The following is a 57,671-nucleotide window of genomic DNA, read 5'->3' on the forward strand; positions in this document are numbered from 1 at the left end:
CCAATTCCTGTGCTTCGGCTAATGTTGCGGTAAATGCTTTTTCGACAATGGCGTGTTTTCCGGCGAGTAATACTTTTTTGGTGTATTCAAAATGAGTGTCGATAGGAGTGTTCACCACAACCAAATCAATCGATTTGTCTTCCAAAATAGATTCTAAACTAGGATAACTTTTAACTTCGGGATAATCTTCTTGAATTAGTTTTTTACTTCTTTCCCAAGAACCAAGAAGTTCAAATCCGGGATGAAGTTCTAAAAAAGGAGCGTGAAAAACTTTTCCCGACATTCCGTAAGACAGTAGCGCTGTTTTTATTTTTTGCATTTTGTTTATTTTAAAATCTAACTATTTTAGCATTGAACTTATATGCCTTATAGGTTTCAAAGTCTTACCATATAAGACATATAAGGTAATTTAAGAATTATTCGTGTTTATTTTTTTGCTCTTTCATATTGTTTTGGCCAGGATACTTCAACACCGAGTTCTTTGGCAAAATCCAAAGCCAAATTAGGGTTTCTCAAAGATTCTCTAGCAAACATAACCAAATCGGCTTTTCCATCAGAAACAATTGCTTCTGCTTGAGAAGAGGTAGTGATTAAACCTACTGCACTTGTCAAAATTTCTGTTTCTTTCTTGATTTTTTCTGCAAATGAAACTTGATAACCGGGTCCAATTGCAATTTGTTGATGAGATACCAATCCGCCCGAAGAAACGTCTATTAAATCTACGCCTTTCTCTTTTAATATTTTCGAAAGTTGTACGGATTCCTCAATATCCCAACCTCCTTCAGCCCAATCTGTAGCTGATATTCTAACAAACAAAGGCAAATTTTCTGGCCATTCTGATTGTACCGCTTCGAGAATTTCAAGTGTAAATCGAATCCTGTTTTCGAAACTTCCGCCGTATTCGTCCGTTCTATTATTCGTTAAAGGCGACAAAAATTGATGTAGTAAGTAACCGTGTGCTCCATGAATTTCAAGAACTTGAAAACCCGCTTCAACGGCTCTTTTGGTTGCCGATTTGAAATCGGAAATCACTTTTTGAATTCCAATTTTGTCTAAAGCAACTGGCAGAAAGGGTTCGTTTTCGTGATAGGGTAGGGCGCTTGAGCTAACGGTTTGCCATCCGCCTTGAGCGAAATCTAATTTTTTGTTTCCATTCCAAGGTTCTGAAACGCTTGCTTTTCTTCCAGCGTGTGCCAATTGTATTCCTGGAATTGAATTTTGTGAAATGATGAACTGGTTGATGGTTTTCATTTTTTCGATTTGTTCGTCTTTCCAGATTCCCAAATCAGCAGGAGAAATTCGTCCTTCGGGACAAACTGCGGTCGCTTCCTGAATGATTAAGGCGGCACCACCACTGGCTCGACTTCCTAAATGAACAAGATGCCAATTGGTTGCAAAACCATCTGTGGATGAATATTGACACATTGGTGAAATCGTGATTCTATTTTTGAAAGTGAGGCTTTTTATTTGAACGGGAGAAAATAATTTGGATGTCATAAAACGAGTTTTAATTAGAACAAGCGAAACATCAACTCAATAATCGAGTTTCAAAAAGTAAAGTTAAGGGAGAAGCAGCGAAGATTAAAAGGGAATAGCGCATTTATTAACAAATAATTATCGTCTTGCCTAAAAGGAAATCTTTGGAACTATAATAGAAAACCTTACTTTTGTGCGCAATACAGAATTTAAAAACAAGAAATGGAAATAGTTATCAAGCTTTCTCAATTTTTATTGAGCTTATCATTACTGATTATACTTCACGAGTTAGGACATTTTATTCCTTCTAAACTATTTAAAACCCGAGTAGAAAAATTCTATTTATTTTTTGACGTAAAATATTCTTTGTTTAAAAAGAAAATTGGCGAAACCGAATACGGAATCGGTTGGTTGCCTCTTGGTGGTTATGTGAAAATTTCGGGAATGATTGACGAAAGTATGGACAAGGAACAAATGTCTTTGCCGCCTCAACCTTGGGAATTTCGTTCAAAACCTGCTTGGCAACGATTGATTATTATGTTGGGCGGAGTAACTGTTAATTTCATTTTGGCTTTTATTATTTATATCGGAATGGCTTATGCTTATGGCGATAGTTACATCAATAATGAATCTATTAAAGATGGGATTTGGGTAACTAATCCTGTGGTAGAAAATGCTGGAATCAAAACGGGAGACAAAATTGTATCGATTGATGGTAAGAAAGTAGAACGATTTGTTCCTTCGGTTTCTATGGATATTTTGATGTCTAAAAAAGTTGTTATTAATAGAAACGGAGAAGAAAAAGAAATTGACCTTCCCGTCAATTTTATTGGTAAAATTTTAGATTCCAACAAAAAAGGTGTGATTACTATAAGAATGCCATTTGTTGTTGGGACGTTTACGGACACTTCTAAAAACACATTAGCAGTAAAACCTAAGGATATTATTGTTTCTCTAAACGGAGTTGCTATAAAATATTTTGACCAAGCAGCTGTGATTTTAAAAGCTAATAAAGGAAAAAAAATAGCAGCAGTAGTTTTAAGAAACCTAAAAGAAACTCCTGTTACTGTTGAAGTGGACAAAGAAGGCAAATTAGGAATTTTTCCAGGATCTTTGAAAGAAGACAACCTTGAAAAACTAGGTTATTATAAATTTACTCAAGAAAATTATAGTTTTTTGGAATCGATTCCAGTAGGAATTGAAAAAGGAAAAAACCAATTAATTGATTACGGAGGTCAATTAAAAAAGATTTTCAATCCAAGCACTGGTGCTTATAAAGGGGTTGGTGGATTTGCTGCTATTTATAATATTTTTCCAGATTCTTGGAGTTGGGAAGTGTTTTGGTCAATTACGGCTTTACTATCAATTATGCTTGGAGTAATGAATTTATTGCCTATTCCTGCTCTTGATGGTGGTCATGTCATCTTTTTATTATACGAAATGGTTAGTGGTAAAAAACCAAGCGACAAGTTTCTAGAAAATGCACAAATGGTTGGTTTCTTTCTACTTATAACTTTGTTGTTGTTTGCCAACGGAAACGACATTTATAAAGCCATTGTAGGGAAGTAAAATTTTTTAAAATTTTTTAAAATTTTGCTTGCAGAAATCAATTTTAGCACTATCTTTGCCACCGCTTAAACGATGAGACACAAACATCAGCAAGCATTAGAAAACGTTCCTTATAGATTTAAAAATATACAGTTTCCTCCTTAGCTCAGTTGGTTAGAGCATCTGACTGTTAATCAGAGGGTCCTTGGTTCGAGCCCAAGAGGGGGAGCTTCATAAAGCCATTCAAGTAATTGAGTGGCTTTTTTGTTTTATTAAACACCTCATCTTTCTTCCACTTCTCATTTAAAAAAAATTTCTTAATTTTAACTTACCAATCAAGCAAAGTAGTTTAAAATTGAAAAGGACTTATTGCAACTCCGTTTAAAACCTAATCATTTCACCATGAAAAAAATTCATATTTTTTTGTTGCTAATTCTATTTACTTTTTCTTTGGTTTGTTGTCGAACCTCTAAATTTTCAAAAGCCAATAAAAGCCAAATCAATGGCCATCCAGACTGGATAATGCAAGGCAACATTTATGAAGTGAATGTTCGTCAATATACGCCCGAAGGAACTTTTAACGCCTTTACCAAACATCTCGACCGTCTAAAGGAAATGGGAGTAGAAACCATTTGGTTTATGCCCATCAATCCCATTAGCAAATTGGACAGAAAAGGAACCTTGGGAAGTTATTATGCCGTTTCCGATTATACCTCCATTAATCCAGAATTTGGAACAATGGACGACTTCAAGAATATTGTCAAGGCGATTCACGACAGGGGAATGAAAGTTTTAATAGATTGGGTTCCCAATCACGCTGGTGCCGACCATCGCTGGATTACGGAACATCCCGATTTTTTTGTAAAAGACAATTCCGGCAAAGCGGCAGTTGCCTTTGATTGGGCTGACACTAGACAATTGGATTACAAAAATCCAGTTTTGCAAGACAGTATGATTGCCGCAATGAAATTCTGGATTAAAGATACCAATATTGACGGTTTTAGATGTGATGTTGCTTGGAATGTTCCCGCAGCTTTTTGGAGTAAGTCTATTCCCCAATTCAAAAAAATGAAGAATGTTTTTATGCTTGCCGAAGGAGACAGCACTTATCTTGCCAAAAGTGGTTTCGATGCGGTTTACCCTTGGCATATGTTTAAAATGATGGAAAAAGTGGCCAAAGGCGAAAAGACGGCGCTTGCATTGGACAGCATCAACAAGGAAAATGAAACTCGATATCCTGAGCATACAATTCAAATGTATTTCACCAGCAATCACGATGAAAACAGCTGGAATCACGCCGATTTTGGAACTTTTCCAGGAGTTGTCCACGCACCTTTTGCGGTATTTACTCAAACCATGAAGAATAGCGTTCCTCTCATTTACAGCGGACAAGAAGAACCCGTATTGAGAGCTTTAGAGTTTTTTGAAAAAGATCCAATTGTTTTTAAAAACTTTCAAAGAGAAAAATTCTATAAGACGTTACTGGATCTCAGAAAAAGAAACGCTGCGCTTTCGGCTAATACTTCCTTCAAAAAAGTATTTATTGGAAACGAGAAAGCTATTTATGCCTATATCAGAGAAAATGGAAGTCAAAAGGTACTTGTGATTCTGAATTTTTCAGCAAGTGAGCAATCAATATCTATAAAAGACACATCATTAACAGGAAAAGCGTTTAATGTTTTCGAAGAAAAAGAGGTGATTTTGAACGCAATTGAAAGAAAAATTAAACCTTGGAGTTATGAAGTTTATGAATATTGATAATTGAATTGCGATTGAATCTAATTCAGTATTCACGACCTTTCAGAAACAATACTCTTTTATAGTTTCAGCCCCGTAGTTCAACGGATAGAATGGGAGTTTCCTAAACTTTTGATCCGAGTTCGATTCTCGGCGGGGCTACGATTTGAATTAAAAAAAGCCATCATTTCTGACAGTCTGTTTTGCTTCTAATTTTTGAACTCTGCCTAATTAATCAACTTGCTTGGCGGAAAACCAAATTGTTTTTTGAAACACCTACTGAAGTACAATGGGTCATTAAAACCGACCAGATTAGTCACTTCGGTAACGTTGTATTTTTTTGTTTTTAGAAGTTCTGCCGATTTTTTTAGACGAATGGTCCTAATGAATTCATTAGGGGCCAAATTGGTCAATTCCTTGATTTTTTTGTACAACTTTGGATAGCTTATTCTCAATTTATCACATAAAAATTCGGTTGTCAAATCGATGTCACCGATATTGTCATTTATTAGTGTAGTAACTTTGGTAATAAATTCATCATCGACTGGAGAATGCGTAAGCAAACTGACTTTGCTGTCCACTTCACCAGAGAATTTCAGTTTTAATTCAGCCCTTGATTTAATAATGTTTTCGATGACGGTTTTCAACAACGAAGGCTCAAAAGGTTTTACCAAATAGCCGTCGGCTCCAGTTTCATAGCCTTTTACCTTATCTTCATTTTCAGAAAGTGCCGTTAGCAAAACAACGGGAATGTGGCTAATAAATTCGTCTTTTTTTAATTCATTGCAAAATGTAAGTCCGTCCATTACGGGCATCATCACGTCGGCAACACATAAGATGGGTTTAATTTTTCGGCAAATTTTCAATCCTTCCAATCCATTTTCGGCATCATACACTTTATAAAATTCCGACAGATAATCAATCAAATATTTTCTTAATTCTAAATTGTCCTCGATTACAACTATTTTTTCTTTCAAGTCCGTGTTTTGAATGATTTTTTTTGCTGATTTTTCAGGCACGAGCATACTGGAATTGTCATTTTTCAACACAAATTCAAACACTTCTTTATCATCATAAAAACTGCGATCTATCGGGATTTGAACCATAAAAACACTCCCTTTGTTGGGAACACTTTCTACTTTTATGACTCCTTTGTGAAGTTCTACCAACGATTTTACCAACGACAAACCAATACCAGATCCCGTGTTATTGAGTTTACTATTGGTGGCTTGATAAAATCGTTTGAATATTTTTTCTTGACTTTTGAGTGGAATTCCGATTCCGTCATCGCTCACTTTTATGCTTAACAACTCTTCATCTCCTTCAATCAACTGGATAGACAAAGTTACATTTCCATTTTTATTGGTAAATTTCAAGGCATTGGACAACAGATTGTAAAGAATTTTGTCATACTTATCATTGTCAACCCAACCTATGATGGTTTCATTTTCGGAAATAAAGTTCAGTTTAATTCCTTTGTTGAAAGCCATTTCCTTGAATGAATCGAAAATATTTTTGGAATACGCCAAAATATCCGTTTCTGAAACTTTAAGTTTTAATTCTCCCGACTGTGCTTTTCTAAAATCGAGTACTTGGTTGACCAAGTTCAGCAACCTACTCGCATTTTGGTAAATAAGATTGTACCTGCTTTTTTCATAATCAGTTGTACTGGGTTTGTTTTCGTCCAATAATTGCTTGGCGGGCCCTAAAATAAGCGTCAATGGCGTTCTTAATTCGTGTGAGATGTTGGTGAAAAATCGAAGTTTTTCGTTGTTCAATTTTACGTCTTGTTCTCTATTTATTTTTTCGGTGAGCAATTCTTGTTTCAATTGTATGCGGTTTTTAACCTCTTTTCTAATAAAATAAAAAAGAGCGGACAGAAACAAAAACAGCAATAAAAAAGCAGTTGGCGTTAACCAAAAAGGCGGCAAAATTTTTATTTGATAAGCCGATTCTTTTCCCCAATTTCCATCGCTATTGCTGGCTTTTACTTTAAACACGTAATTGCCCGGATATAGATTTGTATATTGAACAATCCTTAAATTACTGTTTATATTCATCCAATGTTTATCAAAACCCTCTAACATATACTGAAACTTGTTGAGTTTTTCATTAGTGAAAGAGGGAGTGGAAAACTGTAAAGAAAAATTACGGTTTTTATAACTCAGCTCTGCCTTTTTTCCGTAATTCAAATCAGTCAAAAACGGAACTTGTCCATTGATTTCCATACCCGGGAATACCTCATCGTTCTGGATTTTGAAATCGGTAACAATGGGCGATGGCGCCCAGGTATTTCTTTTCATTTTATGGGGTGAAAAATAAATAACGCCATTTTTCCCTCCCAAATAAATGGTTGAATTATTGAAACTGAAAAAACCACTGGAACTAAAAACATCCAATCTATTTCCGCTATTGACGTGATAAACTTTGATGTCTTTTAGATTGGGTTTGAGTCTTCCAATACTATTGTTGTTGATGTTTAACCATAAATCGCCGTTGGAGTCGGACAACATTTCCGTAACCCATTTTCCGGAGATTTCCTTGGGATAGGTGATGGTTTCGAAATTGTTTTTTGAAGGATTATAAAGGTACAATCCAAAACGGGAAGAGGCCCAAATCTTACCATATTTATCCACTATAATATCACTAATATCTTCAACTTCGTCGTCTTGCCGAGTTCCATTTTCTTTGTTAAGCGATTTAAATCGTTTGATGTTGCCCGATTTGATATTGTATTTTACCACTCCTGTTTCTGTGGCAAACCAAAAGTTGTCAAAACCATCTTTTTCAACAGCATTTATTCGCAATTCTGGCAATAGTTTGCTTAACGTATTTTGCGTTTCTAAAGTTTTGGTGTTTAAAATAACAGCACTTTCTCCAAAAGAACCAATCAGTATCGAGTTTTCAGAAGCTTTTGTAAATGCAAAAATGGGTGAACCCTTGAACCCTACATTAATTTCTTTGGAACTGTTGTTTAGATAATTATAAACCAAGACATTGCCATTCCAAAGACCGCAATAAAAAGTCTTTCCATCTTCAGAATAAATGCTGGCCATATCTTTCTTGTTGTCATACAAGGGAGCAAAACCTGCTGCATTGGAAATAAAAAGTCCATTGCGTTTTGTTTCGACAATCACTTTTCCGTCATAAGTTTTGGCAAAACCCCGAATGCGAGGAGCTTGGCTACCAATATAACGTGAAATGTCTTTGTTGAGAATAAACTGATTTTCGTAAGGATCATATTTATCCAACCCGTCTTCGGTTCCTACCCAAAGTACTCCCGAAGCATCAAAATATAAAGCCGAAACGAGATTGTCAACAATGGATTTATCGTCGGATAATATGGAGTAATACCATTTATAATTGCCAGTGACAATGTCCTCCAATTGATTGCAAACCAATAAACCACCCAAGGTTCCTACCCAATATTTGCCATCGGGCGCTCGGGCAACCGACAAAAAATAAGGGCCTAAACTGCTTCTAATTTCGTCATTTGCTATATACAGGTTTACGAATGTATTTCTCGTTTTGTCTAGTTTATAAAGCCCTTGGCGGGTGCCAACAAAAATGTCCGATTTGGCGTCTTCATAAATAAAATTGAGGTACGGATTTTTCTCGTCAGAATTTGGGATGGAGAGCGTATAAGTATTCATTTTTGCAATTGCTCCATTGGTATTCAAGCTAATTTTTGCAACAGATCCCGTTTCGTAACTGCCCACCCAAATATTTCCCGTTTTATCTTCGAAAATTTCTTTTATGTAATCGAAACCCTTGATTGGAATCTTTTGGAATCGGTTTTCTTTTAAAAAAAACAAATAAACTCCCTTGGTTTTGGTACCTACCCAAACTCTTTTGAATTTATCCACATAAACCGACCGAATCTCTTCGTCCGGCAAACTATTTGGATTGTTTTTTTGGGGTAAAAAAGTGGTAAAAGTTTGGGTATCGGTTTTAAAAAGAGTCAATCCTTTTCGGGTTCCTATCCACAAATTATTGGATGCATCGTCAAGTTCCAATGCCGTAATATCGTCGTTATTCAATTTATTTTTACCTGGCGAACTGCTTAAATAAGTTTTAAACTGATAGCCGTCAAAACGGTTCAAACCCGAATAAGTTCCAAACCACAAAAACCCTTTCTTGTCTTGAACAATATGACGAACCGAGTTGTAAGACAACCCATTATTGTCGTTATAATGTTCGAATTTTATATTCTGTGCATTAGAATACAAAGACGCAAACAAGCAAAATAATACTATGTGAAAATGGTTTTTCATAATTTACATATTCCAACTAAAGGAAACATTTTCCTTTTGGATGCTCCATTCGTTCATTCAAATATAATTCAATTTTTGTCTGGTTACTGATTTTTGGATTTAAAACGTTTTCGCTAGTTCCGCAAAGCCTCCGACTTTGTTTTCGACATTTCTAAAATTAATTCTCCGCCATTGGTAATTTCATCGTGAGAAAGACTGAACTTTTCTACTGGTTTTTTATTGAAGTTGACTTTATGAATGTAAATGTTTTCGTCACTATTGTTTTGGGCTTTAATCACAAAATTTTTGCCTTTATAATACTTTGGATTCAACTGAATGGTCACTTTATTGAATATCGGACTTCCTATTTGGTATGTTGGATTTTCTTCTGTTCCACCATTCATTTGAAACAGGCCGATTTTCAGCAAAACGTTCAAACTACCCATTAATCCTTGGTCTTCATCGCCGTTGTAACCTGTGTCGGGAGCCAATCCGCTGAAGGTTTCTTTTACCACATTTCTGGTCCAATATTGCGTCAAATCCGGTCTTCCCAATAAATTGAAAATATAGCTCGTTTGTATGGAAGGTTGATTCCCAAAATTGATTGGAATACGGCTATACTCGGGATGCAATTCGGCTTCGTGTGAAGTGCCGGAAGTGAATTTTAATTTCTTGGCGACTTCAAATTGGGTGTTCAATTTTGTTGCTGCTTTTTCTTTTCCACCCATTAATTCAGCCAAACCCTCAATATCGTGTGGCACAAACCAGGTCGATTGCGCACTATTCGATTCGATAAATCCGTGTTCGTATTGGTAGGGATCAAAGTTTTCGAACCATTTTCCTTCCACATTTTTGGGACGCATCCAACCTGTTGTTGGGTCAAAACCATTTTGATAGTTTTTGGATCTGGCCATAAAATAATTGTAATCTTCTTGGTGATTCAATTTCTTGGCTAATTGTGCTAAAGTCCAATCTTGGTATGCATATTCCATCGTTTGGCTAACACCATCCTGATGCAATCCAAAATTCCCGTCAGGAAGTGGATAGGGTACAAAGCCGTTTTCCATATAATATTTCAATCCTCCGCCAAGATTTGTAGTGTGTTCGTAACCTGCTTTTCCCATAATACCATTGAGCATATGATTTTTTTTGAGTGCTACATAAATGGCTTCCAAGTCTTCTTTGACCAATCCTTTTTGAATGGCGCTCACCATAAAAGGGGTAGTGGAAGCTCCCGTCATTACATAAGTGTAATTTCCGCCTGCAGGTCCACGAGGAATCAGGCCGCCGTCTTTATAATACTGCATCAAGGAATGCGTAAATTCTTCCATCATTTCTGGATAAACCAAGCCCCAAAGTGTGTTTATCGTCCATTGGGCACCCCAAAACGAGTCGGAATTGTAATGATTGAATTTGGATTTTCCGTTTGCATCAAGTGGTATTTGCCCAATCCTGAATTTTTCTCCCGTGTTGTCTGGATAAGCGCCGTTGACATCGCTAATGATTTTTCGTCCTTGCAAAGCGTGCCAAAGGTCTGTATAAAATCTTCTTTGATCAGTTGCTGTTCCGCCTTCTACTTTAATTCTACCCAACAAATTATTCCATTCGGATTTTGATTCTGTGACTACTTTATCAAAATCCCAATGGGGCAATTCTTCTTGAATATTAGTAACAGCATTTTCGATTGAAGTGTAAGAAATACCGACTTTCATCAACACTTTTACTTCTGATTTGTTTAAATTGACCAAATAATTTCCAGTGCTTTTGTCTTGCTCAACGGATGCTATTGGCGCATTGAATTTAATTTTAAAAAATACTTTTAATGGTTTTGGACGTCTTGGAGTAATACCCATAACAAAAGTTCCAGAAAGTTCGTTACTGTTGTCTTTATCTAAAGTCCCATCGGTGTTTTCGCAAGGCCCCAAAATGGTGTTTAGATTGAAAAGGATTGCTTTTTGGACATTTTCTGGAAAAGTATATCTGTGAAAACCTATTCTTTTTGTACTGGTCAATTCTGTGGTGATTTGATACCTGTCTAGTTTTAGAAAATGGTAACCAGGAGTTATTTTTTCTCTTTCATGACTGAATTTAGAATAGAAATCTTTGAAAATAGTTGCCTTGGACGCTTCAGTAAAGGTTACTGGCATCACAGAAAGCCCCGACATTTGCCATTCGTGAATGTGGCTAAAGCCTTTAATGGTGTCGATATTGTATTTGTATCCACCGCCCCAATCGCCATTGATTCCGGAGTCTGGACTTAAATTCATCATTCCAAATGGACGGCTTGCTGATGAAAAGAAAAACCAGCGCGAGTTTTCGGTATCCAGCAAAGGATAGACTTTGTCCACTAATTGTTCTTTTTCAAGAGCAGCCGTGTTTCCGGTTTTGCATGATACTAGAAAGACCAGAAAAAAACTAATCCCTATACTTCCGATTTTAAAAATTCTATTTAGTTTCATTTGTTTTACTTTTTATACCGTTATTAGCAAGTCTCTTTTCTAATTTGGCATTAATGATTCTATAACTTTACAGCATCATTAGGAGTTGATAAAAATATAGGCAGACAATTTCTCGCCTGCCTACATCAAACTAACCAACTAATTTTAACTATTTTTTATTCTACTAATATTCTGGATTTTGAGTAATACTTCCATAGGTATTGTCAATTTCATACTGAGGTATAGGTCTTAAAAGATGCTTAGGTTTAAGCGCATTATTCATTTTAGCATGAGGATTGTATAACAAAACACGCTCAATTAATTTTCCAGTTCTTTTTAAATCCATCCATCTGTTTACTTCACCTATCAGCTCTCTCGCTCTTTCGTCAAGGATAAAATCGATAGTTACTTGTCCGGCAGTGACTGGTGTGGTCAATCCTGCCCTTGCTCTTAAAGTAGTTAGTCGAGCTGCTGCAGTTGTTGGATTGGATGATTTTAAATAGGCTTCGGCAGCTATCAAGTAAGCTTCTCCAGAGCGCATCATCACCATATCTCTTGTTCCGTCTGAAAGTTCATTAGGTTGTTTGAAGGCAACTCCTGGTTCATCAAACTTTTTGAACATAGGGGCATGGGCATTGGTAATACCATCTACAACAAAGTACTTGTCTGGATTGATTACTTTGTAAGGTACTGCAGCGATTTCTGCAGGAGTCCAAGCTACTTTTGGGAAATATATTGCTCTACCTCCTGCATTTACAGTCACAGGAGCACCATTAACAGTAGCTGTATAAGTTTTGTCAGCCAAAATTTCTCTACGGAATGTAGCATCGGCTCTTTGATCGTTATCATCGAAAAGGCTATAGAAAAAAGGAGTTGGCAAAGGCTCTAGCCCTTTTTGGTATAAATTACCTCTAATCATTCCTGGATAGTCATAGTAAGGAAATTTATACAACTGGTGTCTTGAATTACCCCAACCTCTACTTACTGCGCTGCTTCCAAATAAATAAGAGAAGAAAACTTCCGAATTGCGTTGGTTGCTGATGCTGGTTAAAGAGGCAAATGTTGATACTAAAGCGTGATGACTAATTACGGTTTCTGCTAAAGAGGCAGCCGTAGTGAAATCGGCGGGAACACCAAAAGATTTATAGCCTTTAGTTAGTAAAACTTTAGACATAAAATGTCTAACAGCATCTTTAGTCACTCTTCCATAAGCCGAAGGCGTTTCATTTGCTCCTGCCAAAGCATCATCAAGGTCTTTTAGAATTTGAGTATAAACGGCCTCCTCGGTTGCGCGAGTATAATCGGTTGTAGAAGTTTTGACTTGGCTTAATACTAATGGAACTCCTCCATAGTTTTCCACCAAATTAAAATAAGACATTGCTCTAAAAAATTTAACTTCGCCTATACCTGCAGTTTTAACAGCAGGAGCAACGCCTGTAATTAAATCGGCATTGTCTATGGCTATATTTGCCGCAGATATAATCAGATATTGATTTTTCCAATATTGATATGCAACTCCATTTAATGGATTTAAATCTACATAGTCATTAATATCACTTACACCCGAAATAGTTGTTCCTCTTGTAACAATATCGGTTCCTAGATCCTCAAAAGAGTAATACATATCTGGAGCGTAATGTGTAGTAGTTTCTCTGGCTCTTTCATAGACTGAAGCTACTAACTGATCAAAGGTTTTAGGGTCTGAAAGGGCAATATCAATCGTTTTTGCTGATTTATTTTCTTCTTCCAGATAACTATCGCAAGCTGTACTCAAAACTCCCGCTGTAAGCAATAGTGCTATTAATTTATGATTAATATATTTCATTTTTTCTCGATTTTTAATTAAAAATGGTTAAAAGCTTAAATTAAGACCTGTCATGAATGTACGTGACATAAATGCTGCCCCAAACTGATCTCTTCCTGCATTTTCAGGATCCCAACCGTCGTATTTAGAGAACACAAAAGGATTTTGAACTGTTCCATAAACTCTTAAACTAGCTATTTTAAGTTTTTCAAGTACTGGTGCTGGAATTTTGTACCCCAAAGTGATGTATCCTACTTTTACAAAAGACACGTCTTTATAATACAATGCACTTGCATAAGTACCACCATTACCCGGTTGGTGCCAATCATTTGATTGGTTTTCTGGTGTCCAATAATCTACATTGTATCCATTAAAAGTTCTGGTTGGGGTATCTTGCCAAGCCCAAGTAAAGTTGGAGTGGAAATTACTCTTATACATATTTCCTTGACTGATGTTCACAAAGAAAGAGAAATCGAAGTTTTTGTAATTCATAGTACTTGTAATACCACCAGTCCATTTAGGAGTAACTTGACCAATTATCTTTCTATCAAGAGGAGTGATTTTTCCGTCTCCATTAACATCGGTTACTCTAACCTGACCTGGACGTTGACCGAAAGATGCTGCTTCGGCTACTTGATCTAATTGCCAAATACCAGCAGCCTCATAATCATATACAGAACCAATAGACTCACCAACTTTATGGATAAGATTTGTTCCTTGAACATTGAAAATAATTTCGCTTTGACCACCATACAGTTTGTCAAGGTTGTTTTTGTTGGAAGAAAAATTGAAATTGGTTGTCCATTTGAAATCGCCTTTATCAATATTTACTGTATTTAAACCTAACTCGATTCCTTTGTTAGTAGATTCTCCCACATTGTTGAATGTTCCTGAGAAACCTGTAACCAATGGAATTGGTGTAAAAAAGATGATGTTAGTATTTTTTCTATTATAAACATCAATAGAACCAGTAATTTTGTTGTTTAAAAATCCAAAATCAAAACCAAAGTTTAACTCTGTTGTTTTTTCCCAAGTAAGGTTCTCATTGGCTAATCCTGTCAAGTAAGCCGTAGATATTGCAGAGTCACCTATATTAGTTGCGCTAGCACCTAATAGAGATTCTGATGCAAGTGGAGCTAGTCCTCCACCTTGACCATTGTTACCAGTTTGACCATAACTCAATCTAAGTTTAGCATTAGAGAGTACATTTTGTTTTTGCATAAAATTCTCGTCCATCATTTTCCAAGCAAAAGCTGCCGAAGGGAAAAAGGCCCATTTGTTTTTTGCTGACAACATAGAGGAACCATCATATCGTCCTGTTACAGTCAACAAATATTTATCCATAAAACCATAATTTATTCTTCCTGTATAGGACTCTAAAGTTTGTTTAGAAAAATCACTTGCCACGTTGGTAATGTTAAGTCCTGCATCTAAATTATAGAACTCAAAAGCATCTGTAGTGAAGTTTTTTACCGTATTATTGTATCCTTCTTTGCGCTCCATAAATCTTGAAATTACTCCAATCGCATCAATGGCATGATTGCCTTTTGTAAATTTATAATTGAAGATGTTATCCCAAGAATAAGAGAAATAATTGGCATTGTTTACTGTAGCAGTTCTAAGTGTTGGTTGTCCAACTACATCTTTAGAATATAATCCGCGGTATTCGCCATATCTAGAATATTTGATATTTGGCGAAAATTTTGTTGTGAAAGTAAAGCCTTCCGCAGGTTTAATTTGCAAGGCTATATCTCCAATATATTGCAAAAATCTAGTTTCTCTAGTTTGATTATCTGCCTCAAATAAAGGATTGGTAATTTGAGTTTCCTTGGTAGTTGGAAAAAAGCGCAAAGAGCCATCATCATTATAAGCACGACCTATCGGCTTTAATCTGTAAGCACTTCTAAACGCTTCCCAACTTCCTGTATTTTGTATAGCACTAGTAATATAGTTGCTCACACTCAAGTTCAACCATTTAGAAAGATCACTTTTCAAACTACCTCTTATGTTAAATCTGTTGAAATCTTCTCCTTCAATTGTTCCTTCATCTTTAGTATAGGCTAGACCTAATCCATAAACGGTAGCATCAGTTCCTCCACTCAAATTTAAAGTGTGATTGGTTTGAAGACCATTTTTAAGCATAAGACCTACCCAGTCTGTACTTACACCATCGGCAACATTTTGCAATTCTTCGGCATCTAAATAATTAGACAAAACTACATCGCTAGCTCTGTAATCAAGATTTCCATTCGTTTTCACAAACTCGTTACCTACAACTACATCTTTTAGGAAATCAACGTATTCGGCGCCATTCCAAATATCGGGCATATGATAGGCCTGTTTAAAACCTACATAATTGCTGTATTCAATTTTCAAATCGCCTTTTTTGCCACGTTTGGTTTCTATGATAACTACCCCGTTACTACCTCTAGATCCATATACTGCAGTTGCTGATGCGTCTTTAAGGATGTCCATTCTACTAATATCAGCAGGATTCAAGAAAGAGATGTCATCCACAAAGATTCCATCTACAATGAAAAGCGGATTTTGTCCTGGGTTGAAACCCCCTGAAGCCGCTGTTGCGTTGGAGTTAATTGTACTAGCTCCACGAATACGAATGTTGAAACCTCCAGAACCTGGTTTGTTGTCGGTGCGTTGAACAACTACCCCAGCTGCTTGTCCTTGTATTGCAGAAATAGCATCTACTTTGTTGGATTGTTCTATTTGTTCTGCTTTAATAGAGGAAACAGAACCCGTTACATCTGCACGTTTTACTTTTCCGTACCCAATTACAACCACTTCTTTAAGTTGTTCGTTTTCTTCTTTCATTGAGACATTCAAAGTGGCGCCTCCTTTATAAGCTACTTCAATAGTTTGAAGACCAGCATAAGAAAAAACAAGTACATCTCCTGTATTTGCATTAATTTGATATTTTCCGTTAATATCTGTAGAGACACCAACTTTAGAACCTTTAATAACAACATTTACCCCAGGGATAGAAAGTTTGTTTTGATCGGTTACTTCACCAGTCACTTGGGTTTTTTGTGACCAAGAATTAATTGAGAAGCCTATAAAAAAGACTACCAATAAAAGTTTAAGTTTTTCCATATTTTATATGTCAGTTAATTGTTAATAGTGAGGCTAAATTAGTATTAAGAGCTTTTTAACAAATGGACATATTAAATCAAAACATAGACATTTTTATACAACACAAAATAATAGTGGGTTTATTTAATTAATTACACAAAAAATAGTACAATTTTTGAATAATTTCGTTTTTTGAAAAACTATCTAAGTTCAAATAATCAGATAAATCTGTATCGATTTAGTTCCTTTTTTGCTAAACTTTTTCAAATGCAGATGAAATTTGGCTAAAAATTGTGAATTACAATAGCGGTTAAACAAAAAAAAGACCATCATTTCTGACAGTCTTTTTTTGTATAAGTTATTTTATTTCTTTTTTACAAATTCCTAATTCAAAGATGCTTTTTTAGAATTTTTGGTGTTTTTAGTATTCAGCAGGAAAATTTTTGTTGCAAATTGTTTTCCTAAATCAATAAATCCGTTGTTGTCATAATGGTATCTGTCTGAATATTTATAACTATTTGTAGTTCTTACGATGGCTACATTGGGTTGGGTTGCAGCAAATTTTTCCTGATTATATTGTACCAATTCACCAAATTTCCAAACTTTTCCTCCTTCAATATCGCCAGAATCTGAGATTTTTCCAATTACGATAGGCAAATCATTATTTCTAAAAGTAGCTCGCATTAGTTCCATCAACCTTTTCAAATTAAAATAATATTGATTTGCGATGGCTTCTGTTTTGTCAGAATCACTTTCGCCTTGCATCCAGATGATGCCACTTGGAACCAAAATATCTTCGACACCGTCACCATTGATGTCTTTTACAGCCATTGCATTATGGACTGTTTTAAGAAAATAATCGTATTGATTCATTCCTTTTCCTCCTTTGAAATCGGGTTCCCAAGCACCAAAACTAGTTGTACCAGTGCTGTCAATGGAAGAGCCATTTCTAGCATATTTTATAAAAGCTAGTTTTTGGTTTGGATATAATTCTTGCAATTTTTTGGCTAACGAAAGCTCTACTCCAAATCGGTCTGAAAGTTGGTTTGTTTTTCCATCTGACGAAAAACCTGTTCCGTGACCTGGTTGAAGCACATCCCACTTTCCTAATCCTCCAGTAACATCATTGTCAACAACGGAATTTCCGTGATAAATGAAAAAATCTTTATTCTTTTTCTTTAAAGAATCAGACAAATTTTTTACATAACCAAAACCTTCCATATTAGATTGACCACCCAAATAAAACACTTTGATGCTGTCTTTTTTTATTTGTGCCAGCATCATAAAGGGCATTAAAAGGAATATTAAAATTGATTTCATAATCATAAATAATTAAAATAAATAAAACACTCAGAGCTGTTTCTAATAAACTAAGGTCTGAATTGCGTGTGCAGGAATGGTAACAACTGATTTTTCTGAACCTACAATCAAATTATAAGTAACATTTTTGTTGCTTTGATTCAGCACTACAGTTGTCATTTTTCCATCGACATTAAGAAACGAAGTACTCAATAAATTGCTTCTACTTACTGAATTGCTCACTCTTTTGGCACCCTCACGAATGAATTTCGAAAAATGACCTATGTAATAATAACTCGGTGTGTAAATTAATTCGCCCGTGTTAGTGTCTGCATGAACAGGGGCGAAACAAAAATTCCCCACATGATTTGGGCCTCCGTTTTGGTCTAAAAGAATATTCCAATCTGTCCAACCCACCGTTCCATTATTGAAATCGTTAATCATCGAAATTCCGTAACGTTCGCCGTTAGCCCAAAATTGGTATTTTTTGGCATCAAATTTTTCGACACATCCTTCGGTGAACAATAAATTTTTGGTTGGGAAATTCTCGTAAACTTTTCGAACATTATCAAACATTGACGAACCGCCTGACCAATTTTCGTACCAATGAAAACCCATTCCCCAAGCATATTTTGAAGCTTCTGGGTCGGAAAAAATAATATTGGCTCTGTGTGTCATCAAATCACGATTGTGATCCCAAACCACAATTTTTTTATCCCCCAAACCTTCTTTTTTCATAGTTGGCCCCAAGAAATTTTTCAAGAAATCTCTTTCGGCTTCAGCGCTAAAAATACAAGATTCCCAAGTTTGAGTAGCCATTGGTTCGTTTTGAACCGTAATTCCCCAAATAGGGATTCCTTCTTTTTCGTATGCCTTAATGAATTTTGTATAATAATTGGCCCAAGATTGATTGTATTCTGGAAGCAATGTCCCTCCTTTAAGCATATTGTTCGTGTTTTTCATAAAGGCAGGCGGACTCCACGGTGATGCATAAGTCAGCAATGTTCCTCCAGCGGTTTTAATGGCTTCCTTAATCATTGGAATGCGATATTGCCTGTCGTGATCGATATTGAAAGTTTTTAAATCTTTGTCTCCTTCCTTGATATAGGTATAGCTTCCGCTGGCAAAATCAGAACTGTGAATCGTAGTTCTTAGTAAGGAATATCCAATCCCTTTTTCTTTGTCGTAATAGGCATTCATAAATTCTTTTTGCTTGTCTTTGGATAATTTGGCAAATACCTCGGCGCTGGCATCGGTTATTGCTCCTCCGATTCCCATAAATTTCTGAAAAGTTTTAGAGGGTTCTACAAACACAGAAATTTCAATTTCCAGGGGTTGTTTTGACGGGGAAAAAGTTAAAATATCGGTTTGTGTCAATCTCAATTTTGTGCTGTCAGCCGAAGTGTAAACCGTAATTTTTTTGTTTTTTGTAGAAAAGGATTTAGACTGAACTGTGTTTTTTTGCTGAGAAAAAGCAAAAAGAGATACTATCAAAAGTGCTGTTGTTGTTATTTTTTGCATACCATTATATTCTATAGGTTTATTTTTTTATTTACCAAATGTAAGTTCCCACCGAACCCGCTTCTAATGATGTTAGAATCCATTTTCCGTTGTGTTTAATATTGAATGATTCTGAAGTGGTTCCGTCGTTTTCCACAATTAAAACTTTTTTTCCACCCGGTGTTTTGAAAGCAACATTTTGTAAATTTCCACTTAGGTTACTTGCAATTCTAACTGAACCTGCTGGTACAAATTTGGATGCGTGAGCAATAATATAATAGGCCACATTTCTGGTAAAATTAGTACTGCTTTCGATAGTTAAGGCTCCTTTACAAGTAGTACAACCACCAGGAGTATTTGGACCAAAAGAAGCGTTATTGGCCAAGTTCCATTCTAATGCTGTTTTGCTCCAATTGCGCATTGAGCCAATAATAATATTTCTTGTATGCCATTTTAAATCTCCATCAAAGTTGCCTGTATTCGAGGTGTATTGCTCTGTAAAATAGATATTTTTATTCGGGAATGCGTTATGAACGGTTGACAATGTACTAATATCTCCTTCATACAAATGAAAGGCCGATCCGTCTATGTATGGATAGGCAGCAGCATCCTTTAAAATTGAAATAGGGTATTCAGGTTTATTGCAATTATGGTCATAGACAATGATTTTAGTTTTCAGATTGGCGTTTTGAAAAATCGGTCCCAAATGATTTTTAATAAAATCGGCTTGGTCTGTAGCGGGCATTAACAAACTTGGATTATTTCCTGGATGGAGCGGTTCGTTTTGGGGAGTTATGGCATCAATAGTAATTCCTTCGGCTTTCATTTGTTGGATGTATTTCACAAAATAGTTGGCATAAACGCCATAATATTTGGGTTGCAAACTTCCGCCTATAAAACTGTTGTTGTCTTTCATCCAAATGGGTGGAGACCAAGGAGTGGCAATTATTTTGATATTGGGATTGATGGCCAGAATTTCTTTCAACATAGGAATCACATCAGTCTTATTTGGAGCCAAACTAAATTTTTCGAGATTCAAGTCTGTTTGTCCATCTGGCAAATCGTTATAAGTGAAAGGTACTGCGTCCAAATCGGAAGCACCAATACTAATCCTGAGATAACTTACGGAAATCGAATTGGCATTTGTACCAAACAATTCTTGCAATAATTCCTGTCTTTTTTGTGCATTCAACTGATTTATAACTTGAGCACTTCCGCCAGTTAAGGTATAACCAAATCCGTCAATGGTTTGAAATTGTTGAGCATCATTGACCTCTATATTAGGATAATTATTAAGAGTCGAGCCAAAAGCTAAAACTGAAGTTTGCTTTTGAAGCATTGCGCTTTGATTGGCTTTTGTTAACCAAAAATCCATTTCATTTGGAACCACAGGAGCAGTTGGAGTTTGAGCAACAACATCATTGGACGATGAACAACTCAAAAAAAGAATGGATACCGTTAACAGAAATAAACTTTTCATATGTTGATATTTATTGTTTTTATCGGTCATATGTAATTCGCATATCTTTATCAGTGTTTACTACCGATTTTTAGGAATGCTCATTTCATAGTTTTATGTGTAATAATTTGTGTTTTAATTCCATACAACTTCAATATTAATCGGTAAAAACAATCCGATTACTATTTTAAACTTTTTAAATATAAATAAATCCATCAATAAGAACGAAAATTATTTTCATAACATTTGAAACTGTTCTTATTGATGGATTAAAAAACAACACTAATAACCAGGATTTTGTGTCAAGAGTGCATTAGCATCTAATTTATCTTGAGGAATAGGCCATAAAAGTCTATTTTGATTAATATTAGTTGCAAATGGCAGCACATTTCCACTACCATCTTTTTGTTGAGATAACATTTGAATTGCTTTTCCCATTCTTTTTAAATCAAACCAACGATCACCTTCGAAAGCCAATTCCATTAATCTTTCTTCCAGAACTTTATCAATTGCAATAGATTGGCTTGAAGCACTAATTGGCGCAATTCCGGCTCTGGCTCTTACCTTATTTACTTGGACCATCGCTCCATTAAAATCTCCTGTACTTGCCAAAGCTTCGGCTTTTAGTAATAAAATATCAGCCAAACGAGCAAGATAGTTGTTTTGATTGCCATTGGTATCTCTCATTTTATAAGCAAAAGGATAGCCTGTTGAAGACCAATAAGCATCAGACCAACCAACATTTTCTCTCGTTACAGTCGTTGCCAATCTTTGAGTGTCGCCATTATTGGTATAAGCTTGAATTAGAGTATGGGAAGGAGCATTGAATTTTTTCCAATCGGTTCCTAAAAACATAAAAGTATTCCAAGCACCAATTGGGCTTCCCCATCCGTCTCCATTAACTTCCCAAATGGATTCAGCATTTCCTTCGTGTGCGCTATCAAAAAGATGATCAAAAGTTGGCAAAAGTGTATAACCACCGCCAATAACCACGTCGCAATATTGATTTACTTTGGTCCAATCTGGATTGGGCATTGTGGCATATACTTTTGCAAGAAGTGCATTGGCCGCCATTTTGTTGGCTTTAAATTTATAAGAAGCGTCAGGTGCTTTTTGGATAGCCACTTGGCAATCGGCAATGATTTGTGCATAAACTTCGGCAACTGGCTTTCTTACAGGGAAAAGCTCGTTAAATGCTTCTTCAAAGTTAGCGCTTGAAATTGAGAAAACGGCTTCTTTTGCAATAGGACAATCGCCCCATAATTGAACGGCTTGAAAATGATTTAGCGCTCTAATCAATGAAGCCTCACCAATCATTTCGTTTTTTCGGGTGGCACTTAAATCGGTTGCTTGATCAACATAATTAATCACAATATTACAAGTGTTAATGTTGTTGTAAATATCATTCCAATCGCCTTTCATTTGCGAATTAGTCGATAGCATTTGATAGGTTTCATATTGAAAAATGGCAGGGTTATCAGCGCCCATATAAGCATTATCAGATTGTCCATCACCAACCAAGAAGAAATCCAATTGCCAATAACCCGAGCCAAAAGTTCCATACACAGCATTCATTCTAGATTCGGCAGCAGCGGCATCTTTTATTACAATACCATCGTTAAGTGAAGTTGCTTCTTCAGTAATTGGTTCAGTGTCTAAATAATCGGAACAGGATGTTAAAAACAACAGCATTAATGCTGTCATTATTTTTAAATAATTTTTAAATAATTTCATAACTATATCGTATTTATATTTTTAGTATTAAAAATTGGCTTTTAGTCCAAAAACAAACGTTTTAACTTGAGGATAGGTTCCTAAATCGATACCTTGACCAATTCCTGTAGCATTATTAAAAGCTCCAACTTCAGGGTCAAATCCTTTGTAATTCGTTATTGTATATAGGTTTTGTCCAGTTACATATAATTTTAATGAGTTCAATCTCCATTTTTCCAATTTAAATTGATATCCAAGAGTAACGGCTTTCAATCGAACATAAGAACCGTCTTCTACAAATCTATCAGAAACGTGTAAAGCACTTGCATCATTGGCTTTTGGAACATCAGTAATTTGACCCGGGGTAGTCCATCTATTCAATACTTCGGTCGATTGATTGTTGTAATTATTCATCAATGTTAAATCCATTCTTGAAGCATTGAAGATATCTCCACCTTCTGAACCCGTGATTAAAACGTCTAAACTAAATGCTTTATAACTAAAATCATTGCTTAAACCAAAGGTGAAATTAGGATTAGGATTTCCTATATTAGTTCTGTCATCTGGTGTGATATTTCCATCGCCATTTATGTCTTTGTACAACAAAGTACCTGTTGTAGGATCTACTTTGTCCACTTTATATCCATAGAAGCTTCCTAATGCACTTCCTTCGGTTAATAGAATTACACTTTCTCCAACTGAAGTTAAATTTTGGAATGGTAATTTTTTAAGTAACCCTAATTTAACCACTTGATTGTCATTGAAGGAAATATTGAAATTAGTATTCCATTTGAAATCGCCAGTTAAGTTTATTGTATTTAAACTTAATTCCAATCCTTTGTTTTCAATTTCACCAGCATTGTAATAATAGGGTTTTGAAAAACCTGGGAAATAAATAATTTGAAGCAAGTCTTTAGTATTCTTTTTATAGATATCCGCTGTGAATTTGATTCTGTTTTTGAATAAACCCAAATCTAAACCTAGATTGATATCAGTTGTTGTTTCCCATTTCAAATCCGGGTTTCCTATTTGATCTAAAGTGGTAACATTCGTCAACGGATTAGTGTAATTCAAATCAAAGCTTGAATACGCTGGCAATCCTGATAAATTACCTGTTTTTCCCCAACCACCTCTTAATTTTAATTCACTAATAGAAGGTGTATTTTTTAAGAAATCTTCATTAGAAATAATCCAAGCTCCCGAAACTGCTGGAAAAAATCCCCATTTATTGTCTTTGGATAATTGAGAGGCACCACTTTCTCTAAATACGCCATTCAAAATATATTTATTTTTAATAGTGTAGATGGCTCTTCCAAAATAAGACAGACTTCTTACCTCATTTTCTCTGTTTTCGAAAGATTGATTTTTGGCAGCATTAATATCATAACTAGTTTGCTCTACAGGAAATCCGGTTCCAGAATTGGCCTCTTTAGTATAATTATTTTTCTGCATAGACATACCTCCTAATAAGTTTAAATCGGAATTATCAAATTTCAACACATAGTTCAAAGTGTTTTCAAAATTCCAATTCTTGTTGTTTTCTACCGTATTACTGCCTCTTCCTTTGTCAGAAGTTGGGTTGTTGTCCCCATTTCTTCCCCAAACATTGGTGTATGGATCTACAAACTGAACGTTATCTGATTTTGTCCAATCTAATGAAAGCATTGGTTTCCAAACCAAATTATGCAAGATATTGACATCAAAACTAACGCTGCTTAAGTATCTATTTACAGCTGTTGTGTTAAGTCTTGACAATAATGAAACTGGGTTTTCCCAACCCGATTGATATGGATTTTCTGCATATTGACCGTCTTTATATCCATCTTTATATGATCCATCTGCATTAGTTTCTCTAACATTTAATTGAGATCCCCAAGTAGGCAAAAATGCAGGCGTTACTAAAGCACTCATAACCGCACCACCTTGTCCAACACTATTATTATCACTGATGTAAGAGCCGTCAGATTGAATAATATTCATATTTACATCTGTTTTTAACCAAGGAGTAAGACTAGCATTCACATTTATTTTTCCAGAGAAACGGTTGTATTTTGATGGATTTATTACACCATCTACCATTTGGTAGCCTAAAGCGCCATAGAATTTTACTTTTTCGGTACCTCCTGCATAAGACAAATTATAATTTTGATCTATACCAGTTTTCAAAATTTCATCTTGCCAATTGGTATTTATTCCAGTGTATTTTGCATCGTTTGCGGTGGTCAAATAACTCGGATTAATTTCAGTAATCAATGATTTATAATCTGTTAAATTTAAAACATCTACATTGCTAACTGATTTTGACAAACCTAAATAAGAGCTAAATTGAAAGTCATTTTTATTCGATTTTCCTTTTTTAGTCGTAATAATTACAACTCCAGTTGAACCATTAACCCCATAAATAGCTGTGGCGGTTGCATCTTTTAAAATGGATAAATCCACAATATCTTCGGTATTTAAACCCGAAATGTCTTTGGTCTGGATTCCATCAACAACATACAAAGGCGAATTTTCAGAGTTTATAGAACTAAGTCCTCTAATTCTCACATCAAAACTTGCCCCAGGTTTTCCTGAAGTTTGCACCACATTTACCCCAGCAGCATTTCCTTGTATTGCCTGAGCAACCGATACAATTGGACGATCCTCAAACGCATCCGACTTGACTTTAGAAACTGCATTTGTTGAATTTTTCATCTTCTGAGTTCCATAACCTACATTAATTACAACTTCTTGCAACGATTGAGACTCCGTTTGCAGTTTTACATTAATACTAGTTCGGCCGTTAATGGGTTCCGTAACGGAAGTGTAGCCCAAATAACTAAACACTAAAGTACCGCTAGAAGCAGCCTTTATTTGATAATTTCCATCCAAATCCGAAGTAGTTCCCTTTGAGGTTCCTTTAATTAAAATTGTTACTCCAGGAATGGCCATTCCATTTTCATCATTCACTTTTCCTTTTACGTTTACCTCTTGTGCTTGAACGCAAATTGAAAATAAGAGAGATGAAAGACAAAAAATAAATAATTTTGTTAATTTCATTTTTCTAAAAATTTTGGTTAATTAATTAGTAATTTCATCCAAAAGTACAGCTGTTTTTTTGTTAAGTGTAATAATAATTCATTACAAAAACCATACAAAGTTCATTTTTGAACTGGACAAAAACTATACAAACATTTTTTAATTATTTAAATATCAATGTTTTAAAAATTAATTTATGTTGTAAAGAAAAACATTTATGTCAAAAAAAAACACAACATTCTAAAAAAAGGTAATTTAGCTCTTGAAATTAATTTTTTGCGAAAAATGGATGGCCATTTGCAAGTTAAGAAAACGTTTTCGCTTACAAATCAAATCATTACAATTTGAATTCATTATGGGTTATTTAAGATTTAAAATACTAGTATTGTTCTTATTTGGAACATCCCTTTTTGGTCAGGTAAAAAACATTGGACTTCCAGAAATAAGAAATTATAAGAGAACTGACTATAAAGGAGGTACCCAAAACTGGAATATTGACCAAGATAAAAACGGAAATTTATATTTTGCCAACAACAATGGGTTATTTCAATTTGACGGTTCAACCTGGCAAAAATATCCATTGCCCAATTCTCCAGATGTTAGATGCGTAAAAATTGACCCTTCAGGAAAAATTTTCGTAGGTGGCTATAGCGAATTTGGATATTACAAAACCAATTCAAAAGGGAAGTTAGAATATGTATCTATTTCAAAATTAGTAAACAAACAAAAAATAATTGATTTCATCTGGAAAATACATCTGTATAAAAATGAAGTTGTTTTTCAATCATTTGCTAGAATTTATAGTTATAAAAACAACCAATTAAAAATTGTAGATGCCCCCGATAGATTTCAATTTTCCTTTCAGATAAAAGATCATCTTTACTTACAAGATATTTCATCTGGTTTATTAGAATATAAAAATGGCAAATTGTACCCATTAAAAGGGACAAAAATTTTCAACAACACCGAAATTTGGGGTATGTTTCCTTTGCCTGGAGACAAATTACTCATCGCTACTTTAAACAAAGGACTTTTTGTGTACGACAATCAAGGTGTAAAACCTTGGAATACCGAGGCCAATAGTTTTGTTAAGAAAAACAACTCATTAGGAGGTGTAGCTTTCAAAGACAAATTTATTGTATTGAATTCTGTTTTGAATGGAATTATAATTTGTGATACCAATGGCAAAATTATTCAACATATTGAACACAAAAAAGGACTTCAGAACAACACTGTTTTAACTTCTTTTATAGATAACAAAAACAATCTTTGGCTGGGTCTTGATAATGGTATTGATTTTATAAATGAAAATTCACCTTTCACTTATTTTGGTTTTAGTTATGGTATTAGTACAGTTTATGCTTCTGTTGTTCATAACGGAAAGTTGTATGTGGCCACAAATCAAGGTGTTTTTTATCATGTATGGAACACCCCTTTTCGAGAAGATAATTTTTCATTAATAGAGGGAACAACAGGGCAGGCTTGGAACATTCAGGTAATTGATGGACAGTTAATTTGTGGAAACAATAACGGAGCTTTAGTGATTGAAAACAACCATTCAGTCAGAACTCTTGACAACAGAGGTTATTTTGGATTCAAGAAAATACCAAACCATCCCAATTTTATTATAGGCTCTAATTACAATGGTTTTGCTGTTTTTGAGAAAGGAGCTAACGGATGGGTATTCCGAAATCAAATTGCCGGTTTTAAAAAACCATCTAACTCATTCGAAATGGACAACTCTTATATGTGGTTAAAAAAGGATGAGTTAATTTACCAAATGGGTATTTCTAGTGATTTTAAAAAATTCAGTACCATAAAAACGTACTCCAACTTATCGAATACACTTAAAGGAATTGGTAGTATTCAAACACTAAACCACACTGTATATTTTCAAACAAACAATCGTTTCTTTAGATATTCTCAAGACCAAGATTTGTTTTTTGAAGACCAAAAAATTACGGCATTATTTAAAGATATTCCCAAAATATATTCTTTGAAACAGGATTCAGAAGGGAATATCTGGTATATTTTTAAAGAATCATTGGGGGTTTTGTCAAAGACTTCTAACGGAAATTATAGAAATATTGTAGCTCCATTTTCGAGCTTAACGGGTAATTTAGTCAACAATTATTTGTCTATTAACACCATTAATCCAAAAAATATTTTCATCGGACTAACGAATGGGTTGGCACATTATGATTCTCAACTTTTGAATAATTCGGTTAGAAAACCCACCGCATTCATCCGAAGTTTTTCGTTTCCAGGAGACACGCTGATGTTTGGCAATAGTCAAAACACATTTGAAAAACAGAAAATTCCATATAAATCAAATCGGGTAAAGTTTACTTTTTCTTCTCCCAGCTATGAAAACATAGACAATATTGAATTTTCGCATCAATTAGAAGGCTTCGATGACCGATGGAGTAACTGGTCACCCATTACTATCAAAGAATATACAAACTTAAGGGAAGGTGACTACAAAATGAATCTGAAAGCAAGAAACGGTTTTGGAGTACAATCTGAAGTAACACAAATTCCATTTACCATTTCTCCGCCTTGGTACAGACATTTTGTTGCTTATTTTTGTTACATCATACTAATTATTGCCATCATTTATTATATAAGAAATAGAATTAAAATAAAAATACGTAAAAACAGATATTACGAAACTATCGAACAGCGAAGGCTTTATCTGGAAAGAGAATCCAAAATTAGAAAAGAGCAATTTGATTTAGAAAAAGAAATCGAACGATTAAAAAATGATAAGCTTCAAACTAAAATTCTATCAAAAGATAAGGAATTGGTTACCAATACGCTACAAATTGTAAAAAAGAACAAAATACTAAAAGGGATTATTCATAAACTCAAAGACATTAATGTAGATTCTTTTGACGAATCGACTAAATTTCAATTTAACAAACTCAACAAAAGTATTGTAAGAGAGGTAAATACAGATAAAAGTTGGAAAGATCTTGAAAAACACATAAAAAATGTTCATTTCGATTTCCTAAAAAGATTGAAAGAAAAATACCCTACCATTTCCCCTCGAGAATTGGATTTATCGACCTATTTACTGATGAATATGTCAACAAAAGAAATTGCAGAAATCATGAACATTTCGAGTGGAGGTGTAGAAGTGTCCCGTTATCGTTTACGCAAAAAATTTGGTCTCAATAAAAAGGAAAATCTAACTGGTTTTTTAATGAGTATTTAACCCAAAAAGGCCATCATTTCTGATAGCCTTTCTTGAAAAAAAATTATACAAAAAATATTATTTCATTTTCAACTTCAAAACAGTAATCGAATAAGCTGGCAAATTCATCTGTGCTTTTTCGCCTTTCAATTTATACTCGCTTGTTGTTGGGATAATTTTTTGGGGAGTTTCAAAAGAATTTTCGTCTGCCAAATTCGGACTAACAAGTGTGATAACAGTTCCTTTAGATTCTAATTTGCTTCCTTTCAAATCAATTGCAACTTCTTGTGGAGTGGGTGAGGTGTTGACCAATTTCACAATGATTTCTTTGGTATTGGCATCTTTTACGGCAGAAGCGTAGAGGTTGTTTTGTCCCGTTAGCGGTTTTCCGTCTTTGGTGATGTTCAATAAATCGGTTCCTTTGTTGAGAGAAAACAACTTTTGCACCTGATAATTCGCGGAACCATAAGCCTCCAAATTGTTGAACCAAATCATATCCGGCGCCCATTGCCAAGCTTCTGCGTGAGCCATCAACGGAGCATAAGAAGTCAAGTGAACCACTTCGGCATTTCTTTCTAAACCTGTCATAAAAGCGGCTTCAGAAAAAGCAGATTCCCAGTTGTTTTTGGTAATTAACTTATTGTCAATAGTACTGTGGGCGGCATATTCTCCCGCAAAAACTTTAGGTCCTTTTCGGTCGTAATTGTCATAACGCGCGGCATTGTCCCTGAACCATTGCGGACTTTTATAATAATGTTCGTCCACCAATTCGGCATTCAATTTTCTCAATTCCTGCATTCCATAGTCAAAATATTCTCCGTCTGGCGATGGCCCACTTCCAGAAACAATCGTGATTTTTGGATATTTTTCTTTTATCGCTTTTTCGAAAATTTTATATCTTTCGATGTAATCAGGTCCCCATTGTTCGTTACCCACACCAATGTATTTCAGGTTAAACGGTTTTGGATGTCCCATATCCGAGCGCAATTTCCCCCAAGGCGTCGCTTCCGAACCGTTGGCAAATTCAATCAAGTCCAAAGCATCTTGAACGTACGGATCTATTTCGTCAATTGGCGTTAATTCGCCGGTGTTATATTGGCACGCCATTCCGCAACTCAAAACTGGCAAGGCTGCTGCGCCAATGTCTTCGGAAAGTTGGAAATACTCAAAAAATCCCAATCCAAAACTTTGAAAATAATCGGGTGCCGCTTTTTGCGGAAACTCCATATTCCAACGGTTGATTCTTGTTTTTCTATTCTCGACTTCGCCCACCGAATTTTTCCATTGATAACGGTCTGCCAAAGTTCTTCCTTCGACAATGCAACCGCCTGGAAAACGCAAAAATCCTGGTTTCATATTATACAAAAGTTGCACAATATCTTTGCGTAAGCCGTTTTTTCTGTTCTTCCAAGTGTCTTCTGGAAACAATGAAATCATATCCAAATCGATAGTTCCCGTACCTTCAAAGGTGATTTTGAGTTTGGCTTTTGCCTCGGTTTGTGTCGCCGTGAATTGTGTTGAATAGGATTTCCAATCATTCGATGTGGGAACAATACTGGTTTCGCCCAATACTTTTTTGTCTTTATCGATAAACTGAATAATTATTTTTTTGATGGCACCATCGTGATTCGCCGCCTTCAAAGAAAGATTGTATTTGGCTTCTTTTTTAACACCCATTCCTCTAAATCCTTCGTTTACGAGGGCATATCCTTTGTCATCATTTACCTGAACTCTACAAAAATTAGGATTGGTTTTGTTTTCCAATACCGTGATGGGCAACGCAAAACCCGATTGCTGGTTCAAAGAAAGTCTTTTGGTATTGGGTTGTTCCCATCCCATCAAGGGTTTTTCGAATTCGAAAGAGCGGTTTTTAATCATTTCGGCATACAAACCTCCATCGGCGGCAAAATTGATGTCTTCAAAAAACAAACCGAACATCGTGGGTTGTATTTTGGTAATGGTTTTGGCTGCATCCACTTCCAAAATTATCTTTTGGGCATTGGCATAAAAGCCGGAAATTAATAAACCACAAAGGGTTATTCTTGAAATAAGATTGTGTTTCATATTTTTATTCTTGATTATTAGATGGGATTTTTTGCATACAAAAATACGGATAGCATTAGAAAATGAAATGGATGATTACACCTCAAATATGGATAGATATGAATTAAAAGATGGATTATCTGACTACTATTTCTTCCCCTTAACCTTAACGGGTTTCACAATTTCGAAAACATCGACTGGTAAAATGTTTCCATCCTTGTCAAATCGCATTGGCGAAATACAGGTTTCACGGTTGTAACCATTACCGTCAGGAATTCTAAAGCGGTGGTAAGCAATATACCATTCGTCTTTGCCAGGAACCTTTACTACTGAATGATGTCCCGCACCTTTGACAACGCCTTCTCTTTTTAAAACAGTACGACCATCGGCTTTGGTAAAAGGGCCAAGAGGTGAATCGGAAGTGGCATAAGCTATGGAATATCTAGGGTCACGAGTGTCAAATTCTGACCACATCAGGTAATATTTTCCGTTTCTTTTGAATACGAAAGAACCTTCGTTATAGCCTTTTGGTTTGATGGAAATAATTTTCGACGCATCATACGAAATCATATCATCATTCAATTTAACCATATTGCAATTGCCTTGTCCAAAATACAAATAAGCTGAACCGTCATCATCTACAAAAACCATTGGGTCAATCATCTGTCCTTTTAGCATTCCTTTTGGTGCTAATGGTTTTCCCAAAGCATCTTTGAAAGGTCCAGTTGGTTTGTCGGAAACGGCTACTCCAATATTTACATTTGCTGAAAAATAATAGTAATATTTTCCGTTTTTGTAAGCGATGGCTGGTGCCCAAGCTCGTTCTTTTGCCCAGCTAATGTCTTTGGGTAAATCCAAAATTACTTTTTCGGATTCCCATTTTACCAAATCATTGGAAGACCAACAAGTAAAACTCGTAGCATTCCATCCATCAGTACCATCGGTTGTAGGATAGATGTAGAATTTTTTGCCAAAAACCGCAATATGAGGATCGGCATAAACGTCTGGCAAGACTGCTTTTGGTGCGTTCAAGGTGTCCTTTTGAGAATATGAATTTGCGGAAAGCAAAACAGTGATTAGTAGTAAGAGTGTTTTTTTCATTTCATTTTTCATTATAAAGTTTAATAGTTCTGCTGGAAACGGAACAATTATTTTTTAAACCATTAAGAAATTTAAGCAAGTTAAGTTTCTAGTATTCTTAATTAGCTTAAATTTCTTAATGGTTTAAAATTGTTTCAGTTTTTTAATAAATTTTCTGGAACTCCTCCCCATTTTTCGTTCAGTCGTTTGGCTTCTTCGGCAGTTATTCCAATGACGCTTCCGTGGCGGGGATAGAAATTTTTGGTAAATGATTCTGGTGCTGGCGTAAACTGGTACAAATCTTTGCTACGCTGAAACTCATAACGGTGATTCGTATATAAATCATACATCAAAATATAGGAATCCGATTGGTTCAATTTGAAAATGCTTGATCCTTCAACCACGATTTTTCTATCGGAGTAAGCGTCTAAATAGTTGAAATTTTCTGTCCAAGGGCCTTGAAGCGATTTTCCAATAGCCTGACGGATTCCGTTTTTGAATTCTTTGCCGTTTTCGTCCTTGGTATTTCCTTTGAAAAAGAAATGATAGGTGCCATCTTTATAAATAATATCGCCGTCAATAGCTCCATATTTGGGATAGAATAGCAATTTAGGTTCGTTCTCAAAACCGCTGAAATCCTTGTTGGCGTAGCCACAATAAAAATCGAGTTTCAAATCGTCTTTGTATTTCACCGTGAAATACACCATATATTTATCGGCTGCAGGATCATAAATGGTTTGTGGCGCCCAAACCCATTGGATATTGGCAAACTTTATTGGATAACTTTTTTCGAGGTCAATAAAATGATGCTTCCAATCTGTTAAATTATCCGATTGCAACATCACGATTCCAGGATTGTGTCCCCATCCGTTTTTGGCGGTATTCATATCGGTAGCGACCATATAAAAACTTTTTTCGTCCTCGCTTCGCAAAATGTGTGGATCTCTAATTCCGCCCGTTCCTGATATTGTTTCGGATGAAAGAATAGGCTGATTATTGTTCAAGGCAAACCAATTCACGGCATCGGCACTAACTCCAAAACGAACTTGTTCGTCGCTTGTTCTTGGCCCTGAACCTTCGAAATAGGTAAACAAATAACCTTGCAATTCTTGGTCAGTGTAGGCTACCGAAATATCAAATGATTTTTTGGCTTTGGCACTTCCAGAAGTAAGTGTGGCTGTCATTGTAACCTTTACTTTTTTGCCTTTTCTTGAAGAACGTTTCAGTAGTTTTCCATCGTTCGAAATGTAATCCGATTTACTGGATTTCCAGCTAATCGTCGAACCACTTGTGCCAATCGAATCGATTAACAAATTCCAATGCAAATTTTTAGTATAGCCTTCGGGGATTTGCAATGCTTTTGCATCGGCAATAGTTTTTTCTTTATCGGTTTTATTTTGAGCAAAAACAACTGTAGTCATCAAAAGGATGAGACTCAAAAAAGGGTATTTAATATTTTTCATATTTATGGAATTTTAATCTACTTCAACAACCTAACCTCATAAATACCCGTAATACTCGAATTGGGTTTGGCTTTAAATTGCACTTGCAAAATCTTATTTTTGGCGTTCAAGATTTCGGTAGGAAGCTCGATGATTTTGTCTATAAATTGATTGCCTTCCGTTCCGTCCATATTGATGGAAGCAACCAAAATTTCATTCACAAAAACATCAAAATTTTTATTCTTGTCCGCACCAAAATAAGTGATACGAAGATTTTTAGCTTCTAAATCCTTGTTTTTTAAATCATAACTAAACCATCCTTTTCCATTACGATAATGACGTTCTTTGAATGTTCCAGTATCGGTTTTTTCGCCTTTAAAATTATGATCCGATTCCGGTTGTTGTTCGCCGGCGGTCACTACATCAAGGGTAATCGCTTCCAATTGCATCTGTGCTTCCTCTCTTTCTTTCATCGCTTTTTGAATTTCCGGCAATTTTTCTTTAGTGGTGTAAGGCCAATACAACATATATCTTGCATCGTGAATTTGGAAAAACGGCACCAATTGCAAATTCTTGTATTTCTCCTGATAAATAATATCCGAAGCCGAAAAAGTAAACGGTTTGTTTTCTACAGATTTTAATGAAGCAGCCAAATCCGAGTTGTTGGAAACCAGCAAAGGCGCATCTTCTATTGGGTAAATTGGCCCGCTGGCAATGTGCCCCATTCGGCTGTCATCGGCAATTAATCCTTTTAAATCCGTGGTGTCAGTTACCGCAGCAAGTACAATTGGCCCGTGTACAAAAGAAACCCAATCCGATTTGTCGGGTAATTGTTCAGTTTTATTTTGCATTGGCAAAAGTATCGAAATCACATCGCCTGACTTCCATTTTCGTTCTATCGAAACGTATGAATTTTGATCTTTAACCAAGTTCATTTCCTGATTGTTGACCTTTATTTTCAATTGCCCATTTTCGACCCAAGATGGATAACGGAATTTGATGGCGAATTGCTGTGCTTTTTTTAATGTCAATATGATGGACGATTGTTCTTCAAACGGGAATTTGGTGTTTTGCGTAAGCGTGATTCCTTTTTCTTTCCAATTCAAGGTCGAAGGAATAAAAAGGTTCACATACAGATTTTGTTTGTCGTGAGCATAAATCAGTTCGCCATATTTTCCGTGATTTTCTAAACCTGAACCTACACAGCACCAAAACGAATGTTGTGCCTCCGAATACACTCGATAATGGCGTGGTCGAATAGGTGTGAAATAGACAAAACCACCATCGGGATGTTGTGACGACAGAATGTGGTTGTAGGTCGTGCGCTCGTAATAATCCATATATTTTGAAGAAGGATTAGCCAAAAATAAATGCTTGCTCAATTTCAGCATGTTGTAACTGTTGCAAGTTTCGGGACCTTCACGGGATTCCAACATTGACGAAAAATCGGTTGCTGGATTAAAATGCTCCCGCACGCTATTTCCTCCAATGGAAATCGTTCGGTTATTGACCACCGTGTTCCAGAAGAAGTTGGCGGCATTCGCCCAATTTTTGTCGCCCGAAACTTCGGCAACACGCATAAAACCTATTACTTTAGGAATTTGAGTATTGGCATGCATTCCGTTCAGGACGTCTTTATTTTCCAAAAGCGGATCCAAAATTGTTTTGTGGGAGAATTTTTGGGCCAAAGTCAGGTATTTTTTGTCGCCTGTAATGGCTGCCACATCAGCAAAAACTTCGTTCATTCCGCCGTGTTCGCTTCGTAATATTTCCTGAATTTGGGCATCAGATAAATTGGCGGTAAGCGTTAAACACCAGTCCGAAAGTTGGATGAGCATTTTTTTGGCTTTATCATTCCCGGTCAATGTGTAAGCATCTACCAATCCGGCATATACTTTATGAATGTTGTACCAAGGCACCCATTTTTTATTCAATGAAAAGCTGCCGGCATCAATTTTTCCTTGGGCAATTTCTTGCCATAATTCTTTACTTCCGGGAACTCCACCAATGTAACCGTTTCCGTTTTTTTGTTGGCATTTTTCAAGACTGTTAAGCATATAATCCAGTCGTTCCTTGATTTGGGGATTGCCAGTTGCAGCATACATCTCGGACAAAGCCGAAAGATAATGCCCGCCAATATGACCATCCAAACCTGTGTTTTCCCAATTGGGGTAATTGATTGCTTTGGTTTCTAACCCTGCTTCTTTGAAATAAGGTGCCAATAATCGGTCGGCATCTAAGGATAAAATATACTTCAAATCGGTTTGTTGCGCTGCCTTGAAAGGGCTTTCGAGCAAACGAACAGAGGACAAAGGAAAACTTTGTAACGGAGTCGATTGTCCAAAAACACTAGCATTAGAAAGGAATACAAGTCCAATCCAAAGTGATTTTTTGATGGTATTTGGTATCATAACTTTTAAAAATTATTTATAGTTTGACGGATTTTGCTTTTCCACTATACTCTATTGTTTTATTGAATTTAGAATTATTAATTCCTGCTGCCGTATTTGTTTTATCTACAAGAACAATATTGAATGTTCTGTTTTTCAAAACACCTTTAAAACTTCCGTTTATTTTACTAATATTTAATGTTTTAGATTTATCATTCCATTCCATTTTTATAGTTGAAAAAGCACCTTTCTCATAATTATAATTATCGTTTTCATCTTCGTATAGCGTGAATTCGCCATTAGCTCCAGGATAAATTCGGATTTCAAGAATATCCCATTTTTTTTCAGTAGCATATTGTACTTTTGGACCAAAAGGAATGATACTTCCCGACTTAATATATAAAGGACTTTCGTCTATAGTTGTTGTTTTTTCAATTTCCTGACCTCCTTTAATTTTTTCGTTTGTCCAGAAATCATACCATACTGTTCCTTCTGGCAAATACACTTTTGTCGATTTTGTTTGAGTAAAATTAATGGTTTGGTCTTTAGCTCCTTTCTCCTCATTATTTTTATCCCAACCTGTTTGCTCATTAGATTTTACAATAGTTTCTGGAGTATATTGAGCATTAACAATTGGTGCAACTAATATTGATTTACCAAACAGATACTCTTTGCTTATGTCAACCACTTTTTTATCATTAAAATCCATTACTAAAGCACGCATCATAGTAGATTGGCTATTTGTAACATCCCAAGCGGCAGAGTAAATGTAGGGTAGTAATGAATAACGCAAATCAATTGTTTTGGCAATCGCATCATAAATGGGTTCGCCTTTTTTTCCAAAATTATATATTTCTCTAGGAACATCTGTACCGTGCGAACGCATCATAGGAGTAAATGCGCCAAACTGAAGCCAGCGAACATATAATTCTTGAAATGATGGATTTTTAGTTCCGTCACCCCATCCTTTTTTATAAGCACCTGCAAAAAAGCCACCAATATCCGTATTCCAATAAGGAATTGCACTCATAGAAAAGTTTAGACCAGCTGGAATCTGATTGCGGAATGATTCCCAAGATGAATTCACATCACCCGACCAAGTATTCGCTCCATAACGTTGTTGTCCAGCAAAAGCAGAACGAGTAAGGATAAAGATTCGTTTGTCAGAACTTGCTGCACGTTGATGTCCTGAAACTCCTCCTACCGTCATTAATGGAAAAGCATTACGTACTTTTCGGAATGAACCAAGATAGGTTTTTAGATCTAAATCCGAAGGTTTAAAGTCTAAATGGTCTGGTTCAGAAGAATCCATCCACCAGCCATCTATTCCAACAGAAAAAAGACCTTTGTTCAAATATCTCCAGTATATATCACGAGCTTCTGGATTGTACGGATCATAAGGCTGAACACCCGATGGATAGTCACGGTTAGGTGGCCATGATTCCACTCCAGATTGTGGCCAAGTACCAAAATTCAAAAGCATCCCTTTCGGTTCCATTTCTCGAAATTGCTTGGTTTGTGGTCCAAATGAACTCCAAATGGAAATAATTAGGTGTGCATTCATATTATGAATATCATCCACCATTTTCTTTGGGTTTGGGAATTCGGGATTCAGGAACTCCATTGAATTCCATAAGTAATTATTACCCCAATATTGCCAATCCTGAATAATTCCATCCAGTGGAACGCCTAGTTCACGGTATTTGCTCACTACGCCTACCAATTCATTTTGGCTTTTGTAGCGTTCTTTACTTTGCCAATAACCAAAGGTCCATAATGGAAACATTGGAGCTTGTCCGGTAAGTTCCCGCATCCCTGCAATAGAACCGTCAATAGTTCCACCAACCATAAAATAATAATCAATACAATCACCAACTTCTGATTTTAAAGAAGTACTTCTGGGCTTGTCTTCAAAGGTAGTAGGCGAATAATTATCCCAAAACAACCCGTACCCTTTTGTAGAAACAAGAAAAGGAACATAATCATCCTTGTTGTCTTGTATCATATTAATTTTTGTGTTGCGTAACGATAATTTACCTCTTTGTTGTTGTCCCAAACCATAAATAGCCTCGTCTTTATCTAATGTAAATAATTGGTTAATGCTATAAGTTTTAGATCCTACGTCATCAAAATCAGTAAAAGTTGCACCAGATTCTGTTTCTTTTAAAAGTTCAACTCCTGCCAGTGTGTAATAAGATATTTTACCCGATTTAAAATCAACATCGACTTTCAATTTTTCGCTTTTCATCGAAAGAACATCTCCTTTTTGTTGAATTGTCAATTTTGTTTCCTGTGGTTTTTTAGTTACCGATAAACTTTCTTTTTTGAAAAGAACTCCTTCAGGCGATTTCAAAATACGAACTATACTTGGGCTATAAAACTGAATTTCAACATCCATTGACTGGAGTTTGGTTTTTATACCTACAGCTGTTTTTTGATATTGCTGGGCAAATAATTCTCCTGCCAGTAACAGACAACTTAAAATTAAGATTCTTGGTTTCATAATTAAGTAATTTTAATACTATTGAATTCTTGGTTGTTTGTAATAGTGTATAGTCGTTAATTTAAAATTTAATATCGCAATTCCATTTTTTAGCCAACTTTTTAGCTTCTTTTTTAGTAATTTGAATCACTGCGGGATGTTTGGGCGAAGAGAAATTTGTTGTTTTCATCACACCTTCGTTGAAATGTCCCAAGTCTTTGAAATTAACAAAATCCGAAGTTTCGCTAAACCCAAAATTATGTGGATTGATACAATAAATATCATAAATCAGCACCCATTTTTCTTCACCAATACGTTTGAAAATTGTTGGTGCTTCACAGCAAACCGGTTCAGGGTCATACCATTTATCGTCGTATTTGTAACCCGAATTCAGGGTGTCGGAAACGGCTTGTTTGATCCCTGGAGTTCCGTCGTGAGAAACATAAAACATATGGTATTTGTTTCCTATTTTGGTAATGTCAGAATCAATATAGGTTATATTCTTAGGATATTCGAAAAGTAGTTTTGGAAGGGTTTCCAATTTGGTAAAGTCCTTGTTCATATAAGAATAATACACTTTTTCTTTTTCTGTTCCAAAGCGCATCGTAAAGTAAATCATTGTTTTTTGCTCCTTTTCATCATAAATCAACTCGGGAGCCCAAGCACAACCAATGCCTGCCAATTCTGGAAAATCTTTGTCAACACGAACTACATTGTGCGACCAATGAATTAAATCGGGCGATTTCATCAAAACTAATCCACGGTTGTTGCCCCAGCCATATTGTTTGCCATCACGTTCCCATTCGGTGGTGCGATAGCCTGCTTTTTGGGCGTAAATGTGCAAATCGGTCAATGCTAAATAAAACATTCCATCAGGCGCTCGGTAAATGTAGGGATCACGGATTCCTTTTTGTTCGGCAATTGTATCGCCTGCTATGATGGGTTTGGCATTGTTTACATCCGTAAAACTGTAACCGTCTTTGCTTAAAGCCATATACAAACCGTGGGTGTCGTCTTTGAAATAGACCATTAGGTAAGCACCCATATCTTTTTCTTTTGGTGCTTTAGTTTTTTGTGCTAAAACAGTACTCCCGACTAAAAACAAAAAGCTAAAAAGAAGTAGTGATTTCAATTTATTTGGAAAATTATTCATCTTATTTTCATTAGATTTAAAATATCATTAATTGTTGTTTTACAAAATGGAATTGTCTTGAAAAGTGTAATCTTTTAAATATAGAAAAACCACCCCGCCTTTCAGGCACCCCTCCAAAGGAGGGGAAATCACGCAACTTCCCCTCTCTTGGAGGGGTGTTCAACGGGCGGGGTGGTCTATTTGCTATTACTTAACTTAATGATATTAAGTCAAAGCAATTGAAAAACAATTTTAAACTAAATCTATTTCTTCACTTTAACTATTTTATACAATCCCGCTCCGTGCGTATTGATTTCAGGTGCAAACTCGCTAGAGAATTGCCCCACTACTTTGCCTGACCATAAATCGGTAATGGTATAAGTGTCCAAAAGCCCCATATCTTTCAGGTTTATGGCAATTTTTGCAGTTGGTGGTGGCGGTGGTCCAGAAGGATTTTCGGTAAAGACCAAAAATTTGACGGTAGCTCCCACATTTTGTGAAATACAAGCTTCGTCCAAACCAACAGTTGCGGTGAATCTACTAACGCCTTCGGGCAAATCAAATTCGATGATGGAATTGGAATGCGTTCCGATGCCGTTTTCGTATTTAATTTTATTGGTAATCAAACTATTGCCTGAAACACTCAAGTTTAGTCTTGGTTTTTGCCAGCCAGAAGTTGCTTTTTTCCATTTTAAAGTCGTCAATTTTACGGCTTCATTTCCTATATAAATGGTAGGTTCAATCCAGTTGGCGTGATCCCAATCGGTGTTGTCGCCCCCATCGTTTACGACCAAATAGAGTTTTTTGGCATTCGAAACAGGAATATCTAATTTAATACTTTGATTTGGAGTTGTTCTTGAAATTACGCCACTATTCCAGGCAGCTTTTTCTTCGGTAACCAATTTTTGATCAGAAGTATTAAAAACAGCCAGATATTTTGCTCCCGTTTTAGGTTCGTCGGCAATCCAGGCAGCTTTGTCTTTTTCGGTAAAAAGTGGTTTGTTGTTGGTACTTTCGTTCAATACTTTCAACACATTTTTATTGGTTAATAACGAAAGCGTGAAAGGATCATTATCGGGAAGATTACCACCAAACATCATTGGAGATTTGAAAATAGTCCATAAAGTCATCAAGGTATATTGCTCGTCTTTGGTAAATGCCGTCATTCTAGGATCACCTCTTTCGGCACGAATACCAATTTTACCCATTGGCAACATATCACCATCTGGATAGGCACCATAGGCTCGCCATTTATTCCAACGATCAAAAACTTCGAAATGTTCTTTCAATTGTTGCCAACTGTCCCAAAAATCACCAACGGTACGCCACATATTAGCATTTTTTTGAACGTGATCGGCGTGAGCAATTGGTGTTTCTCCGGGCGAAGTGCTCAATACAATTTTACGTCCCGTACGGTCGATGGCTTTTCGAATCATATCGATTTCACCTTCGAAATAAATAGGGGAAGAAAGGTCGTCTATCTTCACAAAATCGAGTCCCCAAGAGGCATACAATTCAAATAACGAATTATAATATTCTTGCGCTCCCGGTTTTTCTGGAAGTACAGTGTACATATCGTGTAGCCATTTGCATTGGTCTTTATCCGAATAAATGTCTTTGGCGGTGAAATTGGTTCCTTTTATTGGCAGATTTTGTTTTACGGCTATTACTGGAATACCACGCATAATGTGAATACCAAATTTCAAGCCTTTTTTATGCAAGTAATCAGCCAAAGGTTTAAAACCTTTTCCTCCTGCTGCTGAAGGAAAACGGTTTATGGCTGGCATAAATCGTCCGTATTGATCGAGAACATAATCAGGATCTTTTTCGTTGTATCCGTGGGCTTTATCATTTCCAACATACCAGCGGATATCAACTACGATGTAATCCCATCCGTAGGGTTTCAGGTATTTTGCCATATAATTGGCATTGGCTTTTACTTCGGCTTCAGTAACTGTGGGACCAAAACAATCCCAGCTATTCCAACCCATTGGTGGTGTGGATGCCCAATTATGAAACTCTTTTTGAGCTTGTGATTGAACAGAATTGAATGCTGAAAAGCATAAAATAGTGAACACTATTTTGGAAAATTTAGATAGATTCATTTTGTGTGATTATTATGAGTAAAATAATTTATTTACAAGTGTATTATTTACATTTGTAAATGTAATTTAAAAAAAGACATAAAAAAAAATTAATATGCTAAAAAAAAGAATGATAATAAAAAATTTTGACATTATTTAATTCAATACTATTGCCTTTCTGACCAATACAAATGAAGAAAAACCTTTTTTAAATTTAGTTCTTGGATACGGAGATTAAAACAAAAAACCCGAAAAATATTCTTTTCGGGTTTTTACTAACTAATCCGTTTTGTAAAATCAGGCACTTATACCAAATTATGGAAATAGACAACCAAAAGTCTATGTAGTTAGTTTTAAAATGAGTTATATCATGAAGTCATTGTAAAAACACAAACTTACTTTACTTGAATGGTAACCTCAGCCGATTTTAACCAGTTCGCTGTAAACTTGACAGTTATAGGCTCATTACTTCCAGTTGACTGAATATAAGCTACTAAATGACCGTGAAAAACCCTTTGAACATTGTCCGTATAATCGCCCATATCTTCATTGTTTCCGGCTTCTAGTCCCAACAAAGTTCCCGAGCCACTCACGACACAAGTCAGTTCGTTATCCGAAAGCATAACCGGTAAACCTTTTTCATCCAATACTTGCACGATGACTTTAGCAACTTCTTTTTCCTTGTCGATGGTGATGTTTTTTTCATTGATTACCAAAGAAACAGGCTGCTGTGAGGAAGTAATTGCGTATTGACTAACTACTTTGCCATCATTATCAAGTCCTATTGCTTCTAATTTTCCTGAGGAGAAAGGAATGTCCCAATAAATAACTCCAGTTTTTTCATCGTATTTTTTTTCTTCGCCAACCACTTTTCCGTTCAATTCCAGACGCGCTTTTGCGGCATTGGTATAACAAACCACTCGAATCGTTTGTCCATTATTGTAATTCCACAAAGGCCAAGCGTCTATAGAAAGTTCTTTGCTATTGTTTACGGGATAAGTTCCTGCGTAAATCATTGGCTTATTGGACCATAATGATTGACGGAAATAGCCTCTCGGTTTAATAATTCCCGCAAGATCTACTAATCCAGAATAGAAACCTCTTGAAGGCCAAGCATTGGATTCACCTAAATAATCAATTCCTGTCCATAGAAACTGTCCGAAAATGTGTTCGTTGTTTTTCACGGCCAACCAAGGTTCGATTTCGTGGCGGGTTTCACTACCAAAAATCACTCGGTTTGGATATTTTTTATGATCGGACTGGTACTTACTTTCGGTATAATTATAGCCTGTAATATCTAAAAGACCTGGATATTCGGTTTCGTTAGACATCGCTACTCCTGCAAGTCCCGCTGTTGTTGGACGGGATTTATCGTATTTCTTTACAGCAGCCACAAGACGTTTGGCTATTCCGCCAAGTCGCATCGCATCTGGAGCGTCTTTTTTATAACCTCCGTAAGAAGCTTGTGAAAATCCCGAAACTTCGCTGCCACCTAAAACAGGATGTGAGTAAGGATCATTTGGATAATCTACTTCATTACCAATGCTCCAAGCAAATACCGAAAGATGGTTGCGATCACGACGCACCATATCTTCTAAATCTTTTTCGCCCCAAGCAGCAAATATATCATTCGAACCCTGGAATCCTGGAGTACCTACATTCCAACCTTCTAACCATTTACGTTTAGGGAATTCCCATTCGTCATACGCTTCATTAAGAACAAGCAATCCAATCTCATCACAAAGGGCATAAAAATCAGGAGCTTGTGGATTATGGCTGGTACGAATGGCGTTTACACCAATTTCTTTCAAGGTTTGTAATCTTGTTTTCAAAACATCTCTTGGTACGGCAGAACCCAAAACTCCTGCATCGTGGTGCAAACAAACGCCTTTCATCTTCATCCATTTGCCATTGAGAGCAAAACCTTTATTGGCATCGAAAGTAAAATTTCTAAAACCTGTTGACGTTACCGTTTTATCGATTGGTTTGCCATCTTTTAAAACCGTTGTTTTTAATTGGTACAAATTGGGATGCTCCACGTCCCATAACTTGGGATTTTTCAAGTTTATTTTGGTTGCAACTTTATTATCTTTATTGGCTTCAACTAAAACTTTTTGGGAACTTTTGGCCACTACTTTTCCGTTATTGTCCAAAAGTTCATTGACAACGACAAGATTTGTTTTGGAGGAAGAACCGTTTTCCAAGGCTACTTCCACATTCAAAGTTCCAGTTCCATTTGCAACTTCTGGATAAGTATAAACGCCCCATTGAGCGATATGTACTGGATTGGAATAAACCAACCACACATTGCGATAAATTCCTGAACCCGAATACCAACGCGAGTCGGCACTCAAGCTATGATCTACTTTTACGGCAATCACATTGTCTGCTCCATATTTTACAAAAGGCGTAGCATCATAAGCAAAAGAAATGTATCCGTTGGGGCGTTTTCCTAAAGAATGTCCGTTGATGAAAACTTCGCTTCTGTTATATACCCCTTCAAAATACAGATAGACTTTTTCGCCTCGTTTTGTCTGTGGAATATTCAATGTTTTTCGGTACCAACCAATTCCTCCCGGCAAAAAACCAGCACAACTAGCCAAAGTAGGACTCAATCTGCCCTTGACGCTCCAATCGTGTGGTACATTGACCGATTGCCAATTAGTATCCTTGTAGGTTTCGCTTGATGCTTCTGGAGTGTCCTGAAGCGTGAACTTCCAGTTGTTGTTAATTTTTTGAGAATCCCCGAACGATATCTGGCTTGTAGCCGATAGACAGGAAAAAATAAAAATTGGTAATAAGATTTTCTTTGTAATCATTATGTGTAATTTATGTTATTCTATTAATCAAATAATGCTGTTTCTAATGTTCTATTGAGATACAGCTCTCAATTATTTTATTGTTTCGTATTTCCCCATTTGCTTTCCAATCGGGCTAATTCTTTTGCCGTTATGGGCATAACGGTTCCGTGACGTGGATGAAAATCCATCGTGACAGCGTTATCAATAACCGAAAAATGCTCTAGGTCACTGGTTTTGGTAAACTGGTATTTTCCTTTGGTATAAAGATCATACATCAAGATGTAGTCATTGGAATTGTTCAGTTTGAAAACTCCAGCACCCTCTACAGGATCTTTGGTTTGTTGCACATATTGATCTCTCAAAACATAGCCTTCGGTAAGTTTGTTGGAAACGGCAATTTTTATACCCGCTCCCGAACCTTCGGTTTTGAAAAACAAATGGTATTTATTGTCTTTGAAAATAATTTCGCCGTCAATGCAAGCTCCATTCGTTGGACTGAAAAACAATTGTTGGGGTTCCGTTTCCAAATCGGTAAAATCAGGATTGGCGTAAGCGTAATAAATTTTGTCAATATCGTTTCCGTGTTGCATTGACCAATAAATCATATACTTTCCTTTTTGGGTATCGTATATGGTTTGTGGCGCCCAAACGCGTTTCAGGTTTTCTTGGTTTGGATATTTTTTTTGGATATTTATTACAGATGAGTTCCAATTGACCAAATCAGTAGATTTCAATAAAACCATCGCTCGATTTGAATCCCAACCTTTGGCAGAAACCATATCGGTTGCGACCATATAGAACGTTTTGCCATCGGCTCCACGAAGAATATGTGGATCTCTTATTCCGCCAGACGAACTAATTTCCTTGGAATCAATAACAGGTTGATTGCCATTTAATGCCCTAAAGTTGTACCCATCGTTGCTTACTGCAAAGCGAATGGCTTCTTCATTGTTTGAATTTCCTGTGAAATAAGCAAATAAATAGGCCGTTGTTTTTAGGTTTGCCACTTGGTTTTTTGATTTTTGGGCATTCATCATACTACCAAAAACAATCAAAATCAAGAGGCAGATTAGATTTTTATTTTTCATTTTATAAAAGGTCTGTTACTTCTAAATACTACTGTTTTACTGAAATTCACCCACAAAAGTGACCACGGATTTAGCTGGAATTACAATGGTGTCTATTTTCTGGAGGGCTGCTTTTTTTAAATTGGAACTTTCGGAAGTAATATATGGCGTCAGTTCATTGTTCTTGAGCGTTCCTTTTGACAAATTAAATTTGTAATTCTGATCGGATGTGCCACAATTTACGGCAACAATTATTAGTTTTTTGTTTGCCGCATCCTTGTAAGCCGTTAGCATCACATCATTGGCAGAAGCCAATTCATCTTGGTTGGGCACGTCAACTCTTAACATTCCCGGACGCACAAACAAGGAGTAATTGCCCAAAGCCCAAAGTAGTTTTGAATCGTGGAATTCCCCATCATTTTTAACATAATCAGGAGCTGTTCCTCCATTGCTTTTTCCGTCATCCAAATAAATCAGACCGTCTTTATAATCGGCGCGAGTCAGCGAAGTCCACCATTGCCAAGAAGCCGCATTGGCAAGAGCCACGTCATTGTGTATCAAGCGGGCTACAAACAAGGCTGTTGGCATACCCAAATCTCTTGTTCCTCCTGAACCTCCTGGAATTTCAGTTTCTCCCGGATTTTCCAAAATGCAATATTCCGACTGCCAATATTTTAATCCCGGTTTTTGTTTGACATTGGCAGCAATCAATTTTCGGCTTAAAACTTGTCTGTCAATTGGCCAAGTCGTAAAATAACTGTGTCCCGAAATGGTGTTTCTTACGTTAGGCAATTTTGAAATATTCGTTTTTCCTTTACCAAAAAAGTAATCGATTTGATTGTCACGGTTTTCGTCATTTACATTTTCATATAAATAATTGATTTGCCCTGCTTCGCCAATCACAATTTCAGTATTCATTTTTTGGGATTTGAGTTTATCCGAAAGTGCTTTGATTAAATCGTATATTTCTTGGTTGGTTGCCGGAGTTCCTTCTTGGCTGTTTTTATCACCGTTATTGGGCATCCATTCCCATTGTGGTTCGTTTATTGGGCTCACATAATCAAATTTCATTCCTTCTTTTTTCTCCAATCCTTGAATGCTTTGAACCAAAAAATCGGCAAATTTTGGAATTGTACCTTCTTTTAAATTCAGTTTGTTTTTTTGTGTGGCAAAAGACAATCCGTTGTTGGTCATATGAACTGGCGGACTGTTCGTAAAAATCAGGTATTTTTCTACTCCTCGTTTTTTGGCAGCTTGCAAAAACCATCTTTGCCCTTCTTGTTTGGACCAATCGTATGTTCCATCAGCGTTTAAAAAACATTCACTTCGTCTCCATTGATCCGAAACTTTACTGGTTTCCCCTTGTTCTATACTTCCTGCTCCCAAGTTGAATCTCCAAATAGAAAGTCCAATTCCTTTTGGATTCCCTTGTGCATCGACTTCTTTGCTAAACAATAAATCGGCAATGGTATTCTTTTTTTGGTCAGGCCAATTTTTTCCAACAAATTGACATCTCCAAGCATCGGAAGCTCCAAAACCATCCATCGTTTGCAACACATTATCTGTGTTTATCGTGGCTGTTCGTTGTGCAAAAGCCAACGAACTTAACAACAAAAGAAAAGTGATGTAGGTGTTTTTCATTTTATATTCCAATTGATTTAACTTCTAAAATAATTTTTAATTAGCTTGTTGATTTAATCATAACTTCCTACAAAGGTACTAACTGATCTTGGTCTATTTTGGAATCTTAAAAAAGGATAAAATAGTTCCCATTATTAGGAAAGTAATGAATTAAGGTTTGCCTAAAAAATTAGACAAACCTTATTCACCAAACAAAACTACTAACTAACCAAATTAAAAATTATTTATACGTTCCAACGTATGTTACCACGGATCTAGCGCCTATTTCGAAATTGGCAGGATCTACATCTGTTCCTTTTTTCAAACTCAAAGCATCGGAGGTTGTGTAAGGTGTTAACTTATTATTCGTTAACGTTCCTCCTGAAAGATTCAATTTGTAGGTTCTAGCCGTTTTGCTAAAGTTGACTGCCACGATGACCAATTTTTTATTTGTTTCGTCTTTATAAGCCGTTAGCATTACATCGGTTGTAGCTGTTGAGTTGTCAATATTTGGTATTTGAACCCTTGCCATTCCTGGTTTTACAAAGAAAGAGAAGTTTCCTAAAGCCCAAAGTATTTTGGATTCTCTAACGTATCCATCATTTTTGCAATAATCTGCGCCTCCCGCTCCGTTACTGGCTCCATCATCTACGTGGATTAATCCGTCTTTATAGTCGCCTCTGCTTACTGCCGTCCACCATTGCCAAGAAGAAACTCCTCCGATGGCAATGTCGCTACTTACAATACGAGCCACCCAAAGAGCCGTTTGCATTCCTAAATCTCTTCCGGAACCAGCTCCACCAGGTAACTCGGCGGTTCCTGGACTTTCTAAAATACAATATTCAGAGGCCCAAAGGTTGAGTCCTGGAACTGTTTGTATTTTAGAAGCTGCAGATTGTCTTGAAGAAACTAGTGAACTCAATGGCCAAGCTTGCCAATAACTGTGTGCTGAAATAGTTTTCTTTACATTGCTTAATCCACCTATGTTTTTGGTAGAATTTGTTCCAAAGAAATAATCGATCTGGTTTGATCTACTCTCTGTGCCAGATACCGTTTTATAAAGTGGTTCAAATGCGCCTCCTTCACCTACTACAATTTGGGAATTCAATCCTTTGGCCAGTAATTTTGGCGACAAGGCATTTACAAAACTGTAAATATTGGCATTGGTTGCGGGAGATCCTTCTTGACTTGTACCGTTCCACTCGTATTGTGGTTCATTGAAAGGACTAACGTAATCTATGGTCAATCCGTGAACTGTTTTCAATTTATCAATAGAATTTAGCCAAAAATCAGCTAGTTCGGGCATTTTTCCGTCTTTCAAATTGTAAAATTCTTTGATACTTGCGTAAGCTTTACCATTATTGGTTAAGTAAACAGGCGCACTGTTGGTGAAAGCCAATAATTTTTCGACACCACGAGCTTTTGCGGCTTTCATAAACCAAACTTGACCTGCTTGTTTGTTCATATCATAACTAATTCCGTCGGTAGTGAAACATTCGGTACGTCTCCACTCATCTCCAATATCACTTGCGTTACCTTGTTCTGAACTTCCTGCTCCAAGGTTGAAACGCCATAAAGACAATCCAATTCCTTTTGGGTTACCGCTTGCATCGACATCTTTGCTAAATAATAAATCGGCGATTTGATTTTTTTTATCCAAAGGCCAATTTTTACCAATAAAATTACATTGCCAAGCGTCTGATGCTCCAAAACTCTCCATTGTTTGCAATTTCAAATCCAGATTTACATTCAAATCTCTCGTTGTTGTAGTTGGAGGCTGTGTATTATCTGTATTATCAGATGAGCTACAGCTTGTCAATGAGGAGTTAATTAAAAGTAAACCTGCAAATAGCAGGCTTACTTTATAGTTCTTAATATTAATCATGTTAGTAACCAGGGTTTTGTGTTATTAATCCACCACTTAAATCTCGTTCCAACTGAGGAATTGGCCACAATAAGTTTTTAGCCGGATTGAAATTGATTCCTTTATCTTGAGATTCTTTCAAGTTGGTAGTTTCAAAAGGATCTGTAGAACTCAAGTTGTATTTCACAAAAGTTCCGTTTGGTCCCAATAAGGATTCAATAACTGGTTTTGAAGTACTTGGGTCTTTTTCACGACGAATGTCAAACAAACGCAATCCTTCAAAAGCCAATTCTAAACGACGTTCTTTGTAGATTTGTCTCAAAAGATTTGGCCCTAACAATCCTACTTTTGGGTCAAGTTTGGCACGAACTCTAATCACATTGATATCATTTAAAGCTCCTGGCTCATCCTTCAATTGATAATTTGCTTCGGCTCTTGTTAAATACATTTCTGCCAAACGAATCAACGGCACGTTTAGTGGTAAATGTCCATCTTTTTTGTCCAATGCACGACGGGTTGCTATAGGAATATAGTATTTACGACAAATACGACCTGATTTATTGTCATTCAAGCTAAATTTGTGAGTAGGATTAAGAACTTCATCGCCATAAGCAGCTTCTCCCCATTTGGTGATGGTGCTTCTGCGACGTACTACATCATTTTCTGAAAGATAGGCGTTTTCTAAATCGCTGGTTGGCATACACCATCCCCAACCATCGATAACATCTTTGGCATCATTGCTTGGAAAGTTTTTCTTGTCTTCGCCTCTTGCTCCTGAAAAAGTAGGCAACATAGATCCTAAACTCTTATCTTGTACCGAAGAGGATTGAGCTTCCAAAATGGATTCGACACCATTGTGATTGTTCACATTCCAGATGTTCAAGAAATTGGCTTCAAGAGCAAAAGGGCCTTCTGTAATCACTTTGTTGGAATATTGTTTTGCTTCAGTCCATTTTTCTTGAAACAAAGATACACGGGCTAATAAGGCATAAGCAGCCCATTTGTTGACTCTTCCGTTTCTATCAACAGGAATATTTTCCAGTTTGGTTGCTGATTCTTTCAGATCTTTTTCTATTTGTGCATAAACGTCGGCAACAGGGCTACGTTCTAATTTTAAATCATTAGTTCCTAACGATTTTGTGTACAAGGGAACTGCTCCAAAATTATTTACCAACTCATAGTAGCAATAAGCACGAACAAACAAGGATTCTCCCATATATTGGTTTCTTTGAGATTCGCTAATTGGGGTATTTGCCATTTTCTCTAAACCAATATTCGCCGATTGAATGGTGTAATAATGTGCGGTATAAAGACTATTCAAAGCGCCCATATTTTCAGGTGTAATGACATACTGAGCACCTGGTCTAAACGCACTGTTGTCCTGACCCGTGTTGCCCATCCAGGCATCATCGCTAGCCGTTTCGTTAATTAATCTTGGTGCAAGCAATGTGTACCAATCTTTAGACAGTAACATCCTTTGTGTTAACTCATTAACATAATTCTCGCATTCTTGTGCGGTTTGAAAGTAGTTTTCTAAAGTTTGTGTTCCTCTTTCTTCTTTTTCAATAAAATTTTCGCAAGAAACTGCCAATAGAGAAAAAGCGATTATCGATATTATTATTTTTTTCATTTTCATTTTTATTAAAATCCTACATTAATACCCATCAAAACAGTTGGTTGAACAGGATAATTCCATCCTCCAAATCCTGAACCCAAAACACCACCACCAACTTCAGGATCTACACCTGTATAGTTAGTAAGTGTCCATAAATTTTGACCTGATATTGATATTCTTAATTTATCAAGTCCAAATTGGTTAAGGAACGTGTATCCTATTTGAATGTTTTTCATACGCAAGAAGGAACCGTCTTCAACATACAAAGAAGAGAATTTGGTGAAGTTTTCGTTATTGTCATTTTTAGACAATCGAGGAACATAATTTGAAGTTCCTTCTCCATTCCAAGCCATTTGATCTAGTCCAGCTACTTTGTTGGTCAAACTGGCACCATTATACAAATCTGAAATATTTTGATTTATCAATTCATTTCCAATACTTGCGTAGAAGTTGGCTATCAAATCAAAGTTTTTGTATGCAACACTTAAATTCAATCCCATAGTAAAATCGGCCCAAGGCGAACCTAATTTTGTTCTGTCTTTGTCATCGATTTTGCCATCATTATTCAAATCTTTGAAGCGAACATCTCCAGCTTGAGCATAAGGTTGTAATTTATTTCCGTGTTCATCTGTATGAGAGTTCAGTTCGGTTTGATTTTGAAACAAACCATCGGCTATATATCCGTAATAATATCCGGGTTCATCACCTTCGATGGTTAAGGTTCTATTACTTGATCCATATAATTTTTCTCCATCTGCAGACAAGCTAACCATTTTTACATTGGATGTGGTAAAAGTAAAGTCGGCTCCATATGAGAAATCTCCTTTTTTGTCTTTGTACGATAAAAGCACATCAATACCATTTGATTTCATTGATCCTACATTGGTCCATATTGTTGCATATCCAGGGAAACCGCTGTAAGTTGGAAATTGTTTTTTGAACAACATATCTTCTGTTGTTTTTTCGTAGTATTCTATTGATCCAGATAATTTATTTTTCCATAGTCCGAAATCAATACCAAAGTTAATATCCTCTACAGTTTCCCATTTAATGTCTTTGTTAGCCATTGAAGAAGGATAAGAAGTATCCACAACCTCATTACCAATAACGTAATATCCTTGGCCAATATTAGACTGGTAAACAGAACCTGGTAAACTTTGATTACCAACTTTACCCCAACCGGCTCTTAATCTAAGATCATTTACAACTGCTTTTGTGTTTTCCATAAAGCCTTCATTCGAAATTCTCCAAGAGGCTGAAGCCGATGGGAAATTGGCCCATTTGTTATTGGCCATAAATTTTGAAGAACCGTCACGTCTGAACGTTCCTGTCAAATAATATTTGCCATCATAATTATAAGAAAGACGCGAAATATAAGACTGTAAAGAACTTGACCAACTATTACCGCCACTGTTACGGTTTTTGGTTGCGGCATTTACTTCTCTCATCAAATCAGAGTTGTTTGGAACTCCTTCTCCATATCCCCAAACATCATTTCCATTGTATTCCTCCATTGTTGCACCGACCATTAAAGAAGCATTGTGTTTTTGAGCAAATGTTTTAGAATAAGTAGCCGTAGTCTGCCAAGTCCAGTCGTGATTAGTCGTGTTTTTTCTTTCAACACTATTGATTTCTGCTTTTTCGTGTGCTGCATCAATCTCGAAATCAGGTCTAAAGATACTTTGTGTTTTATCCCCTATTTCGATAGATCCTTGCGTACGGAAAACTAATCCTTTGATAGGTTCATATTGAAAATAAGCATTGGTGTTCAAGTTGTATAAATCTGTGTAATCATCATATCTAGCTACGGAAGCCACTGGATTCCACACATACGAAGGAGAACGTGCATAGATGCTATACTCATTTTCGGTACCATTCAATTGATCTGCTGGTTTGTAAATTGGGGTAATGGGATCAATTTTATCAAAATCGGCCCAGTTACCAGGTGAACCCCAAGTTTCATAACGTGGATTTAAAGTAATCCCCATAGAAATTTTGTCCGAAAACTTGAAATCGTTAGCAATTCTGGCAGTAACTCTTTCCCATCCTCCAATATTGTAAAAGGAATCGGAATTATAGTAATTTAAACTGATAGCATAAGTATTTTTATCTGAACCTCCACTAACTCCTATAGAAGCATTGGATACTTGAGAAGTTTTGTTAATTCCTGCTCCCCACCAATCGGTTGTTTTTCCTCTATATTGTTCAGCATTTGGCAAATATTCAGAATATCCAGAATTAGTATAGGCTTTGTTTAAGATATTGGCATAACTTTCAGCATCTGCCATATTGTAAGGGTTATTCATTATTTGAAGACCATTACTCAAATCGACATTGAATTTAGGCTTACCTACTTTTCCTTTTTTGGTTGTAATAAGGATAACTCCATTCGAAGCACGTGAACCATAAATAGCGCTAGCAGAAGCATCTTTTAATACATCCATAGATTCAATTTCATTATTGCTCAAGAAATTGATACTTGTTCCCATTGGGATTCCATCTACCACATAAAGAGGATCTGTACTAAGGTTGACCGTAGAGATTCCACGTATCAGGACTCTAGGTTGTGCGCCTGGTCCTCCAGCTCCTGTGATTTGAACCCCAGCCACTTTTCCTTGCAAAGATTCAGTAGCATTACCAACAGTCATTGTTTGAAGTTCTTTTCCTTTTACAGAAGCAATTGAACTGGTTACATCCTTTTTCTTAACAGTGGCATAACCAACAACTACGACCTCGTCTAATGCTTGATTGGATTCTTCCAACATTACATCAACAAGTGTTTTGTCTCCTACTTTTACAATTTTATTTGTGAAACCAATAAAAGAAAATTCGAGTTGAGCCTCTTTGTTTGGAACTATAATGGCATATTTTCCATCCAAATCAGTTGATGCCGATGTAGTTGTTCCTTTTACTGATACATTAACTCCAGGAATCGGTAGGGCTTTATTGTCCTTAACAGTTCCTTTTACTGTTATTTGCCCAAATGTTGTTGCGCTGCACAACACGGCAATAAATAACCATATATGTTTAAATTTCATGTTAAAATATTTTTATTAATTAAATGTTACAATCAAGTTCATAACATATTATTTTTTTGTTATAAAGGCTCTTTCTAATTCAGTGTCAACAATTACTTTATAAACACCTGGTGCTGCTGGATATTTAGCATTTCCATTTCCTCCTGGTGACATCGTTGCAATACCATTCTTGATTAATCTCCAAGACGGATCCCACCACTGGCCTGTGAAAGTACACTCCATAGTTCCTGTAAGCGTGTATTCTCCAACTAATTGATAAGGATTATTCGAATTATTAGCCAAGTGCAAACTGGTTTGTGTCCAGGCGTTCCAAGTATCCCAATTTGCTCCTTGAATACCTCCACCACAAACACTTACAAATGGTCTTCTTAGAGCGGCATCATCATGCCATAATCCGTTTGCAATATTGGACCAAACTTTACTTGTTGGGGTATATTTAGTAACTGTATAAAGTAATGTGTTTGGATTTACTTTTATTAGATAATATCCTTTTGTTGGTAAAACAATTGGTGATGAAGCAACATCATCTGCCAATTTTCCAGAAGAATTTAGACCAAAACAGTGTGGTGCAAAATCTGATTCTTGTCCTAAGAAATAGACCTCTTTATTATCTGAATCTGCATAATATTTGAATGTAAAATCTTGCCCAACTTTTTCATGAAAATACATTGGCACACCTACAGCATCAGTAGTAAGGTTAGTTCCTTTAGGCTGATCGCATAAATAGAGTGCAGGATATTCGTTAGTTGCTACAACATTGATTTTCAACGTCCCTGAATTGGGTATTGCAAATTTATCTCTGGTATTAATTGTCAATACATAATTGGCTGCAGTAACAGGCAAAGTAAATGTTTTGTTAAAAGTATAAGATTGAGGAGCTCCTTGTAATTGAACTAGTTCATTGATGCCTAGCGCATCACATTTCAATTCAACAAAATCGATACCCGAATTATCATTAACTGTAAAATTCACCGGCATTTGGTTACTAGTTGACAATAGGATAACCGCTCCCTCTTTTGGAGTAATCATTGTTACAGCAGGAGCATCAAACTCTCCATCCAAACGCAATTTAATTTCTTGATCGACTGAATTATTGGAAACGTCAGTTACGGTCAACTTAATTTTGAATGCTTCGGATGTACCTCTGTCGGCAGGAATCTCAAAGAAATAGCTCAAATTATAGGTTGTCAACAAAGGATCTGTTTCAAAGGTGATCACTTTATCCAAAGACAATTCTGGTATTTGAATTCTTACTGTCTTTAAGCCTAAATCATCGGCCAAGGCTGCTTTAATTTCAAATTTCTTGTTGGGAGCACCGTAAATCTCTGTTGTAGCGGCAACAACTGTTGGATTATCCGAACTTGGATAATCTGGCCCATTATCTTGACAACCTGTATAAAGGATTGTGAAAAAGGTTAGAAAAAATAAAAATGTGATTTTTTTCATCTCTTGAATTTTAAGGTTTTTATAGTTAGTTTTTTTCTAGAATAGAATTTTAATTAAATATCAAATTGATTTAAAATGCCCTATCATTAGATTAATTTGGAAAGATTAATTTCCAGAATGATTCATCAGATTTTTTATAATTGAACGGTAAAAACGATCTGATTTAGTCTAATTTCAACAATTGTTGTTGCAATAAATTGGTTTGTAAATGGAATGTTTGTTTTTTGTCATACTACTTTCTTTTAGATGGTTTATAATTGGTTTTTTATTTTTAATACTCTTTTAACTATATCGATTTATTAAAAACCGAAAAGCCTTTTAAATTTATTGGCATTCCGTTAATATAGAATTAACAGATGTTACTGCCATTCTAAATTAACAATCACAAAGTAATGGCTAGTTGTAAAGTTTAATGAGGGGTAAATTGGAAAAAATAGCAGGTCAAATTCGCAATAAGCTGAATTTTTAAACCATAAAATATGAAATGTAAAAAAAAAATTCATTTTTTTTTAATAGTATGTAATTATTATTTTAAATGTAGAATGAGTTTTTTTATCTTAAATTTATGAAAAAACGAGTTTTCAATAAATCAGAATTTATAGACTTAGAGAAATAAAAGCATAAAAAATCCGCATTAGAATTTGAAACAAATAAATTTCTAATGCGGATTCTTTCTTCTAAATTAGTTGATGATATTCAAATCAGAATCAAAAGACTTTTTGTATTTTTTGATGTATTCTGAAGGCGTGATTCCAAATAATTTTACAAATTGCTGCCTGAAATATTTTGGGTCTTCAAAACCTACCTCAGCACTTGCTTGGGCAATATTCATGTTTTCGGTTAACATTAACATGGCCGCTCTTCGAATGCGTATGGAACGGATAAACGCATTTAGGGTTTGTCCAGAAATGATTTTAATTTTTGTGTAAAGTGTTCTGTGACTCATTCCCATTTCAGTAGCAAAATTCTTGATGGTAAAATCACGTTCGTGAATATTTGCTTCGATAATGGCAATACATTTTTTCAGCATCTCTTGGTATTCGGCAGGAACCTTCTGGGTATTTTCTTTTAGGGTGATACTGTCCAAGAAATAGGCTCTTAAGTTACTGCGATTTTTCAATAGCGATTCCACACGAGCCATTAGCAAATCGTCGTCAAAGGGTTTGGTTATATAATCGTCTGCTCCGTCGCTTATTCCTTGAAGATGCGTTTCAGGATTTTTTGAAGCCGTCAATAATATTACCGGAATATGGGATAGACTACTGTTTTCTTTTATTTTTCGACACAATTCAAAACCATCCATAACGTCCATTGCAATATCGCTAATTACCAAATCGGGCATGTGTTTTTTGGTTAGTTTCAAACCTTCTTCACCATTCTCTGCACTATAAATTATATAGACCTCTGAAAAAAGCCTGATTAAATAATTTCGGATATCGGTATTGTCTTCAATAATCAAAAGGATTCGCTTATCGGTAAGTATCGCTTTATGCAATTCATTTTCTGAAATGGCATTAACCGAAACTTCAATGCCTGCTTCGGTGTCATCGGCCATCAATTCCTCTACCAACGGACTCATTTTGGGTGTAACGGTACTAATTTGCAAATTCTCAAAATGGTCTTCTCCTTTCAGAAAAGTTAATTTAAACACACTTCCTTTTCCTATTTCGCTTGTGCAACTTACAGTTCCTTTGTGTTTTTCTATAAAATACCTGACGATGAAAAGCCCAATTCCAAATCCAGAGCTCCCACCAACTGGCGTTTTAGAGTTTACTTGCCTGAATTTGTCGAAAATAACTTCCAAATCATTTTTTGCGATTCCATTACCACTGTCTATAATTTCTATGCTGACATTTGTTTCTGTTTCGGACAAAACCAAGCTTATTTCTCTTCCATCGGGAGTGTATTTAAAAGCATTTGACAATAAATTAAACAAGGATATTTCTATTTTTTCGTAATCGCCAATAATTTCAATGTTGTTTTCTGGTATTTGAAAAGTATAATCAATTTTTTTGTCTTTGGCTTGATTTACAAAACATTGAAAAACTTCATAACACAAATTATTGACATTTATGACAGACATTTTGAGTTCATCGGCATCATTTTCGGCCTTGCGAAAAAGCAACAACTGATCTACTAAACTCAAAAGGCGTCTGGCATTTCGATGGGCAATGACTAAATCAGTTACTGAGGAACTGTTTTCTAAATTTCCTGTTTTAATTGCTTTTTTTAGCGGATTGATAATCAAAGACAATGGGGTTCTAAACTCGTGGGAGATATAAGTAAACATTGACGATTGTTTTTCGGCAATTTCCTTTTCTTTGGCTCCTTCTAATTCGGCAATTTTTACTTTATACTTTAATTTTTCTTTGTTTTTGTTGTATCTAACATAACCATAAATAAGTCCTGCTCCAGCCAGTAAATAAAAGGTATAAGCCCACCAACTTCTATACCAAGGAGGCGAGACGATAATGGTAACCAGATTTTCCTCTTTATTCCATCCACCTCTAAAGTTGGTTGTTTTTACTTTAAAAACATAAGTCCCTTCTGTCAATCGGGCATAATTTGCTTTTCGGGCTTGGCCTACATAATTCCATCGATTGTCCCAGCCTTCTAAATAATAGGCATAATTTATTTTATCGGCATTATTGTAATCCAATGCAACAAATTCTATGGACAAGGTGGTTTGGTCATAAGGCAAATTGACTTCCTTGATTTTACCCGAATCCCAGTTTGTAATCAGTTCATTTTTACTCTCTTCAATAGATTGATTGTTTACATAAAAATCCGATAGCAGCAAGTTGTACTTTTGATTGAATTCCTTGATGTCTTCTGGAAAAAAGGAGTTGAATCCGTTTATTCCTCCAAACAGGAATTCTCCAGAAGATAATTTAAGTCCTGCATTGAAACTAAACTGATTGCTTTGCAAGCCATCAGTTACCGAAAAATTTCGAAATGTTCGGTTCTTTTTATCAAATCTACAAATGCCATTATAGGTACTCATCCATAAATTTCCGGCTTTGTCTTCTAAAATTCTCA

29 protein-coding genes and 2 tRNA genes (2 of these 31 running past the window's edge) are annotated in these 57,671 nt (G+C 35.9%); 5 read left to right on the forward strand and 26 right to left on the reverse strand.

Annotated elements, in window-relative coordinates; all coding sequences use genetic code 11:
- Positions 1 to 319: the beginning of a Gfo/Idh/MocA family oxidoreductase gene (locus C3L50_RS09220; protein ID WP_103805884.1), read on the reverse strand. Its footprint begins 725 nt before the window's first position; the window shows 319 of its 1,044 coding nt (coding positions 1-319); it begins with the start codon at positions 317 to 319; its stop codon lies off the left edge, out of view.
- Positions 320 to 426: 107 nt separating this feature from the next.
- On the reverse strand, positions 427 to 1,497 hold the full coding sequence (locus tag C3L50_RS09225) for an NADH:flavin oxidoreductase/NADH oxidase (RefSeq protein WP_103805885.1): 1,071 nt from the start codon (positions 1,495 to 1,497) through the stop codon (positions 427 to 429).
- A gap of 201 nt (positions 1,498 to 1,698) precedes the next feature.
- On the opposite strand from C3L50_RS09225, the gene rseP reads away from it, so the two are divergent.
- The 4 genes from rseP to C3L50_RS09245 all read left to right on the forward strand — a co-directional run bounded on the left by rseP (position 1,699) and on the right by C3L50_RS09245 (position 4,923).
- Positions 1,699 to 3,045, forward strand: a complete 1,347-nt coding sequence (gene rseP, locus C3L50_RS09230; protein ID WP_103805886.1) for an RIP metalloprotease RseP — start codon at positions 1,699 to 1,701, stop codon at positions 3,043 to 3,045.
- A 134-nt stretch (positions 3,046 to 3,179) separates the two neighbouring features.
- Positions 3,180 to 3,253 (forward strand) — tRNA-Asn (locus C3L50_RS09235).
- 173 nt (positions 3,254 to 3,426) lie between these two features.
- Positions 3,427 to 4,782 carry an alpha-amylase family glycosyl hydrolase gene (locus tag C3L50_RS09240; RefSeq protein WP_103805887.1) on the forward strand — a complete coding sequence of 452 codons (1,356 nt, stop codon included), beginning with the start codon at positions 3,427 to 3,429 and terminating at the stop codon, positions 4,780 to 4,782.
- Between the two features lie 69 nt (positions 4,783 to 4,851).
- Positions 4,852 to 4,923 (forward strand) — tRNA-Arg (locus tag C3L50_RS09245).
- A 65-nt stretch (positions 4,924 to 4,988) separates the two neighbouring features.
- On the opposite strand, the gene C3L50_RS09250 is transcribed toward C3L50_RS09245, so the two are convergent.
- The 9 genes from C3L50_RS09250 to C3L50_RS09290 form a co-directional block, all read right to left on the reverse strand.
- Positions 4,989 to 9,035, reverse strand: coding sequence for a hybrid sensor histidine kinase/response regulator (locus tag C3L50_RS09250; protein WP_103805888.1), 4,047 nt, complete (start codon positions 9,033 to 9,035; stop codon positions 4,989 to 4,991).
- A 113-nt stretch (positions 9,036 to 9,148) separates the two neighbouring features.
- Positions 9,149 to 11,473: a GH92 family glycosyl hydrolase gene (locus C3L50_RS09255; RefSeq protein WP_103805889.1), complete on the reverse strand. Its 2,325-nt coding sequence runs from the start codon at positions 11,471 to 11,473 to the stop codon at positions 9,149 to 9,151.
- Positions 11,474 to 11,636: 163 nt separating this feature from the next.
- Positions 11,637 to 13,277, reverse strand: a complete 1,641-nt coding sequence (locus C3L50_RS09260; protein WP_103805890.1) for a RagB/SusD family nutrient uptake outer membrane protein — start codon at positions 13,275 to 13,277, stop codon at positions 11,637 to 11,639.
- 27 nt (positions 13,278 to 13,304) lie between these two features.
- Positions 13,305 to 16,364: a SusC/RagA family TonB-linked outer membrane protein gene (locus C3L50_RS09265; RefSeq protein ID WP_103805891.1), complete on the reverse strand. Its 3,060-nt coding sequence runs from the start codon at positions 16,362 to 16,364 to the stop codon at positions 13,305 to 13,307.
- Between the two features lie 363 nt (positions 16,365 to 16,727).
- Positions 16,728 to 17,663 (reverse strand): sialate O-acetylesterase, encoded by a 936-nt coding sequence (locus tag C3L50_RS09270; RefSeq protein WP_165783993.1) that lies wholly within the window; start codon positions 17,661 to 17,663, stop codon positions 16,728 to 16,730.
- Positions 17,664 to 17,705: 42 nt separating this feature from the next.
- A complete protein-coding gene (locus C3L50_RS09275) occupies positions 17,706 to 19,163 on the reverse strand; it encodes a glycoside hydrolase family 30 protein (protein ID WP_103805893.1) in 1,458 nt (485 codons plus the stop codon).
- Between the two features lie 31 nt (positions 19,164 to 19,194).
- On the reverse strand, positions 19,195 to 20,622 hold the full coding sequence (locus C3L50_RS09280; protein ID WP_103805950.1) for a glycoside hydrolase family 30 protein: 1,428 nt from the start codon (positions 20,620 to 20,622) through the stop codon (positions 19,195 to 19,197).
- A 261-nt stretch (positions 20,623 to 20,883) separates the two neighbouring features.
- On the reverse strand, positions 20,884 to 22,335 hold the full coding sequence (locus C3L50_RS09285) for a RagB/SusD family nutrient uptake outer membrane protein (RefSeq protein ID WP_243400356.1): 1,452 nt from the start codon (positions 22,333 to 22,335) through the stop codon (positions 20,884 to 20,886).
- Positions 22,336 to 22,362: 27 nt separating this feature from the next.
- Positions 22,363 to 25,353, reverse strand: coding sequence for a SusC/RagA family TonB-linked outer membrane protein (locus C3L50_RS09290; RefSeq protein WP_103805894.1), 2,991 nt, complete (start codon positions 25,351 to 25,353; stop codon positions 22,363 to 22,365).
- A gap of 334 nt (positions 25,354 to 25,687) precedes the next feature.
- Here C3L50_RS09290 and C3L50_RS09295 point away from each other — a divergent pair, with 334 nt between their 5' ends.
- Entirely contained in the window at positions 25,688 to 28,549 is a 2,862-nt protein-coding gene (locus tag C3L50_RS09295) for a LuxR C-terminal-related transcriptional regulator (protein WP_103805952.1), read from the forward strand.
- A gap of 57 nt (positions 28,550 to 28,606) precedes the next feature.
- Here C3L50_RS09295 and C3L50_RS09300 read toward each other — a convergent pair whose 3' ends face one another.
- From C3L50_RS09300 to C3L50_RS09370, 15 genes are all read right to left on the reverse strand, one after another.
- Positions 28,607 to 30,592 (reverse strand): alpha-L-arabinofuranosidase C-terminal domain-containing protein, encoded by a 1,986-nt coding sequence (locus C3L50_RS09300; RefSeq protein WP_103805895.1) that lies wholly within the window; start codon positions 30,590 to 30,592, stop codon positions 28,607 to 28,609.
- Positions 30,593 to 30,718: 126 nt separating this feature from the next.
- Complete coding sequence (locus C3L50_RS09305; protein WP_207764315.1) at positions 30,719 to 31,672, reverse strand: family 43 glycosylhydrolase; 954 nt, start codon at positions 31,670 to 31,672, stop codon at positions 30,719 to 30,721.
- A gap of 134 nt (positions 31,673 to 31,806) precedes the next feature.
- Positions 31,807 to 33,114, reverse strand: coding sequence for a glycoside hydrolase family 43 protein (locus C3L50_RS09310; protein WP_243400357.1), 1,308 nt, complete (start codon positions 33,112 to 33,114; stop codon positions 31,807 to 31,809).
- Positions 33,115 to 33,131: 17 nt separating this feature from the next.
- Positions 33,132 to 35,504 (reverse strand): glycoside hydrolase family 127 protein, encoded by a 2,373-nt coding sequence (locus C3L50_RS09315; protein WP_207764316.1) that lies wholly within the window; start codon positions 35,502 to 35,504, stop codon positions 33,132 to 33,134.
- A 16-nt stretch (positions 35,505 to 35,520) separates the two neighbouring features.
- Positions 35,521 to 37,986 (reverse strand): glycoside hydrolase family 31 protein, encoded by a 2,466-nt coding sequence (locus tag C3L50_RS09320; protein WP_103805897.1) that lies wholly within the window; start codon positions 37,984 to 37,986, stop codon positions 35,521 to 35,523.
- Positions 37,987 to 38,047: 61 nt separating this feature from the next.
- On the reverse strand, positions 38,048 to 39,118 hold the full coding sequence (locus tag C3L50_RS09325) for a glycoside hydrolase family 43 protein (RefSeq protein WP_103805898.1): 1,071 nt from the start codon (positions 39,116 to 39,118) through the stop codon (positions 38,048 to 38,050).
- Positions 39,119 to 39,360: 242 nt separating this feature from the next.
- Complete coding sequence (locus tag C3L50_RS09330) at positions 39,361 to 41,202, reverse strand: NPCBM/NEW2 domain-containing protein (protein WP_103805899.1); 1,842 nt, start codon at positions 41,200 to 41,202, stop codon at positions 39,361 to 39,363.
- 374 nt (positions 41,203 to 41,576) lie between these two features.
- The gene (locus C3L50_RS09335) at positions 41,577 to 44,000 is read right to left on the reverse strand and encodes a sugar-binding domain-containing protein (protein ID WP_103805900.1); all 2,424 of its coding nucleotides are present in this window, start codon (positions 43,998 to 44,000) and stop codon (positions 41,577 to 41,579) included.
- A gap of 77 nt (positions 44,001 to 44,077) precedes the next feature.
- Positions 44,078 to 45,070, reverse strand: coding sequence for a glycoside hydrolase family 43 protein (locus C3L50_RS09340; RefSeq protein ID WP_103805901.1), 993 nt, complete (start codon positions 45,068 to 45,070; stop codon positions 44,078 to 44,080).
- A gap of 36 nt (positions 45,071 to 45,106) precedes the next feature.
- Positions 45,107 to 46,690, reverse strand: a complete 1,584-nt coding sequence (locus C3L50_RS09345; protein ID WP_103805902.1) for a glycoside hydrolase — start codon at positions 46,688 to 46,690, stop codon at positions 45,107 to 45,109.
- Positions 46,691 to 46,910: 220 nt separating this feature from the next.
- Positions 46,911 to 48,554, reverse strand: a complete 1,644-nt coding sequence (locus tag C3L50_RS09350) for a glycoside hydrolase (RefSeq protein WP_103805903.1) — start codon at positions 48,552 to 48,554, stop codon at positions 46,911 to 46,913.
- Between the two features lies 1 nt (position 48,555).
- Entirely contained in the window at positions 48,556 to 50,163 is a 1,608-nt protein-coding gene (locus C3L50_RS09355) for a RagB/SusD family nutrient uptake outer membrane protein (protein ID WP_103805955.1), read from the reverse strand.
- Between the two features lie 11 nt (positions 50,164 to 50,174).
- Positions 50,175 to 53,186: a SusC/RagA family TonB-linked outer membrane protein gene (locus C3L50_RS09360; protein ID WP_103805904.1), complete on the reverse strand. Its 3,012-nt coding sequence runs from the start codon at positions 53,184 to 53,186 to the stop codon at positions 50,175 to 50,177.
- A gap of 48 nt (positions 53,187 to 53,234) precedes the next feature.
- Complete coding sequence (locus tag C3L50_RS09365; protein WP_103805905.1) at positions 53,235 to 54,632, reverse strand: hypothetical protein; 1,398 nt, start codon at positions 54,630 to 54,632, stop codon at positions 53,235 to 53,237.
- Between the two features lie 682 nt (positions 54,633 to 55,314).
- Positions 55,315 to 57,671, reverse strand: partial view of a hybrid sensor histidine kinase/response regulator transcription factor gene (locus C3L50_RS09370; RefSeq protein ID WP_103805906.1) — the 3' portion only. Its footprint extends 1,714 nt past the window's final position; 2,357 of the gene's 4,071 nt are visible here — the last part of the coding sequence; its start codon lies off the right edge, out of view; its stop codon occupies positions 55,315 to 55,317.

It is taken from the genome of Flavobacterium alvei, from assembly GCF_002920895.1.
Classification (GTDB): Bacteria; Bacteroidota; Bacteroidia; order Flavobacteriales; family Flavobacteriaceae; genus Flavobacterium; species Flavobacterium alvei.

Coding starts and splice junctions, on each gene's coding strand:
- C3L50_RS09225 (WP_103805885.1), bottom strand. CDS start 1,497: ATGACATCCAAATTATTTTCTCCCGTTCAAATAAAAAGCCTCACTTTC.
- rseP (WP_103805886.1), top strand. CDS start 1,699: ATGGAAATAGTTATCAAGCTTTCTCAATTTTTATTGAGCTTATCATTA.
- C3L50_RS09240 (WP_103805887.1), top strand. CDS start 3,427: ATGAAAAAAATTCATATTTTTTTGTTGCTAATTCTATTTACTTTTTCT.
- C3L50_RS09250 (WP_103805888.1), bottom strand. CDS start 9,035: ATGAAAAACCATTTTCACATAGTATTATTTTGCTTGTTTGCGTCTTTG.
- C3L50_RS09255 (WP_103805889.1), bottom strand. CDS start 11,473: ATGAAACTAAATAGAATTTTTAAAATCGGAAGTATAGGGATTAGTTTT.
- C3L50_RS09260 (WP_103805890.1), bottom strand. CDS start 13,277: ATGAAATATATTAATCATAAATTAATAGCACTATTGCTTACAGCGGGA.
- C3L50_RS09265 (WP_103805891.1), bottom strand. CDS start 16,364: ATGGAAAAACTTAAACTTTTATTGGTAGTCTTTTTTATAGGCTTCTCA.
- C3L50_RS09270 (WP_165783993.1), bottom strand. CDS start 17,663: ATGAAATCAATTTTAATATTCCTTTTAATGCCCTTTATGATGCTGGCA.
- C3L50_RS09275 (WP_103805893.1), bottom strand. CDS start 19,163: ATGCAAAAAATAACAACAACAGCACTTTTGATAGTATCTCTTTTTGCT.
- C3L50_RS09280 (WP_103805950.1), bottom strand. CDS start 20,622: ATGAAAAGTTTATTTCTGTTAACGGTATCCATTCTTTTTTTGAGTTGT.
- C3L50_RS09285 (WP_243400356.1), bottom strand. CDS start 22,335: ATGAAATTATTTAAAAATTATTTAAAAATAATGACAGCATTAATGCTG.
- C3L50_RS09290 (WP_103805894.1), bottom strand. CDS start 25,353: ATGAAATTAACAAAATTATTTATTTTTTGTCTTTCATCTCTCTTATTT.
- C3L50_RS09295 (WP_103805952.1), top strand. CDS start 25,688: ATGGGTTATTTAAGATTTAAAATACTAGTATTGTTCTTATTTGGAACA.
- C3L50_RS09300 (WP_103805895.1), bottom strand. CDS start 30,592: ATGAAACACAATCTTATTTCAAGAATAACCCTTTGTGGTTTATTAATT.
- C3L50_RS09305 (WP_207764315.1), bottom strand. CDS start 31,672: ATGAAAAAAACACTCTTACTACTAATCACTGTTTTGCTTTCCGCAAAT.
- C3L50_RS09310 (WP_243400357.1), bottom strand. CDS start 33,114: ATGAAAAATATTAAATACCCTTTTTTGAGTCTCATCCTTTTGATGACT.
- C3L50_RS09315 (WP_207764316.1), bottom strand. CDS start 35,504: ATGATACCAAATACCATCAAAAAATCACTTTGGATTGGACTTGTATTC.
- C3L50_RS09320 (WP_103805897.1), bottom strand. CDS start 37,986: ATGAAACCAAGAATCTTAATTTTAAGTTGTCTGTTACTGGCAGGAGAA.
- C3L50_RS09325 (WP_103805898.1), bottom strand. CDS start 39,118: ATGAATAATTTTCCAAATAAATTGAAATCACTACTTCTTTTTAGCTTT.
- C3L50_RS09330 (WP_103805899.1), bottom strand. CDS start 41,202: ATGAATCTATCTAAATTTTCCAAAATAGTGTTCACTATTTTATGCTTT.
- C3L50_RS09335 (WP_103805900.1), bottom strand. CDS start 44,000: ATGATTACAAAGAAAATCTTATTACCAATTTTTATTTTTTCCTGTCTA.
- C3L50_RS09340 (WP_103805901.1), bottom strand. CDS start 45,070: ATGAAAAATAAAAATCTAATCTGCCTCTTGATTTTGATTGTTTTTGGT.
- C3L50_RS09345 (WP_103805902.1), bottom strand. CDS start 46,690: ATGAAAAACACCTACATCACTTTTCTTTTGTTGTTAAGTTCGTTGGCT.
- C3L50_RS09350 (WP_103805903.1), bottom strand. CDS start 48,554: ATGATTAATATTAAGAACTATAAAGTAAGCCTGCTATTTGCAGGTTTA.
- C3L50_RS09355 (WP_103805955.1), bottom strand. CDS start 50,163: ATGAAAAAAATAATAATATCGATAATCGCTTTTTCTCTATTGGCAGTT.
- C3L50_RS09360 (WP_103805904.1), bottom strand. CDS start 53,186: ATGAAATTTAAACATATATGGTTATTTATTGCCGTGTTGTGCAGCGCA.
- C3L50_RS09365 (WP_103805905.1), bottom strand. CDS start 54,632: ATGAAAAAAATCACATTTTTATTTTTTCTAACCTTTTTCACAATCCTT.